Annotated in this window: 44 protein-coding genes, 1 tRNA gene, 2 rRNA genes and 1 pseudogene; 15 read left to right on the forward strand and 33 right to left on the reverse strand. The window is 66.7% G+C overall.

The window, feature by feature from the left end; genetic code table 11:
* The 4 genes and pseudogenes from GBZ26_RS03650 to GBZ26_RS30090 form a co-directional block, all read left to right on the forward strand.
* Window positions 1–139 (forward strand): 23S ribosomal RNA (locus tag GBZ26_RS03650); the annotation flags it as partial.
* 132 nt (window positions 140–271) lie between these two features.
* Window positions 272–387: ribosomal RNA gene (gene rrf, locus GBZ26_RS03655) — 5S ribosomal RNA — on the forward strand.
* Window positions 388–484: 97 nt separating this feature from the next.
* Window positions 485–561: transfer RNA gene (locus GBZ26_RS03660), tRNA-Met, on the forward strand.
* 232 nt (window positions 562–793) lie between these two features.
* Window positions 794–928 (forward strand): annotated as a pseudogene (locus GBZ26_RS30090) (IS110 family transposase); the annotation flags it as partial.
* A gap of 360 nt (window positions 929–1,288) precedes the next feature.
* Here the strand turns inward: GBZ26_RS30090 and ada are convergent.
* The 4 genes from ada to GBZ26_RS03685 all read right to left on the reverse strand — a co-directional run bounded on the left by ada (window position 1,289) and on the right by GBZ26_RS03685 (window position 4,123).
* Complete coding sequence (gene ada, locus GBZ26_RS03670; RefSeq protein ID WP_174437638.1) at window positions 1,289–2,380, reverse strand: bifunctional DNA-binding transcriptional regulator/O6-methylguanine-DNA methyltransferase Ada; 1,092 nt, start codon at window positions 2,378–2,380, stop codon at window positions 1,289–1,291.
* Entirely contained in the window at window positions 2,380–2,784 is a 405-nt protein-coding gene (locus GBZ26_RS03675) for a YybH family protein (RefSeq protein ID WP_174437639.1), read from the reverse strand. Before GBZ26_RS03675 ends, ada begins: the two co-directional genes overlap by 1 nt.
* Window positions 2,785–2,962: 178 nt before the next feature.
* Window positions 2,963–3,409 carry a carboxymuconolactone decarboxylase family protein gene (locus GBZ26_RS03680; RefSeq protein WP_174437640.1) on the reverse strand — a complete coding sequence of 149 codons (447 nt, stop codon included), beginning with the start codon at window positions 3,407–3,409 and terminating at the stop codon, window positions 2,963–2,965.
* 90 nt (window positions 3,410–3,499) lie between these two features.
* On the reverse strand, window positions 3,500–4,123 hold the full coding sequence (locus tag GBZ26_RS03685; RefSeq protein ID WP_246653824.1) for an RrF2 family transcriptional regulator: 624 nt from the start codon (window positions 4,121–4,123) through the stop codon (window positions 3,500–3,502).
* Between the two features lie 631 nt (window positions 4,124–4,754).
* Here GBZ26_RS03685 and GBZ26_RS03690 point away from each other — a divergent pair.
* Window positions 4,755–5,093, forward strand: coding sequence for a hypothetical protein (locus GBZ26_RS03690; RefSeq protein WP_174437641.1), 339 nt, complete (start codon window positions 4,755–4,757; stop codon window positions 5,091–5,093).
* An 84-nt stretch (window positions 5,094–5,177) separates the two neighbouring features.
* Here the strand turns inward: GBZ26_RS03690 and GBZ26_RS03695 are convergent, their stop codons facing one another.
* From GBZ26_RS03695 to GBZ26_RS03705, 3 genes are all read right to left on the reverse strand, one after another.
* Window positions 5,178–5,606 (reverse strand): helix-turn-helix domain-containing protein, encoded by a 429-nt coding sequence (locus tag GBZ26_RS03695; RefSeq protein WP_174437642.1) that lies wholly within the window; start codon window positions 5,604–5,606, stop codon window positions 5,178–5,180.
* Complete coding sequence (locus GBZ26_RS03700; RefSeq protein ID WP_174437643.1) at window positions 5,603–5,929, reverse strand: BrnT family toxin; 327 nt, start codon at window positions 5,927–5,929, stop codon at window positions 5,603–5,605. Before GBZ26_RS03700 ends, GBZ26_RS03695 begins: the two co-directional genes overlap by 4 nt.
* Window positions 5,930–6,225: 296 nt before the next feature.
* Window positions 6,226–7,086 carry a LysR family transcriptional regulator gene (locus GBZ26_RS03705; RefSeq protein ID WP_174437644.1) on the reverse strand — a complete coding sequence of 287 codons (861 nt, stop codon included), beginning with the start codon at window positions 7,084–7,086 and terminating at the stop codon, window positions 6,226–6,228.
* 266 nt (window positions 7,087–7,352) lie between these two features.
* Between GBZ26_RS03705 and GBZ26_RS03710 the strand changes: the two genes are divergently transcribed.
* The 4 genes from GBZ26_RS03710 to GBZ26_RS03725 all read left to right on the forward strand — a co-directional run bounded on the left by GBZ26_RS03710 (window position 7,353) and on the right by GBZ26_RS03725 (window position 10,139).
* Window positions 7,353–7,652, forward strand: a complete 300-nt coding sequence (locus tag GBZ26_RS03710; RefSeq protein ID WP_174437645.1) for an EthD family reductase — start codon at window positions 7,353–7,355, stop codon at window positions 7,650–7,652.
* A gap of 99 nt (window positions 7,653–7,751) precedes the next feature.
* Window positions 7,752–8,576: an oxidoreductase gene (locus GBZ26_RS03715; protein ID WP_174437646.1), complete on the forward strand. Its 825-nt coding sequence runs from the start codon at window positions 7,752–7,754 to the stop codon at window positions 8,574–8,576.
* Window positions 8,577–8,626: 50 nt separating this feature from the next.
* Window positions 8,627–9,475: an alpha/beta fold hydrolase gene (locus tag GBZ26_RS03720; RefSeq protein WP_174437647.1), complete on the forward strand. Its 849-nt coding sequence runs from the start codon at window positions 8,627–8,629 to the stop codon at window positions 9,473–9,475.
* A 133-nt stretch (window positions 9,476–9,608) separates the two neighbouring features.
* A complete protein-coding gene (locus GBZ26_RS03725; RefSeq protein ID WP_035676845.1) occupies window positions 9,609–10,139 on the forward strand; it encodes a VOC family protein in 531 nt (176 codons plus the stop codon).
* 242 nt (window positions 10,140–10,381) lie between these two features.
* Here the strand turns inward: GBZ26_RS03725 and GBZ26_RS03730 are convergent, their stop codons facing one another.
* Together GBZ26_RS03730 and GBZ26_RS03735 are read right to left on the reverse strand one after the other, a co-directional pair.
* Window positions 10,382–10,696, reverse strand: a complete 315-nt coding sequence (locus GBZ26_RS03730) for an IS6 family transposase (RefSeq protein WP_174437648.1) — start codon at window positions 10,694–10,696, stop codon at window positions 10,382–10,384.
* 86 nt (window positions 10,697–10,782) lie between these two features.
* Window positions 10,783–11,442, reverse strand: a complete 660-nt coding sequence (locus GBZ26_RS03735) for a hypothetical protein (protein ID WP_174437649.1) — start codon at window positions 11,440–11,442, stop codon at window positions 10,783–10,785.
* A 250-nt stretch (window positions 11,443–11,692) separates the two neighbouring features.
* Here GBZ26_RS03735 and GBZ26_RS03740 point away from each other — a divergent pair, with 250 nt between their 5' ends.
* Both GBZ26_RS03740 and GBZ26_RS03745 read left to right on the forward strand, forming a co-directional pair.
* Window positions 11,693–13,099: an MFS transporter gene (locus GBZ26_RS03740; protein ID WP_211099873.1), complete on the forward strand. Its 1,407-nt coding sequence runs from the start codon at window positions 11,693–11,695 to the stop codon at window positions 13,097–13,099.
* A 162-nt stretch (window positions 13,100–13,261) separates the two neighbouring features.
* A complete protein-coding gene (locus tag GBZ26_RS03745) occupies window positions 13,262–13,543 on the forward strand; it encodes a hypothetical protein (RefSeq protein ID WP_174437650.1) in 282 nt (93 codons plus the stop codon).
* A gap of 127 nt (window positions 13,544–13,670) precedes the next feature.
* Here GBZ26_RS03745 and GBZ26_RS30095 read toward each other — a convergent pair whose 3' ends face one another.
* Window positions 13,671–14,015, reverse strand: a complete 345-nt coding sequence (locus tag GBZ26_RS30095) for a hypothetical protein (protein WP_246654025.1) — start codon at window positions 14,013–14,015, stop codon at window positions 13,671–13,673.
* On the opposite strand from GBZ26_RS30095, the gene GBZ26_RS03750 reads away from it, so the two are divergent.
* Entirely contained in the window at window positions 13,926–14,453 is a 528-nt protein-coding gene (locus GBZ26_RS03750; RefSeq protein ID WP_247884755.1) for a FlhC family transcriptional regulator, read from the forward strand. The genes GBZ26_RS30095 and GBZ26_RS03750 overlap by 90 nt on opposite strands.
* 66 nt (window positions 14,454–14,519) lie before the next feature.
* Here GBZ26_RS03750 and GBZ26_RS03755 read toward each other — a convergent pair whose 3' ends face one another.
* From GBZ26_RS03755 to GBZ26_RS03820, 14 genes are all read right to left on the reverse strand, one after another.
* Window positions 14,520–16,016, reverse strand: a complete 1,497-nt coding sequence (locus GBZ26_RS03755) for a TadE/TadG family type IV pilus assembly protein (RefSeq protein WP_174437652.1) — start codon at window positions 16,014–16,016, stop codon at window positions 14,520–14,522.
* A 1-nt stretch (window position 16,017) separates the two neighbouring features.
* Entirely contained in the window at window positions 16,018–16,608 is a 591-nt protein-coding gene (locus tag GBZ26_RS03760) for a TadE/TadG family type IV pilus assembly protein (protein ID WP_051141094.1), read from the reverse strand.
* Between the two features lie 13 nt (window positions 16,609–16,621).
* Window positions 16,622–17,182 (reverse strand): TadE/TadG family type IV pilus assembly protein, encoded by a 561-nt coding sequence (locus GBZ26_RS03765; protein WP_174437653.1) that lies wholly within the window; start codon window positions 17,180–17,182, stop codon window positions 16,622–16,624.
* Between the two features lie 11 nt (window positions 17,183–17,193).
* Window positions 17,194–18,027 carry a tetratricopeptide repeat protein gene (locus GBZ26_RS03770; RefSeq protein WP_174437654.1) on the reverse strand — a complete coding sequence of 278 codons (834 nt, stop codon included), beginning with the start codon at window positions 18,025–18,027 and terminating at the stop codon, window positions 17,194–17,196.
* A gap of 5 nt (window positions 18,028–18,032) precedes the next feature.
* Window positions 18,033–18,995, reverse strand: a complete 963-nt coding sequence (locus GBZ26_RS03775; RefSeq protein WP_174437655.1) for a type II secretion system F family protein — start codon at window positions 18,993–18,995, stop codon at window positions 18,033–18,035.
* Entirely contained in the window at window positions 18,992–19,981 is a 990-nt protein-coding gene (locus GBZ26_RS30830; RefSeq protein ID WP_174437656.1) for a type II secretion system F family protein, read from the reverse strand. Before GBZ26_RS30830 ends, GBZ26_RS03775 begins: the two co-directional genes overlap by 4 nt.
* 5 nt (window positions 19,982–19,986) lie before the next feature.
* Window positions 19,987–21,366 (reverse strand): TadA family conjugal transfer-associated ATPase, encoded by a 1,380-nt coding sequence (locus GBZ26_RS03785; RefSeq protein ID WP_174437657.1) that lies wholly within the window; start codon window positions 21,364–21,366, stop codon window positions 19,987–19,989.
* A gap of 4 nt (window positions 21,367–21,370) precedes the next feature.
* Window positions 21,371–22,570 (reverse strand): CpaE/TadZ family protein, encoded by a 1,200-nt coding sequence (locus tag GBZ26_RS03790; RefSeq protein ID WP_174437658.1) that lies wholly within the window; start codon window positions 22,568–22,570, stop codon window positions 21,371–21,373.
* A 10-nt stretch (window positions 22,571–22,580) separates the two neighbouring features.
* The gene (locus GBZ26_RS03795) at window positions 22,581–23,246 is read right to left on the reverse strand and encodes a CpaD family pilus assembly lipoprotein (protein ID WP_174437659.1); all 666 of its coding nucleotides are present in this window, start codon (window positions 23,244–23,246) and stop codon (window positions 22,581–22,583) included.
* A gap of 11 nt (window positions 23,247–23,257) precedes the next feature.
* Window positions 23,258–24,706, reverse strand: coding sequence for a type II and III secretion system protein family protein (locus GBZ26_RS03800; protein ID WP_174437660.1), 1,449 nt, complete (start codon window positions 24,704–24,706; stop codon window positions 23,258–23,260).
* Between the two features lie 29 nt (window positions 24,707–24,735).
* Window positions 24,736–25,590: a Flp pilus assembly protein CpaB gene (cpaB, locus tag GBZ26_RS03805; protein ID WP_174437661.1), complete on the reverse strand. Its 855-nt coding sequence runs from the start codon at window positions 25,588–25,590 to the stop codon at window positions 24,736–24,738.
* Between the two features lie 3 nt (window positions 25,591–25,593).
* A complete protein-coding gene (locus tag GBZ26_RS03810) occupies window positions 25,594–26,142 on the reverse strand; it encodes an A24 family peptidase (protein ID WP_174437662.1) in 549 nt (182 codons plus the stop codon).
* A 110-nt stretch (window positions 26,143–26,252) separates the two neighbouring features.
* Window positions 26,253–26,471: a Flp family type IVb pilin gene (locus GBZ26_RS03815; protein WP_211104570.1), complete on the reverse strand. Its 219-nt coding sequence runs from the start codon at window positions 26,469–26,471 to the stop codon at window positions 26,253–26,255.
* Window positions 26,472–26,857: 386 nt separating this feature from the next.
* Window positions 26,858–27,289: a hypothetical protein gene (locus GBZ26_RS03820; protein WP_174437663.1), complete on the reverse strand. Its 432-nt coding sequence runs from the start codon at window positions 27,287–27,289 to the stop codon at window positions 26,858–26,860.
* A 345-nt stretch (window positions 27,290–27,634) separates the two neighbouring features.
* Here GBZ26_RS03820 and GBZ26_RS03825 point away from each other — a divergent pair, with 345 nt between their 5' ends.
* Window positions 27,635–27,934, forward strand: coding sequence for a flagellar transcriptional regulator FlhD (locus GBZ26_RS03825; protein ID WP_035684036.1), 300 nt, complete (start codon window positions 27,635–27,637; stop codon window positions 27,932–27,934).
* A 445-nt stretch (window positions 27,935–28,379) separates the two neighbouring features.
* Window positions 28,380–29,552 carry an HD-GYP domain-containing protein gene (locus GBZ26_RS03830; RefSeq protein ID WP_343207284.1) on the forward strand — a complete coding sequence of 391 codons (1,173 nt, stop codon included), beginning with the start codon at window positions 28,380–28,382 and terminating at the stop codon, window positions 29,550–29,552.
* A gap of 153 nt (window positions 29,553–29,705) precedes the next feature.
* Here GBZ26_RS03830 and GBZ26_RS03835 read toward each other — a convergent pair whose 3' ends face one another.
* The 9 genes from GBZ26_RS03835 to GBZ26_RS03875 form a co-directional block, all read right to left on the reverse strand.
* Window positions 29,706–30,977, reverse strand: a complete 1,272-nt coding sequence (locus GBZ26_RS03835) for a sensor histidine kinase (protein ID WP_174437664.1) — start codon at window positions 30,975–30,977, stop codon at window positions 29,706–29,708.
* Between the two features lie 176 nt (window positions 30,978–31,153).
* On the reverse strand, window positions 31,154–32,317 hold the full coding sequence (locus GBZ26_RS03840; RefSeq protein ID WP_174437665.1) for an iron-containing alcohol dehydrogenase: 1,164 nt from the start codon (window positions 32,315–32,317) through the stop codon (window positions 31,154–31,156).
* Between the two features lie 27 nt (window positions 32,318–32,344).
* Complete coding sequence (locus tag GBZ26_RS03845) at window positions 32,345–33,805, reverse strand: aldehyde dehydrogenase family protein (RefSeq protein ID WP_174437666.1); 1,461 nt, start codon at window positions 33,803–33,805, stop codon at window positions 32,345–32,347.
* 98 nt (window positions 33,806–33,903) lie between these two features.
* Entirely contained in the window at window positions 33,904–34,629 is a 726-nt protein-coding gene (locus GBZ26_RS03850; RefSeq protein WP_174437667.1) for an ABC transporter ATP-binding protein, read from the reverse strand.
* Window positions 34,623–36,428 carry a branched-chain amino acid ABC transporter ATP-binding protein/permease gene (locus tag GBZ26_RS03855; protein WP_174437668.1) on the reverse strand — a complete coding sequence of 602 codons (1,806 nt, stop codon included), beginning with the start codon at window positions 36,426–36,428 and terminating at the stop codon, window positions 34,623–34,625. Before GBZ26_RS03855 ends, GBZ26_RS03850 begins: the two co-directional genes overlap by 7 nt.
* On the reverse strand, window positions 36,425–37,321 hold the full coding sequence (locus GBZ26_RS03860) for a branched-chain amino acid ABC transporter permease (RefSeq protein WP_174437669.1): 897 nt from the start codon (window positions 37,319–37,321) through the stop codon (window positions 36,425–36,427). The genes GBZ26_RS03855 and GBZ26_RS03860 overlap by 4 nt, the downstream gene beginning before the upstream one ends.
* Before the next feature lie 32 nt (window positions 37,322–37,353).
* Window positions 37,354–38,598, reverse strand: coding sequence for an ABC transporter substrate-binding protein (locus tag GBZ26_RS03865; protein WP_174437670.1), 1,245 nt, complete (start codon window positions 38,596–38,598; stop codon window positions 37,354–37,356).
* A complete protein-coding gene (locus GBZ26_RS03870; RefSeq protein ID WP_174437671.1) occupies window positions 38,595–38,942 on the reverse strand; it encodes an AtuA-related protein in 348 nt (115 codons plus the stop codon). Before GBZ26_RS03870 ends, GBZ26_RS03865 begins: the two co-directional genes overlap by 4 nt.
* A gap of 3 nt (window positions 38,943–38,945) precedes the next feature.
* Complete coding sequence (locus GBZ26_RS03875; RefSeq protein ID WP_174437672.1) at window positions 38,946–40,280, reverse strand: acyclic terpene utilization AtuA family protein; 1,335 nt, start codon at window positions 40,278–40,280, stop codon at window positions 38,946–38,948.
* Window positions 40,281–40,519: 239 nt separating this feature from the next.
* Between GBZ26_RS03875 and GBZ26_RS03880 the strand changes: the two genes are divergently transcribed.
* A complete protein-coding gene (locus GBZ26_RS03880; RefSeq protein ID WP_174437673.1) occupies window positions 40,520–41,434 on the forward strand; it encodes a LysR family transcriptional regulator in 915 nt (304 codons plus the stop codon).
* Window positions 41,435–41,625: the final 191 nt, after the last annotated feature.

The following is a 41,625-nucleotide window of genomic DNA, read 5'->3' on the forward strand; positions in this document are numbered from 1 at the left end:
AAGCATCTAAGCGGGAAACCCACCTCAAAACCAGAACTCCCTTGAGAGCCGTGACAGACCATCACGTCGATAGGAGGCATGTGGACGGGCGGCAACGCCTGAAGCTGAGCCTTACTAATCGCTCGAAAGGCTTGATCCTTCCCAGTCGGTGGCCCGCGCGCAGCGGCAAGCCCTGGACGCACGAGCCAACACCGCAAGCAAACATGCACGACGTCCTCGCTCAACGAAACCTCTGCCGTCCCGTCCGGATGGTTCGCGTGTGCCTTGGTGACCTGGTGGTCATGGCGAGGCTCCCAACACCCGATCCCATTCCGAACTCGGCCGTGAAACGCCTCAGCGCCGATGGTACTGCGTCTTAAGACGTGGGAGAGTAGGTCGCCGCCAGGTCACCACGGCACACGCCACGCCATCCAGGAACGTGGACGCAGCAGGTTTCGCACGCACTTGACAATCGTCGCACACGGGTCCCTTCCCAAGGAACATCCGCGGGGTGGAGCAGCCCGGTAGCTCGTCAGGCTCATAACCTGAAGGTCGCAGGTTCAAATCCTGCCCCCGCAACCATCGACAGTCGACAGCCCGCCTCCAACAAGGCGGGCTGTCGGCGTTTCGGGTCCGCTTCGGCGCAGGCCGCCAGGATCGCCTTCAGGGTAAGCGGTGTTTTCAGGCCACAGCGGGTTCCGCCTGCCGGGCATAGGCCCAGGGCAGCAACTCATCGAGCTTGGTGATCGGATGCCCGCTGGCAGTTTCGTCAGCACATCGGCGAACCAAGCCTGCGGATCGACGCCGCTGGACTTGGCTGGCCAAGCTGCGCAAGCGCCGTCCGGCCAACGTGGCCGCGGTCGCCGTCGCGAACAGGATGGCGCGGGTCGTCTGGGCGCTGCTGCAATACGGAAGAACCTTCGGCAGACCGGTGCCACGGGTGGCGTAGGGACGGAACACGAGTCGGCCGACAAGCAGCTGGGCCGGCGCGGTTGCGAGGCGTGAACCGAGCGTGATGGTGATACCGGGCGGACCGGAGCTGGGAGAAACCCGTTGCGCGCATCGAGCTTCGAGCCCGCGGCACGTGATTGGGCTTCGGCTTGCGGATTGACCATCAAGGCCGGCAACGCGGGGCGCGTTGCCATGACGGGCCGGATGGATGACCGCAGCCGTGGCATCTGCCAGAAACGCGAGGAGAACACTTGGAAAGGCGGGGGCGTCCATGGATGCCGTGGGACGGGCCGCTACTCGCCTTTCGGCCGGCAAACATATGGTCCAGCTGATGCCTACCGCGCTGTCCTCAACTTTCTCAGACCTGGCCCGCCTCACGGAACAGGAGGCTTCTCTTGCGATCAAGTCCCCAGGTGTAGCCCCAGTCACCTCCATCGGCTTTCACAACGCGATGGCAGGGAATGGCGACGGCGAGCGGATTGCTCGCGCAAGCGCTTGCAACCGCGCCGACCGCCCTGGGGCAGCCGACCGCCTTAGCGATTTCATCGTAGGAAATCGTCGACCCCGGCGGCACGGATTGAAGCACTTTCCAGACACGTCTTTGGAAGACGGTGCCCCGCACGTCGAGCGGCAGCTTCGCCCCCATCGCGGGCGCCTCCACCAACCCGACGACGCGGGCGACCAATGTCTCGTACTGCGTGTCGGCTCCGACCAATGTCGCATGCGCAAAGCGGTCCTGGAGGTCCTGGAGCAGAGCTTTCGGATCATCGCCCAGCAGGATCGCGGCAACGCCGGAGTCGCTGGAGGCCACGACGATGGCGCCGAGCGAGGTCTGGCCGACCGCGAAGCGGATGGTTTCCCCGGTTCCGTGCGCCTTGTAGTGCGACGGCGTCATGCCCAAGGACTTGCGGGTCACCGCGTAGAAGCGTCCACTTGAACCGAAGCCGGTCTCGTAAATCGTCTCTGTAATCCTCCGGCCTCGCGAGAGACGCTCGCGAACGTCCTGTGCCCGCTTCTCCTGGGCAAAAGCACGAGGCGTCAGGCCGGTCTGAGCCTTGAAGAGGCGGTGCAGATGACCTTCGCTCATGCCTAGAGCATGCGCGAGCGCGCTGACGGATGGAATTCCCTCATCGGCCTCGATGAGCCGGCAGGCCTCCGCCACGAGTTCCGCATGCCGATCGCCGATCGGCCCGTCCTGAGGTCTGCAGCGCCGGCACGGGCGGAATCCGGCGGCTTCCGCGTCTTGCCGGCTGCCGAACAGCCTGACGTTCTCCGGCTTGGGCGGGCGGGACCCGCAAGTCGGACGGCAGTAGATTCCCGTCGTCGTCACACCGCGCCATGGGGCGCCGCCGGCCGCCGCATCGTGCTCGCCGCTTGGTGCGCCTCCGGTTTTCTGCCGGGCGGGTGCGTTTCCCACGCGATGACCTTGCGCGGCCGCGGCGCCCGGCATCAGGCGATCTCCCGGCGCGCCGAGCCGAACGGATTGTCGATGAGGTAGCGCCACAGGCCGTCCTCACTGCGACGGGCGATGTCGGTCGCCGTCGCGACCATGTTCACCATCGTTCCGTCCCGCGCGATTCCGATATACGACCAGTCCAGGATCAGGGAGGCGATGTTGTCCGCGACGAAGAGGTGTCGCTGGGTGATCGACATCTCCAGGCCGAGGCTGAAGTATTTTTCGAGTTCGGCGCCGATCTGCGCGTGCCCGACATGGGATTTGCCGGTGGCGTCGATAATCATGCCGGCAGGATCATAGAACCCGAGCATGACCTCGACATCGAGCGAATTCAGGTGCGCCAGCAATGCGGGAACGATGCCTTCGGGGGTGGTGGCGAGAGCGAGCTTGTTCGACATGAGGACCGATATCCTTGGATGGCGCCCGCGGCTTGCGAGCCCCCATTCGATGCCCGAAAGCGTCTGGCGGCGAACTCCGCTTTCTGATTTCAGATTCGGCGCACCGGTGGCGCCGGGGTCGGACCTCGGGGGATCCGTCTCCCCATCCGACCGGCGAGACGGATCTCCCGCAGGCAAGTCAGGCTTTGGCCGACACCGGCAGGCGGAAAGGCGCACCCAGCCGGTTGACGGCATTGATGGTCGCAATGGCCACCGTCAGATCCACCAGCGCCTTCGGTTCGAACACCGCCGAAACGGCGGCATAGGCTTCGTCGGATGCATGGGTTTCGCTGAGGCGGGTCACCTCCTCAGTCCAGGCCAGCGCTGCGCGCTCCTGGTCAGAAAATAGGTGTGGAACCTCGTCCCAAACCGGAACCAGCGTGATCTTGTCGGGCGACATGGTGCTGCGCAGGTCGCGGCTGTGCTTGTCGATGCAGTGGGCGCAGCCGTTGATCTGGGAGGCGCGAAGGAACACGAGGTGGATGAGCTCCTCGGGTAGGTTCGTGCTTTTCGCGACGTAATGATAGAGGCCGCCCACGGCCTTCGCGCTATCGGGCGCCACTTCGTACCAAGTCAAGCGTGCCATTTTACAACCTTTTCCTCTGTTGATTGGGCGTGGTTCGTCCTTCGCCGAATCCGTTCGGCGTCGGGGTGTTTCGGGATGCCGTGGGCCGCCTCAACGGGGCGAGCGGCGTCCTTTCCTGACGGCGGCGATGCGTGCGGTTTCCCGGGCGGCCCCGCGGTCACGGAACCAGTCGGCGACCAACGCTTCGAACTCGGGCGGTCGCCCACCTCGCGCGAGGTCGGCGAGGGTCGTTCTGGCGAGTTCGACCCGCATCTGCTTTTCGGCGCGGAGCATCACGGCGTGAATTCGGCAGATGCCTGAGATCGACCATGCGGGCGGAACGCCGCCAAAGAGGACGCAGCCGCGGCGCACCTCCTTGCAGTCGAAAAGCTTGCGGTCGCCTTCTATGGCGTCGACGACGTCGAGCACAGTGACGTCGGACGCTGGCTTCGCCAGCGCGTAGCCGCCGCTGATTCCGTCGCTCGAACTGACGATGCCGGCCTTCTCAAGCTTCGGCATGATCTTCGCCAGCATGGCAGCCGGAATACCCTGCATCTCTGCGAGATCCCGGCTGCTAGGGCGCTTGGGATGCTCGGCCAGCAGCCAAAGGACGGTATGCAGGCCGTACTCGACCGACACGCCATAGAGGCTCAGCGCCCCCTTGCGACGGCCGCTAGCGTCACCGTCCGACATCGCTGCACTGCCCGGTTCGGATTCATCTGTGTTGTCGCTCATAACGCAACCTTACTAAGTCCGCGTTATGAGTCAATCAGCAATGAGTGCCTATCGCATCGTGAGCATACGACGCGAGCCGCGGTTAGGGTCCGGACTGTGAAACAGCGCGCAGGCACGCCTCCAATGAATCTCGTACTTTCAGCCGGCTATTGTGCCGATCAGCGTGGAAACGCCATGCCCATTAATACCTTCGGCGCCGCCTTCGGATTGCACGAGGCTCTCGCTTTCATCTCCGATGAACCCGCCTTTTGGCCCCACGCATGACACGCCATGAGTCCCAAAATGCGCAAAGTCGACGCTAACACCTATCGCGATGCCCTCTGATAAACACGGGAGGGACGCGACGCACTGACTTCCTACCTCCGTACGTTGACCGAGCTTGGCCGCCTGATTCTGGTGGCTTGGAGGCCAGACAGTGCCCTAACCATCGCCGACACGGCCGCCCGACTTCCGCTGTTCATCGCCATCGTCCGCAAGGGCCGAAAACGCGGCATACTCAACGCTTTCAAGCCCCTCTGGCGGCGCTCCGGGAAAGCGTCTCGTCTCCCCGGTCCTAGCAGCCCACAGGTATCCTGGTGGCGCCGATGGCCATCATTGCTCATTCGCCGATGAGGGCAGGGGCGCTTGGTGATTGCCCTGGAGCGATTGGCTGCACCGGTTCAAGTTCGGCCACCACGCGCAGCTCATCGAGATTGGAGCAGTCCAACAACTCCTGTCGACCGTCGGGATACCGGCGGATGACGTGGTTGGCTGGTGTCTGGTCGTTGGCGATGTAGATGGGCTGACCGGCGGCCAAGTGTTCGCGGGCGGCTTCCCCACTGCCAGCCCCGCGCAGCCCCCGGGATGCCATGTTCACCACTTCCCCGGGATGCCGAAGGCGGCAGGCTGCTGGAACGGGCTGGGCTGTTTGAAGAAAACTTTGCTCATGCTGTGGGCCTCCTGCGAAGAGAACCGTTATTTTAGCCGCTGAAATTCCAAACTGGCCGGCAGCCCCATTTTAGCGGCTAAAAGGTGATGTGTGAACCGGCGCTCAATTCCATTCAGCCAGGGGGCACTACACGGAAGTGCGCAAATTGTCCCGGATGGGGGAACGCGGCAGAAACGTGAGTTCCGCCGCGCTCCAGCGCTCCTTTCTGCGCTCTTTCACGACAGCAGTCCCCATATGCGCTCCAGCCGCTGAGCGCGACCACGTTTCGCGTCGCGCTGCGTGGCGCGCCACCACCGCAGCCACCAGTTCGGGGTCGGACTCGATCACGAACAGCAGGGTCCGCGTGGCGGCGTCGGGCTGGGAGCGGCCCGGCTCCCAGTCGCGCAACGTGCCCAGCGGAAAGCCGAAGCGGTCGGCGAAGGCCCGATGCGAGAGGTTCAGCTTGGCGCGGATGCCGCGCACCGAAATCCCACCAGGCGGGTGGACCACGCGCAGCGCGTCCGCCGGCGCGTCGGGGTTGGCAGCGATCCGGCGGTCAATATCGTCGTCGGTCATCGCGTCGATGCGCGCCCAATCCACCGCCGCCAGTTGCAGCGCGGGGTGTAGCGGGCAACGAACAGGCGGCCGTTGATGGTGCCGAAGGCGTTGATGCGCGTCCCGCCGTAGGCGTGGCGGGTGTCGGGGACTTCGACGGTCAGACCCTCCAACAGCAGGGTGGCGGCGACGAAGCCGATCCCGTGCTTCTCGATGTTGGTCTCGTTCTTGGCGTCGTCCCAGCAGGACGTCCCGGCCCCCCTGTCGATGCCCCGTGGTGCGGGATTTCCGTACTGTAGACCAGGAGGAAGATACGGAATTCCCGTAATTTTCCGAGGACTCAACGGCGCCCATCCGCGACGGCACTCACACCGGTTCCGCCGAGCCCACGACGAGGTGCGCAACGTCCTACGCCCGGCAACCCGGCGCAACCAGCACGTCTCAGCGGCGCAGCCACGGGCGATCCATGTCCGAAGGGCCGCTGCTCTGCGCGATATGATCGGCCGCGCGCAGTTCACGGCGCCCGCCGCAGGACCTTCGGCATCGTCGACTCGGGCATGGCGCGACACCTGACGGAACCGAGAGACTGCAGCGATCTTGGAGTTTCTCGGGCGACCTTGAATCATCTCCGGGCCGCACATCATGCCGTCGCATTCACGAGATGGCCCGATACGGTCGAGATGAACGCACGAAGACGCTGAAGACGCCGTAGGTCCCGGTGATATCCCATCCAGATGTCTCGCGCCGGCGGCGGCGTCGGCAGGTCCAGTCTGCGAATACCCGGGATCTGATTGCCAACCACGCGGGGCAGGACGGCAATTCCGACGCCTTGCCTGCACATGCGCCCCTGGACGTTCCGGTTGTTCGATCGCAGGACCGGCCTCGCGTTGGGGAAACTCTCGATGAGCCACGCGATGTCAGGGAAATGGCCGGTGGACGTGTCGTGGGTGATCAGCCGGAAACCGGTCCCATCGCCATACTTCGGCTCCTGCGCCTCTTCCGCGATGTAAACGCCGTACTCAAGGCGGAAGAGCCGTCGCTGAACAACGTCAGCGGTGTCGAACGGAACGATGCGAAAAGCGACGTCGGCCTCCCGCTGGGCGAGATTGAACAGGCGCGTGCCGGTCAGGATCTCGACGTCGACATTGGGGTAGGCTTTCGAGAAATCCGCCAGGATGGGCGGCAAGACATAGGCCCCGAACCAGTCCGCGGATGAAATGCGCAGACTGCCTTTGAGGTTCTGCTCCTGCCCCGCAAGCCGGCGCTCCATCGCCAGCGCGCTTTCCTCCATCTGCTCCGCCAGCGCGATGATCCCGTGGCCCTCTTCGGTCAGAACAAGACCGTCCGCGGTGCGCTGGAAGAGCGTGTGACCGATCGCCTGCTCAAGTGCGCGGAGGCGCCGGCCGACGGTCGGATGGCTTGTCTGAAGAGAGCGCGCGGCGGCGCCGAGCGTGCCGGATCGCGCAATCGCGAGAAAGACTCTGACGTCACTCCACTCCATCGCAGCCGCCCACACAAAACTGAACGCCGAGAGTACAGTTATGTCACTTACCGAACAAATCCAAATACCTAGATTGCCATCGTCGTCTGGAGACGCGTCCTTCTGCGGATCCGCCATCCCCATGCGGGCCGCCGCTTGGGTGAAGGAATCGTGACCCTGGCTGTGGGGCCCGAGGAAAGCTCGTCCGGACGGAACAGAGAGGATTTTCCTGAGGGGTCGCGGAACGCGGCGGCCCGCCTCGATACTCGCAAATGAGGAGCTCGACGATGATCACGATGCTGGTGACCTATGCGGGCGATGAGGAAACGCCGTTCGACCGCGACCATTGGATCAACGTGCACTTCCCGCTCGTGCGGGAAAGCTGGGGACGTTATGGGCTGGTCAGCGCCGGCGGGTTCTTCCCGCAAGGTGATGGCGCCGGGCTGATCGCGGTCGGGGTCGTCAACTTCCGCGACGAGGCCGCCATGGAAGCCGCGCTCATTTCGCCCGAGACCGCCCAGGTCATGGCTGACGTCGACATCGTCACCGCCGTCAAACCGCAGCGCAGCATCGTGAAGCCGCTCTGAGCGGCACAGCGGTGCCTGTCGATTGCCCGGGCCGCTGATCTCTCCAGGTCGCGGCGGCGACAGCCTGGCGTCGTCTGAAACCAACTCGGAGAAGAAACAATGAAGACTTGGCTCATCACCGGCTGCTCGAGCGGCTTCGGACGGCGCCTCGCGCTCGCCGCGGCACAACGCGGCGATCAGGTCATCGCGACGGCCCGCGATGTCGAAACGATCGAAGACATGGCCGAGCCGTTCGGCGGCCGCATGATCGCCTTGCCGCTGGACGTGACGGATGCGGCGGCGGCCAAGGCAGCGGTCGCAAAGGCGGTCGAGACGTTCGGCGGGTTCGACGTGCTCGTGAACAATGCCGGCTACGGACTGTTCGGTGCGATCGAGGAAGGCACGCCCGAAGACTATCGGCCGATGTTCGAGGTGAACGTCTTCGGTCTGATCGAAACCACCAGAGCCGCTCTGCCCATCCTGCGACGTTCGGGCGGAACGATCGTCACCATGTCGTCCGGCGCCGGCATCGCGGGCAGCGGCGGCGGCGGTTACTACAACGCCGCCAAGTTCGCCGTGGAAGGGATTTCCGAAGCGCTCGCCAGCGAGCTGGAGCCGTTCGGCATCCGCGTGCTGATCGTCGAGCCTGGGCCGTTTCGCACCGATTTCCTTGGCCGTTCGATCAGGATGGCGGCCAACGAGATGCCGGAATACGCCGCGAGCTCGCGCAAACACTATCGCGAAACCAACAACGGCAATCAGGCGGGCGATCCCGACAAGGCGATCACGGTGATCCTGAAGGCCGTCGATGCCGACGACGCCCCGCTTCATTTGCCGCTCGGTCCCATCGCGCACGCGATCGCCGAACGAAAGCTGGCCGCGTTCCGCAGCGATATCGACGCTTGGCGCGACATCTCGGTCGCCACCGATTTCGATCAGCACTGAGCGCTGGCCGCGAGCTTTGTTTAAGCGTCAACATCGACTGGGAAGCGATCATGATCGCAACGTTGAAGGGGTTTACCCAGCAGCTGGTGCCGGTGAACGGCATCAAGATCAACGCTGTCACGGGAGGTTCGGGCCAGCCGATCCTTCTGCTTCACGGCTGGCCGGAAACATGGTGGGAATGGCACAATGTGATGCCGCTGCTGGCCGAGCATCTCAGTGTGGTGGCCATCGATCTGCGCGGCGCGGGCTTTTCCGACTGCTCGCTCGACGGCTATGACAAGGCAACGATGGCGCGCGACGCGCACGAGGTCATGATTGCCCTTGGGCATGAACGCTACGCCGTGTGCGGACATGACATCGGCGGAATGGTCGCCTTGCCGCAGGCCGCCATCCACAGGGAGGCTGTCACCCACCTGGCCGTCCTCGACGTTCCGCTTCCCGGCTGGACCGGATGGGAGGCGACGACCGCGGGGCTCTGGCACTTCGGCTTCCATATGAACCGGGATCTGCCCGAGCGCCTGATCCACGGCCGTGAATATGACTATGTATCGACCTTCATGGCAGAGCGTTTCTACGATCACAGCACCTTCAATCCGGCCGACATCGAGATCTACGCGAAGGCGATGGCTCTTCCTGGCCGCACGCGCGGCGGCATGGAATGGTATCGCACCCTCGCCGCCGATCATGCGGCGGCTCTTGAGTACAAGAAGCACCCCCTCGGGATACCGGTGCTCGGTCTGGGTGGGGACCAGCGGTTCGGTGCGCAGATGGTGCCGATGCTCAAAGAGTTTGCCAATCATGTGACAGGTGGCTCGATCGCGCGGTGCAGCCACTATGTCGCGGATGAGCGGCCCCATGAAGTCGCGGCCGCCCTGATCGATTTCCTCAAGGCCAGCTGAAACTAAGGCCAACTGAAACTAAGACCAGCTGAAACTCTGCGCCCGCGCCGTCGCGGGCCGGGCGGATCGCGACGCTGCGGGCGAATTGCACCCGAAGCGGTTGCGATGGATCGACAAAATCAAGGAGACTGTCATGACCGCACCCCTCATTCGCGGCGTCAATCACATCGGCATTACGGTGCCCGACATTGAAGCGGCAAAATCGTTCCTGGTGAAAGCCTTTGGCGGCCAGGTGATCTACCAATCCTTCGGACCGCAGGATCCACCGCGGCAGGGACCCGAATTCGAGCGGGCCGTCGGCGCTTTCCCCGGAACGGTCGTGCGTGCGCAGGCGATGGTCAAGATCGGAACCGGACCCGATATCGAGCTCTTCGAAATGCACGGTCCCGAGCAAGCCCAGCCGATCCGGGCGAGCGACTTCGGCATCACGCACTTCGCTCTCTACACCGACGACATCGACGCATCGGTCGAGCGCTTCGAAAAGGCTGGAGGCACCCCCCTCACCGCGCCGCGCGCTATTCCCTATGCTACCGAGAAAGGTCCTGGAAACAAGGTCTGCTACTGCCGCATGCCCTGGGGCACGACGATGGAATTCATCACCACGCCGGACCGTATGCCCTATCATGACCAGACTGATCTGCGCAGGTGGCAGGACGAGGACTGAGCAGGGCACGAACGGGCAGTACAGCGTCCTGCGGGAGAGGTGGTCCCCGTGTCCCGGTTCTCCCGCACTGTGCGTGGATCAGGCTGCCAGGAGGACGCGGCGGCGTAGCGGATCGAAGCTGGCGCGTCCGCACATCCGACGCCTGATCAGCTGAAGCTTGTTGACCTGCCCCTCCGTCTGCCCGTGGATGCCGCAGGACAGCGCGTCTGTGAGCCGAGTGTCCAACACGGCGGAGGGCGTTGTCACGGCAACTGAGTCGGCAAGCAGACCTTGCGACGTGCCCGGAAGGTGCGCAGGGTGCGGTGGGAGACCAGGTGGTGTTGGAGGGTGAAACAGTTGTAGACGGCGGCGTGCAGTGAAACGAAGCGCCGGGCCGACGCGGGCGGTTTGAACCGCGGGATCTTCCGCTCTCGTCGCCGCACCGGCTGGTGCGAGACGTCGACCCGGTTGTTCGTTCGCCGCCCTTGTTCATGATGGGCCGTCAGAGCGATTTCGCGGAAGGCGGCCCTGTCGGAACGGAGCATGCCGGTCGTGACCTGGATATTGGTGGCGGGCATACGTGAGCGGCGCCATCCCGCGAGGTTGCCGTCACGACCGGCAGGCCACCATCGTTGATGTGACAATGCCGGGCCGCCAGTTCGTCCTATGGCATCGCATCGGCCCGGCGGACACGCTCCAGGATCGCGCGTTCGCGCGCCAGGATGACATACCGGCCGATCGCCGAGAGAACGCGCTGATGGCTGGCGCCGCGGCGCTGAGAACGATGGACAGTCACGCCACGGGCATCGCATGTCGCCAGCCAGCCGTGCAGCGCCGCCCCATTGCCCGCCATCCAGCAGTCGTTGTCAGGCGTAAACAGCGCGATGCCGGAAAGCAGGCGCGCCGCCTCCTGGCAAAGCCCGTCGACGAAGGCGAGCAAACGACGGTCGTCGCTTTCGTCGGCCGCAGCGTCATAGGCGCCGAGCCCCTCCTGAAGGCACAGGAACAGCACCGGAATGGGCGAACCGGAGCGCGATCCCGGATCGCGTGGATGACAGACAGGAACGCCGGTCACATACTCGGCGAAGCGCTGCATCATCGCGACGCTGCACGGCCAGTCGAGTTCGAGCCGCCGCACCGTCGGCATCAGGTCCGCCTGCGACAGACGGAACCGGCGCAACGTATCCGCCGGAGCGGCAGCGGCAGCGGCAGCGAGAGAAATGAGCGGGCCGGCGACGGGTTCCGGCGGATGCCCCCGATCACGGAGCGGCGCGTCCCAATCCCCGGCATCCCGATCCTCAATGGTCCGTTCTGGAGACAGCATAGGCGTGCACCCTGAATGGGAAGGGCCGGATGCACGCCACCGTAGCGAGGCACCCAGGCAACCGTACAGGGGGCCTGGACGCGTCTTTTTTTCGCCATTCGGCGAATGACGAAAAAAATGCGCGTCTTCCTGACATCGCGGAGCTGCGGCGGCGGAGAGTACACTCGGCCCACAATTTTTCCGCTCGATCGCCGCTGCCGGCGAGCGCCTGGCGACGCGGCCGGCTATTCCCGATGTGTGAGGACGATTGATGACCGACCAGACTCTGTCACGCATGAGCGATCGACTGGACGACTGGCGGCCCGACGATATGGCCTTCTGGGTGGACGGCGGCAAGCCGATCGCGATGCGCAACCTCGCGATCTCGGCCTTCGCATTGCTTCTCGCCTCCTGTGTCTGGATGGTGTGGAGCGCCGTCGTCGTGCATCTTCCAATCGTCGGCTTCTCATATACGACCACACAGCTTCTGTGGCTGACGGCCGCCCCGGGCCTTTCCGGAGCGGTCCTGCGCCTGGTCTATGCCTTCACCGTGCCGATCTTCGGCGGGAGGTTGTGGACGACGATCAGCACGGCGTCCCTGCTCATCCCGGCGCTGGGGATCGGCATCGCCGTGCAGCATCCGGAAACGCCCTACGGCGTGATGCTGGTGCTGGCGCTGCTGTGCGGATTCGGCGGCGGGAACTTCGCCTCCAGCATGGCCAACATCTCCTTCTTCTTCCCCAAGGAACAGAAGGGCTGGGCGTTGGGCGTCAATGCCGGCATGGCCGACCTAGGCGTGGCGGTGGTGCAGTTCGCCGTCCCCCTGGTGATCGGCGGCGCGTTGCTCGGCCCGCTCGGCGGCGGCCCCCATGCCGCGGCTGCGCTCGGCGCGCCGTTGGACACCCATCAGGGCGTGTGGCTGCAGAACGCGGCCTTCATCTGGATCCCTTTCATTCTGCTGGCGACCGCGGCGGCTTGGTTCGGCATGAACGATATCGGCCATTCCCAGGCCTCCTTCGCCGAACAGGCGGTCATCTTCCGTCGCATGCACACCTGGATCAACGGGTGGCTCTACATCGGCAGTTTCGGCACCTTCATCGGCTTCGCGGCCACGTTCCCAATGCTGGTGAAGGCACAATTCCCCGGCATCGACCCGCTTGCCTACGCTTTCCTCGGACCGCTCGTCAGTTCGGCGGCGCGGTCGCTGTCGGGTGGCATGGCCGACCGGCTGGGCGGCGCACGCATCACCCTGTGGGCTTTCGTAATCCTGTTCCTCGCGGTGAGCACGATGACGATCTGCCTGAACAGCGGGGTGTTCTGGATGTTCCTGCTGAGTTCCATGCTGGTGTTCGCCACGGCCGGCGTCGCCTGCGCTTCGACCTATCAGATGGTGCCGATCGTCTTCCTGATCGACCGTATGCATGCCTATGATTTGCAAGGCGACCTCGGCCGCGCGCGTGCGCTGAAGGAAGCGACGCTGGAGGCGGCGACCGCGCTGGGGTTCATCTCCGCGCTGGCGGCATTCGGTGCCTTCTATATTCCCGGCGTCTTCGGACTGTCGATCAGCCTGACCGGGTCGCCGGTCATGGCGATCCAGCTTTTCCTGATCTTCTATCTGTCCTGCATTGTCGTGACCTGGATGTTCTACTGCCGGGCCGACGCAGGACTTCATTGCTGAGCGGCACCGGCCATGGATGCACGACGCCCGCCGATCCGCCACGCCCTCAAGGCCGACGCGGCGGCCGATAGCCCTGTTCTTCCGCGGCCTCCGGCCCGTGTCGGAGTCCGGCGGGCCGGGGCGGATGTCCCACCCTCTTCCCAAGGCGCGGCGCCTGCAGGGTTGCCCGGCTTCGCGATGTTGAGCGGAACGATCGTCGAGGTCACCGACGAGTGGCTCCGCGTCCACCAGTCCTATCGCTTCGGCGACGCCGCGCCGATGAGCTACAGCCTGCGTTGGCCGATCCCGCCGGTCCGCGTCATCGGCTCCTTGCAGGCGGGACGGCACACGGAATTCCTTGCGCCGGACTGGCTGGTTCGCGACAAGCAGGCGGAAATCCATAAGCTGGCGCGCCACGCCAGGCAACGCCAATCGGTTTCACCCGACGCCATAGCCTTCCTTTGACCCGTCCTGCCGGCAACAGCATCCGGTGGCACCCACCATGGCAACCCGCGACACCGGATCACAACCATTGATCGAGTGCGTCGAATTGTCGCCACCGCATCCAGGTTGCGAGGCGACGCATTATGAGTCATAAATCGGGGAAATAAAACTTCGCCTCGGCAGCCGTTATATACTCTTTTTCTATGCACATCGGGAGGAATACGAGGAACAACGGAATGTTTGAGCGGGAGAGGAACAAAATGGCCCCGATTCGTGGCGCACGCAAAAACAACAAAAATACTTCCAAGCCTAATCTTCTCCGCCCTGAAGCATTGTCGTCCGAAGGGTGGTGTGCATGGTGAACAAGTGTGAGCAGCACCGGAAATTGGCGCTGGCAATACGTTTGATCAAGCGCAATCTCCGAACCTCGATCGTCGCGGTGCACACCAATCTCAGCGCGACACAGCTCCGCACGCTTTATCATGAGATTCATGGGCACGCTTCGGTCTCGGGCATGTTTCCGGAGTCCGACCGGCTCTTTGCGACCCACCAGCGTGCGCTGGAGGCGTCGATCATCCTGACCGCCTATCTGAACTGCGCCGGCGCCGACGCGTTGCGCAGGATCGACATCGAGGCGCTGCTGCGCGCGCATGACTTCTATATGGACGTGCGTCAGGAATGCACGGGTCTGAACCAGTCGGCCATCGACCTGACCATGGCCTGGATTCTCGCCCGCGACCTGCGCTCCTGTGTTGTCGACCTGCGCACCTGCCCCTGCGGCATTCGCTTCGCCGTGCATGAGCAGCAGCGCATCCGGGCGCAGTGCCCGGTTTGCGGGTTGCCGCCGCTCTCCACCGCCAACGCTGCGGCCCACAGCTTCACGCCACCGGTTTCGGCCGACGCCGCCCACCTGACCGACCGCTTCTGCTGACCCGCCCTCCACAAAAGAGTGGCGTCATTCCGGTGCGTCACCAAGCACCGGAATGACGCCGGCAGATCACTGCTCCAGCCGCAAGTTGGTGAGCTGCGACCCGATGCTCTGGAACACGCTCTTGAGCTGGTCGGGGCTCGGCGTGTCCCAATAGTAGCTGGGCTGTGATGCGCAATTCCGGTAGAGCGCCTGGGTGTTGGCGTTCGTCTGTCCGATGGTGATGGTGTAGATGGTGATGCCGGGCTTTGGTTTGCCGTCGGCATCGAGAACGCCGGGGTTCTTCAGCTTCTCGCACAGGCGGGCCATGCGCTTGTTGATCTCGGACGTCGATTCGGAAAAGGACTTGGTGCCGAGCCGCCCTTCATCGATGCGGCCATAGGCCGTGTAATCGCCGGTCGGCGGCTTGGAATGGTCGAACCAGCTATTCTCGCCGTCGGTGACCAGGACAATCGCCTTGCTCATTTCCGGAGAACCGTAGTCGAGCGGCATCCCCTTCGGCGTCGGGCCTCCCCACAGCCCCTGCCAGCGCGGTGACACGGTGAACCACCCCGCCTGAAGGCCGAGGTTCGCCATGGTCCCGCCACGGTTCACCGGCTGCAGCGTTGCGATCTTGTCCAGCAGGTCCTTCTTCACGTTGGTCAGCGGCAAGACCGGAAAGCCGCAGCCGAGGTTCGGGCCGGTCCGGTCGTTGCTGTTGGTGTAGGTTCCGGTGTCGGTGATCGTCGGCCAATCATTGTCGCCGCCGCCCTTGCCGTTGTTCATGCTTTTGGTCGAGGGATAAAGGAACCGCTTGAACCCGGCGACCATGGGCGGGGTGTCATCCTCGTCGTAGGGGCTCGGCCGTGCCTCGACGCAGCCGCGCCAGGTGGACGGCGAATAGGCACCGGTGGACGGACCGCTCAGCGTCATCCAATCCCCGTGGCCGGTGCCAAGATTGACCTCAGCCGAGTAGGGAACGACGGAGATCCACAGCTTCTGGGTATCGGTCTGGTTGCCGAACAGAATATTCACCAGCGAGGTCGCCGCATCGCGCAGCTTGCCGATGCGGTTGTCGGTCGCCATCGATCCGGTGACATCGAGCACGAGAGCCAGTTCCAACCCGCCGGACATCTGGCGCCGCACACGGTTTTCCACCGTGATGGGCAGGGTGTCGATGCCCAGCACCCGGATCAGGGTGGTCGGAACCCGCACGCTGGACTTCACCGATACGGTCTGCCGGTCGGCGCTGATGGTGACCTCGGGGTCCGGAATCGGGGTGTCGAGGTAGGTCGTCGGAATGTTGGCGCGAAAATACTGGATCGCGTCCGCCTGGACGTTGGTCGTGTCGAGCACTCTGCCCCCGGCCAGTGCCCCGGCGTCGATGGCCGACGACAAGCGTTGTCGCACGAGATAGCCGCGCCCCATGTCGACCGACAGGCCGATGGCCCCGATCAGCGGAACGACTATCGCGGCGGCCATCACGGCGGTGGCGCCACGCCGGTCGTCCAGACAGCCGCGCAACGCGGAGAGCAAGTGCTGGGCGGCCGCACCGGCACGCCGCCTGCGAACAGCGGTCTTCTTCATGTCACGGGTCCAGTTTGGTCAGATCGCCGAAACGGGGGCGGGATACGGCTTGGCTGTAGACCGGCACGCCGGAGGGATCGCCGCCGAACAGGCTGCCGCTCAGCACGGTCGGCTGATAGGTGTGGAAGACCTCGACGAAGACGGCGCTGTCCCCGCTGCGAATCGAGAAGGCGGTGGGCAGGGTGGCCGCTCCGCCGACAGCCGAACCGATGCGGCTGGTCCAGGAGGAACTGCCCGAGCGCTGCTGCCACGCCACCTTGCTGCCGCCGCTTCCCGAATTGGCGACCGAGGTGACGATCACCGCCCCCACCTTGTCGATGTCGAGCGGCTGGGCGACCTGCCGCGCCGCCTCGAACAGCACGCCGACCTCGTCGCCGCGCTGGACCGTCATGCCCTGGCGCAGCCGCTTGAACTGGGTGGCGATCTTCGCCGTCTCGCTGGCGGCGCGCGCGATTTTGCCCACCGCCGAAACATGCTGGCTGAAATCCACCGCGGCGACGAGCAGAAGAACGAATGCCAAGGCGATTCCCGCCACTTCGATGGTGACGAGCCCGCTGCGGTTTCGGGCGAGACGGCCCGGCAGATGGCCCATGCGCCCCTCCTTGCTAGAACGGTTCGTTGCGGACGACGACGCGGGATTCGTAGTGGTAGGTCGGGTCGTCGAGCAGGCTGGCGGCGAGGCCGGTTAACGGCTTCCCCGTGTACTGCACCAGGTAGGCGACCGTCTGGCCGCTGGTCCCGGCGCCGGCGGCCCCACGGTCTGCATCCCAGATTCCATTCCCGTTGACGTCGGTGAAGGGCTCCCCGGAATCCCACCGTCCGTTGCCGTCGATGTCGCTGTAGGGTTCCGGCTTGCCGACGCTGCCGGCGTCCTGGTAGGCGAGCAGGCTGACGGTGAGATCCGCCGGGTCGACGAAACCGAAGGTCGTGCTGACAATGATCTTCCGAAGCTGCTGGTCGCGCGTCGAGCCGGCCGGCGGCGGCGCGCCGGTCAGCCCGGCGCGTGCCGCCTCGCGCGTGCCGATGTCCAACGCCACCCGCACCGCAAGCATGAAGCTCACCTCGATGACGATCACCGCGATCAAGAGGACGATCGGGGCGCCGATGGCGAATTCCACCACGGTGACTCCCGCCGCGTCATCGGCCAGGGATTTTCTGCGCAGCATGGCGCCACTCCTCAGGTACCGCTCGCGTTGACCGCGCGGGCGATGGCGGCGTGGCCGTCGGCCTGTCTGTCGAGCGACCGCAGCATGGCGTAGTAGGCGAGGTTCTCCTTCACCGCTTCGGGGCTCAGGTCCATCCTCGCGACCTCCGCCGCGGCATCCATCCGGCCGGACATACCGAGCGCCAGGGCCAAGTTCTGCCGGATGCGCTGCTGCCCGGCCGAGCGCTCGGCGCTCAGCTCGCGGAACAGGGGGATGGCCTGCTCCTTGTCGCCGGCCAACAGCATCGACAGAGCCAGATTGTTGCGGGCGCCGCGGTTGCCGGGCTGGAGCGCCTGCACCTGCCGGTACAGGACGCGGGCCTCCTCCGGCTTGCCCATCAGGTCGAGCGCGACGCCCTTGCCGTTGAGCGCGGCGGCATGCTGCGGCGCGGCGGCGAGTGCCCTGTCGAAGGCGGCCAGGGCCTCCCCCGGCAGGTTGCGCGCAAGGTCGACGCGGCCGATGCCGACTTGCGCGTCGGGATTGCCGGCGTCGAGCCGCAGCGCCGCCTGATAGGCGGCGATCGCCTCGTCGAAGGCACGCCCTTCGTGGAGCGCATCGCCAAGACCGAGCAGCGGCAGCGGCGAGGTCGGGTGGGCGGCGACGATCTGGCGGTAGAGAGTGATCGCCGCCTGATTGTCGCCGCCGTTGCGCGTGGCCTCGGCGATGCGCAGGCCGGTGGCCAGTTCCAGGGACGGCTTCGCCGACGCCATGCCGGCCAACTGGCCGAGGCCGGAGGGGTGCGAGCAGGCGCCCAGCATCAACGGAAGGGCGAGCAGAATGGCGAAAGGCAGGGAGACGGTACGCATGCTCGTCAGAGCCCCTTCATGATGTCGATGAATGCCGGCCCGGCCACGACGATGAGGACGGCCGGCATGATGAGGACCATCAGCGGCAGGCTGATCAGCGCCGGAATGCGCGCAGCCCGCTCCTCCAGCGCCAGGATCCGGGCGCTGCGTTCTTCCCTGGCCAGCGTGCGCAACGCCTGGGTCAACGGTGTTCCATAGCGTTGCGCCTGGAGCAGCGTGACCACGAGGCTGCGGATCGCCGGCACGTTCGTGCGCTCCACCAGATTGTCGAGCGCTTCGCGGCGGTCGGAGAGCAACTGCATCTCGTTCGCCGTCACCGCGAGCTCGTCGGCCAGATCGGGGAAGAAGCGGGCGATTTCGCGCCCCACCCGCTGGATCGAAACGTCCAGGCCATAACCGGCGTTGGCGCAGATGATGAGGAGGTCCAGCGCATCGGGCAGCGCCGCTTCGATGGCGGCGCGCCTTGTCCGGCCCCGCCGCTGGAGCGCGGCCTCCGGAACCAGCCCGCCGACGAAGCCGGAGAAGAGCGTCGCGGCCAGCGCCATCATCGGTGCGATCTCTGTTTGCAGGACCAGTTGCGCGCTCCCGGCGAGCAGCGCCCCCACCCCGAAGCCGAGCAGTTTCGCCGCGACGAAGAGCGCCACGCTTTCCTTCCCGCGGATGCCGGCGCGGACGAGCAGCCGGCGGATGTCCTCCTGGTCCTTCTTCCTGACCAGCGGCAGGCGGGCGGACAGCAGCATGACCCGCCGCAGCAGGGCGATGACGGACAAGCGCAGCGGCTTCACCGCCGCAGCCGTACTGTTCCGGCTCGTTGCCCTCTGTTCCGATGCCTGCCGGACGACGCCGAGAAGACGGGCGCGGAAGCGATCCCGTTCGCGGTCGACGACGGCGGCGAGCGCCAGCAGGACCGCCGTTAGGATGAGCCCGCCGGACAGGACCAGACACTGCAATGCGGATGGAGCGGTCATTCCGGACTCCGGGTCATGCGGGCGATGACGAGCAGGCCAAGGCCGAGCGCAACGCTGGCGGCGAGGAGCATCCGGTTGCCGGTCGGGTCGTCGATCAGCTTCCGCGCGTAATTCGGATTCAGGACAAAGAGCCCGAAGCCGGCGACGAACGGGATGGCGGCGACGATCTTTGCGGAAACCCGCCCCTCCGCGGTCAGCGCCCGCTGCTTGCGCCGCAGATCCTTGCGGCGGCGCAGGATGTCGCTGAGGTTCTGCAGTGTCTCGGCCAGCTGACCGCCGGTCTCCCTCTGGATCATCAGGCAGATGACGAAGAAGTCGAAGTCGGGCAGGCGAACGCGCTCTGCCGTGCGGTCCAGCGCCTCCTTCAGGTCGATGCCGATGGCGACGGAGTCGGACAGGTGCTTGAACTCGCCACGCACCGGTTCCTGCACCTCCTGACCGACCAGCGTCATCGCCGCGGTCACCGGAATGCCGGCGCGCACGCTGCGCACGATCAGGTCGATGGCGTCGGGCAGCCCTTCCAGAAACTCCCGGCGGCGTCGGGCGACGAGGCTGTGCACGGTCATCCGCCCAGCGACCGGAGCAGCCGCCGCGGCCAACGCCAACGCGACCAGAACGGAGATATGGAAAACCTGCGTCAGCAGCAGGAACCCGGCAACCGCCACGCTCAGCGCGACCGCAGCCGCACCAAGCAATGGCCGCTGTCCGCCGGCCGGTGCCATGCGGAACTCAAGACGCTCCGACCAGGGAATGGCCCGTCGCCACCATGGCACGATCTTCTCAGTCCGCAATTCCTCTCGGGCCGCGCTCAGCGCCTGGCGCTCCCGCCACGTCTGCGGCACATCGCCGATGGCCGCCGCCAGGCGCCGCTGCCGCCGCGCCGCCGCACCGCCGCCGGACAGGCCACGCAGCACCAGAAGCGTGACGAGCATGCCCGAGCCCAGCAACAGCAGTCCGATGGCGAAGAAGGGGGAGGAACCGGTCACGGCGGTCACCTCATCGCGGCGAGCAGGGTGTCTTCCAGACCGTAATAGGCGGCGCGCGCGCTGAATTGCGGGCGCACGCCGCTGGTCTCGAAACGGCCGGTCACCGCCTCGCCGCCGCCGCCTTGCACAAAAGTGAAGAGTTCCTGGGTGGTGATGACGTCGCCTTCCATGCCGACCACCTCCACCACCTGCTGGATGCGGCGCACGCCGTCGCGCATGCGCTCCACCTGCACGATCAGGTTCACCGCGCTGGCGATCTGGGCCCGGATCGTCTGGAGCGGCAGGTTGCCGTTGGCCATCATCACCATGCTTTCCAGACGGCTGAGCGCGTCGCGCGGACGGTTCGCGTGGATCGTCGACATCGACCCGTCATGGCCGGTGTTCATCGCCTGGAGCAGGTCGAACGCCTCGCCGCCGCGCACCTCGCCGATGATGATGCGGTCGGGGCGCATGCGCAGCGCATTCTTGACGAGGTCGCGCTGCGTGATCTCGCCGGTGCCCTCGATGCTGGCCGGGCGGGTCTCCAGGCGGACGACATGCGGCTGCTGGAGCTGCAGTTCCGCCGCGTCCTCGATGGTGACGATCCGTTCGGCGGGATCGATGACGCGGGACAGCGCGTTAAGCAGCGTCGTCTTGCCGCTGCCCGTGCCGCCGGAGACCAGCACGTTCAGCCGGCAAGCGGTAGCGACCTCCAGCATGCGGCCGAGCGGGGCGGACAGGTTCCCCTGCAACACCATGTCGGCGATGGCGACGCGCCGGCGGTTGAATTTCCGGATGGATATGCTGGGACCGTCAAGCGCCAGCGGTGGCAGGATGACGTTGACGCGGCTGCCGTCCTGCAGCCGGGCATCGACCATCGGGCTCGATTCGTCCACGCGCCGCCCCACCGAACTGGCGATGCGCTGAGCGACGTTGATGACGTGGGCGTCGTCGCGGAACCGCAGGCCGGTCAGTTCCAGCTTGCCTCGGCGTTCGACATAAATCTGGTTGCAGCCGTTGACCAGGATGTCGGTCACGCCGTCGTCGGCAAGCAGCGGCTCGATGGGGCCGATGCCGAGCATGTCGTCGAGAAGCATGTCGATCACCCGATCCTGGTCGATGGCACTGATCGGTATGCGCTCCGTGGAGCAGATGTCGCCGACCAGTCCGGTCAACTCGCGGCGCAGGGAGTCGCGTCCGGCCATGCCGGCGACCGGGTTCTGCAATTTCTCCAGCACGCGCTCACGAATGCGCGGAAGGACATCGGCGCTGCGGGAGTCTTCCGCCGCGACGCGGCTTCCGGAAATGCGCGCCGGCGCGCAGGGAGGGGCACCCGGCGGAATCAGCCCTACCAGCTGATGGGACAGGATATCCGGCACGGCTTCGGCGACCTTGCGTCCGAACATGGGCTCAACTCCAGAACATGCGCTTGAAGGAATTCGGGATCATCGACCGCTTGCCCGACAGGTCGTTGGAGACGTCGAGCAGCATGTCGGTGATCGCGCCATGCTCGGTAGCCAGCGGAATGCCGCCATTCTCGGCGGCAAGCGCCTTGCGGTCGAAGGGGATCTCGTAGTCGATGCGCCGGCCGATCGCCTTCTCGAATTCATCGCGCGAGACGATGCCCTTGGCCGGCGGACACCGGTGGTTCAGGATGACCAGCGCGCGTTTGCCGATATCGTCGCGTCCGGTCATCCGCAGGACGCGCACCGTCTCCCGCACCGAAGGCAGCGTGGGGTCGGCGATGATGATGCGGACATGGGCGAGGCTGAGGAAATGCTGATAGAGCGGGCCGTAGCGCCGCGGCACGTCCAGCATGACGTAGTGGAAGCGCTGCGTCAGCAAGGTGGCAATCCGCTGGATCGCGGAGGGGGCGAGCGACGGTTCGTCCTCCAGCTCCTCGTGCCCGGTGAGCAGGAACAGCCGGTCGCTGCACTGCTGCATGATGCGGTCGAGGAACAGGTCGTCGACGCGGTCGATGTTCTGCAACGCTTCGGACAGCCCGCCGCCGGGCTCCGCGCCCAGCATCAGGGACAGGCTGCTCGCCTGCAAATCGAGGTCGACCAGCGCCACCTTGCGGCCGGACCGGTGGGAAAGCAGCCAAGCGAGGTTGACCAGAAGGGTGGAGGCCCCCACCCCGCCCCGTGCGCCGGTGACCGCGATCACCTTGCCGGTGCGGCTGCGCGGCTTCACCGCGGCCGGGCCGGAGCGCATGGCGATGGTTCGCCGCAACAGCTCCGTGGTGATCGGCTTGGCGACATAGTCGGCCACGCCCGCGTTCATGAGGTCGCGGAACAGGCCGATGTCGTTGCTCTCGCCCAGCACGATGACGGTCACGCTCGGCTCGCAGACATCGGCCAGGGCCTCGATGTCGGACATCGGCATGGTGGAAGCGCTGATGTCGACGATCAGAAGCTTGGGCGACGGTGACGTGCGCAGATGGCCGATGGCGTCCTGGACCGTGCCGCGGCGGACGACCGTGAAGGTCATCACCTCCTCGTCCACCAGATCACGAATGGTCCGTTCGGTGTCCGGCTCGGTGACGAAGGCGACCAGTTCCGGGTTCCGGGAGGCGCCGGTCTCGGCGGATGCGCGGGCGAAGATCGACATCGGCCCCCTCCTACTGCTGTGAAGCGCCGGTGAGCACCGTGCTGGAGGCTTTCAGCGGCGTGACCTTGTTGGCTTTGTAGCGGTCGACCGCCGCTTCCTGCGCCGCCCCGTCGGCCGGCCCCAGCCGGCGTGGCGCCGCGAGGTCGCCCGGATCGGCCAGCATGACGGCGAGATTGTTGGCGTTGGCGCATCCGAAGTTGCTGGACGGCCGGAAGCTGTTGTCGTCCATCACGGTGCGGCGCCAATCCGGGCAATGCGGCGGAACGGCGGCGTAGAGCTCCGCCGTTACGGCGATGCCGCCGACCGGACCGGCGTCGCCTCCCGGCTGTCGGGCGACGGTAATGTTCGCGGGATCGACACCGAAGCCGGCAAGCGCGCGGACCACCGGAACCGCCTGATGCTGCTCGGCGCCGGCGGGCAGCGCGATGGTGACGCGGGTCCGCGGCGGCTCCCCCAGCTCCTCGATCAGCCGGCGCAGTTGCGCCGTGTCGGCGGGAGCCAGCCGGCTGCGGGTGGCCGGCAACCAAGCGGCGCTCTCGGCACGCTCAACCGTCACGTCGCGGGGCGTGTCGGCCGGTGTCCACAACGCTTCCACCGGTGTGCAGGCGCCGGCCAGCAGCGTCAGCGCGAGAAGGGCGGCTTGACGAAGCGGGCGTTGCGGGAACTGGTCATTCATGGCCCGTCTCCTCAATAGATGAAGCCAGCGGCACCGTTCAGCCGGGCACCGCCGGGACCGACCGGACCACCCGATCCGGGGGCGGGGCTTTCCTTGGCGAGGCGGCGGGCAAACAGGCGTTCCAGTTCGCTGGTCGGCCGCAGACCGTCGAGCGGGGTTTGCAGCGCGCCGGGCCCCGCCGGATTGACCAGATAGGGGGTGACGATCACCACCAGCTCGCTCTCGTTCTTGCGGAAGCGGGTGGAGGAGAAGAGCGGGCCGAGCACCGGCAAATCGCCGAGCAGCGGAAATTTGGTGACCGCGTCGCGGATGTTGTTCTGCAACAGGCCGGCGATGGCGAAGCTTTCCCCGCTGCCCAGCTCCACCGTGGTCTCCACCCGGCGCACCGAAAGTCCGGGAATCTGGATGGAGCCGATGGTGACGGCACCGGCTTCCGACAGCTCGCTGACTTCCGGGCGGACGGTCAGGCTGATGCGTTCGGGCGACAGCACCGTCGGCGTGAAGTTGAGCCCGATGCCGAACTGCTTGAAGACGACGGAAACGCGGTTGTTCTCCTCGGCGACCGGAATGGGGAACTCGCCGCCGGCGAGGAAGCTCGCCGTCTGGCCGGACGCCGCGGTGAGGTTCGGCTCGGCCAGGATGGTCACCATGCCCTCGGCGTCCAGTGCGTCGATGACGGCCGTCAGGTTCACGCGGTTGCTGGAATAGTTGGAGATCAGGGAGCCCGCGTTCTCCGCCGACCGCTGGAAGACGTCTCGGCCGTAGTTGGTGTCGAACTTCATGAAGTCCCGCCCGGTGATCAGGCGGAAGGCGAAGGCGCCGGGATTGAGCAGGGAATCCCAGTGGATGCCGAACTGGTTGTCCGTGTTGCGCGCCATCTCCGCAACGCGGACGCGCAGATGGACCTGGGTGGGAACCGTGACCCTGAGCTGGTTGACCACCGTCTCGCCCTGCCCGACATAGCCTTTGGCCAGCGCCATGATCGCCTCGGCGTCCTGCGGCGTGGAGACGGCGCCGCCGACGACCAGCCGGCCCGGTGATGAGGTGAGGGAGACGCGGTAGGCGGGGAATTCCGCCCGCAGCTGGTCGGTGAACTGCGCGGTGTTGTGAACCACCACGATGTCGCGCTGCACCAGCAGTTTGTCCCCGGCCCCCAGCGCGTAGAGCGTCGTCCGTCCGGTCTTCTTGGCGACGACGAAAACGCTGCGCTCCGTCGGCGACTGGATGTCGGCGATGTCCGGGCTGGCGATGAAGAGGCTCGTTGCGGGTTCGCCCAGACGGACCAGAGTGCCGCTGCCGACCGCCAGTTCCATGGCGCTGTGCGTCGCGCGCTCCGCGGTGTTCCCCTCGGCCACCGCGATCCGCGGAGCGAGGAGGAAGCCGCCCACAAGAGCGGACAGGCAAAGGAGGAGAGGGAGTTTGGCCGTGCGAACCGGCTCGCACGGAGCTGGCAGGGGCATGGTGGGTTTCCTGGGGCGGCGGGTTGGCGTCAGAAGGATTGCCGGAGGAGTTCGGTGCCACGGATGACGGCGAGGCCGGGGCGTTCGTTGGTCTTGCGGTCGCCGGTATGGCCGGTGAGCGCGGCCGACACGTCCGACGCCCAGACCGGCTCGGTCGCCGTCGGCGCGACCGCCTCGCCCGCCGGGGCGATGCTGTGCAGGCTGAGCGTCAGGTGGCCGAGTTCCGCGGCGACGGCGACCTTCTCGGCCTGCCGGGCGCCGACCTCCAGAGTCACGGTGGTGGCCACCTTGCGAACGTTCCCGGAGTTGTTGTGGTCCTTGGCGGCCTCCTCGACCCGCTGGTCGACGGCGATGACGCGCACTCTCTCCAGGACCGTTTCGCCGACCAGCCGGCGGGCCGGATTGTCCTGTTCGTTGGGCAGGGCCTGCGTCAGGATCAGGTCCACCAAGTCTCCGGGAGAGATCAGGCCGGCGGCACCCGACACCTCGGTTACCGCGACGGAGATCGCGCGCATGCCCGGTGACAGGACGGCGGCCAGGAAGCCGCGCTCGCCGGGAGCGATCAGGCGGGAGCGCATCAACGGCTCCCCGGCGGCGATGCGATGGCGGACCATGGCGCCGATGCTCGGGTCCTTGTCGCTGCCGAACAGAACATGCTCTTCCAGCACGGCGCTTTGCGGCCAATCCTGCCAGCGCACGTCGGAGTCCTGGATGAAGGTGCCGGGCGCCAGGTCGTGCGCGGCGACCCGCAGCTTCGTCAGCGCCGGCGGAGCGGGCACCGCCGCGGCAGGCGGCGGCTGGGTGCCGGGAAGGGCCAGCAGGATCGCCCCGCTGCCGAGCAGCGCAAGGGCGGCGAGGGAAAGGAGAATAGTGCGCGGAGCCATGCGTCACATCCCGGTGGAGCCGAAGGGGGACAGGATGGACAGGCCACCCGCCGCGATGGCGATGCCGTAAGGCAGGCCGGCCTCGCCGAGCGGAAGAGCATCGACGTTGCGGGTTCGCAGCAGCGTTTCCAGCCACAGCCTGGCCTTGGCCGTTGCCGAATAGGGGAAGAAGAGGGCCAGGGTGTCGGCGGCTCGCCGTGCCATGACGCGCGCCAACGCCACAATCGCCAGAACGCCGCCCGCCAGCACCGTGACGAGCAGCAGCGCGGGAAGCTGCTCCCAACCGGACCACAGCGCCGCCGCCGTCAGAAGCTTGACGTCGCCACCGCCCATCTTCCCCCCCGCGAAGAGGATCAGCAGGGGAACGAAGACGAGGACGGCGCCGGCCACCGACGACAGGGGCGGGTACGCCGATGGATCGACGATGGCCGCCGCGGCGAACAGCAGGCCCAGAAAGGCCGGTATCCAGTTCGGAATGATCCGGGTTCGGAAATCGGAGATGGCCGCCGCCATGAACAACATGGCCGCGCCGCCGGAAAGAAGCGTCTTCATCGCTGCTGGCTCCGAACCGATCGTTTTGAGCCTTGTCGAAACATTCCGCACAACGGCTGCCGGACACCGGATGCGCCCGGCAGCCGCCTGAACGGGACGATGATGTCACCTTACTTCGAAATGCTGATCGCCGTGCCGCTGAGTGCACCCCCGATATCTTTGAATTTCTGGTTGATCGCGCTGCCGAGCGAAGTGAAACCCGCCGTCGCGGCGAAAGCCACCAGTGCAGCCAGCACGCCATACTCGATCGCGGTCACGCCGTCTTCGTTCGCGATCAAAGATGAAAAGAGAGTGCGCATGCCTTTATTCCCCGTATAGGTTTCGGACATCTTCGATGACTTGATCTCCGCATACAGCGGTCGATGTCCATTTGGTTACCGAAATATCATCGGCTACGCAACTGCATGAAAAATGCATCACAATTGATGCAGATCAATTGCGCAATTTTCCGTGAAAGGATTTTAATCTTATTACCGAAGGCTCGAAACGAAATGACAAGGCGATCATGCCGGGATCACCGCCCATTACCCCGAAATTGCGGACTATGCGAATAATTGTGTTAACTGTGGGTGCCGGGGTGCGACATATTTACATGCCGCGGCTGCCCAGCGCGCTACCATGTCCTGAGCACGCGATTTCCGGAAAACGGCCTTGAGCCTTACGCGCCCTGGCACCGCGACGCACCGGTGGGACATTGTCCGCTGGGTGGCTCTCGTCAGTTCGCCGCAGCGAGGCTCCGCTTACGGGCGCGGGTCTCGTTCAGCATCAACTGCACCCGGACCGGCAGGACTCTTGCCATCAGGTCGGGGACCGCCGCGACTTGACCGGTGGGCTTCAACTGGTCCGTCGTGCAATCGACGACGGCGTCGATGAAAGCCAGAAGACGATACCAGTCCTCGTCCTCAAGCACCGCGGCATAGGCCGCGAGCGCTCGCTGACGGCAGAGATCACCCAGCTCGGGGGATGGCATCAGAGGCATCACACCGGCGAGGACCGAGCCCGCCACCGGCCAGTCCGCCAGCAGCCGTTCCATCAACTCGTCGCTGTCGATCCGGCGGATACCCCACGCGCCGCAGTCGCTGCACATGACGGCTGCACCGTCCACCGGTTCCGGAAGAACTCGGGAGGGAGTAAACGTACGGGCCATGAAAACCACCGACCACCCGAGATGAAACCTGTCAAAGATTGGCCAGCAGCTTATTGGAGACTGGTATCCCTGTAAAGACATCCTGATCGTGAACAGCAGCGTAAGGCGGCTATATCTTGAAAACCCACGGCCTCCCGCCATGGTTACTAGATGGTAAACATAATTACAGCGGCAAATTACATTGTAATGAACTCGCCCATTCGTCCAATGGGGGATGGATCTTGTGAAGCGGGTTATCTGCGACAATTTGGACGGCACTTTCGGGCGACTGGCTTGTAAGATTTGGGGTGGCACGTTAAGACATGTTGCCACTCCCCAAGACAGGCGGACATTGCGAGTGCGGCGATGGCAATCGATTTCCAGCAAGACATCTACGAACTCAATCTTCATTACCTCATGGTCCTGCAACGGGTTGCGCAGAACGACGTCGCCGAAGCGGCGATGCGGTTCGGGATTGACGCCAAGACGGCCGAAGCCGTATGCGATGCCTCGATTCGGGAGTTGCAGACCGTCGCATCGGGCGTGGTGGCCATGATTTCGGCGCGGCCGCTGCTCCAGGAACTCACCTCGCGCAACCCGGTGGACCGGGCGGACCGTCTGCGTGCGGGTGCGATTCTGCGTTCGATTTCGATACCGGATCGCTGACAGCGGCCCCTGGAGCGGCAGATCGTCTTTCTGGAGAATGGTGCGCCGATGTTGCCGGGCGGTGCCCAGGTCGACAGCGGTGCTCCCCCGGGCGACGATCCACGACGGAGAACCGCGCTTGGCCGCGGCGCGGGTCGCTGGGGTCGATTTTTATCCGGTGACCTGGGCCCGTCTTCCAGCGAGGGCCGCAATTCCCGGAGAGAACGGATGGCAGCCATCACCTTCCGGTCCGGTTCGATCGTCCTCCGTTTACCTCCGTTGAAGAATTTGACGCAAATCAACGCCAACTAATGCCCTCCTGGGGAATGGTCGCCCCCTGCAGTTTTTCGTCTTTGAGCAACCATTCACACACGTAATGCGGGCTGATGGTGTGATCTCCGCATTGCTGTCTTGTCTGATAGTTCTCTTTTAGGTCGGGCCACCCAGGAGATGTTCATTGAGCCAAGTGCGGCAAGTGGCAGTAGGCGGTTTCGTCTATGGTTTCGGTGAAGATCCTTGGATGGAGCAGAGCGGAGGCCTCGAGGAGCGGCTCCGGTCGTTGCATGAGGAGATCCGCGAATGGCCTGGGCTGGAGCACCTGCACCGGATCGCCGTGGCAACCTACGACGCCAGGGGGGAACGGGTCCGGACGTTTGCCCACAGCAACATCGGCCCACGGCCCTTCGATCCACTCTCCGGCAGGTTGTGCGATTATCCTCTTCTGCAGGCGGTCGCCGAGACGGGACGTCCATGGATAGACAATGCCATCGCGCCAGCTCCCGGCTCCACCGGTCCAGGCGGCAGGTTGCTCAAGCAAGGGTTCCGTTCACGTTATGTGAGCCGCATCCACTGGCAGGGCGACCTTTATGGATTCCTTTTCTTGAACTCAAGGCAGGAGGGATTCTTCACCGAACCCATCGTGTCGGCACTCATGCCATACCGGCGGGTCATCGGCGTGCTCGTTGCGTCCGAGATGACCAGCACACGGGCCATGCTGGCGGCCGTGCACACGGCGCTCGAGGTCAGCCACTACCGCGATGAGGAGACCGGTGCCCATCTCAACCGAATGAGCCGCTACGCCCAGCTCGTCGCAGCGAAAATCGCATCGAAACACGACCTTTCGGACGAGTTCATCGAGTATGTGCTCCAGTATGCACCCCTGCACGATGTCGGTAAGGTGGCGGTGCCGGACAGCATCCTGCTCAAGCCCGGCAAGTTGTCGCCGGACGAGTTCGAGGTCATGAAAACGCACGTGACCAAGGGCTTGGACATCATCAACGCGATGATTCACGACCACGGCCTTGGCGCCCTGCCGCACGCCGCCATTTTGCGCAATGTGGTGGGCTGTCACCATGAGGCCTTCGACGGCTCGGGCTATCCCAACGGCCTTTCTGGTGCGGCCATTCCACTGGAAGCCCGCATCGTCGCGGTTGCCGACGTGTTCGACGCGCTCACGTCGGAACGTCCCTACAAGGGAGCGTGGACGAACGAGGCCGCCGCGGACTTCCTCCGGGAACAGGCGGGCCGGAAGTTCGATCCGGATTGCGTTGCGGCTCTGCTTGCGGATATGAGCGCCGTCGTGGCCATCCAACAGCAGTTCCACGATACCCCACCGGGCTTGCCCGTGCGCGGCCGCTGACGCCAGTCACGGTGCTCCTTCGGACGGGGCGGGCAGCCTCAACTCCACAGACCGGATCTCTCGATGCGGCTGGTCCGGCGGGGGCTCGGGTTCGAGGGCTTCCACACCGCACACCGGACCATCTCCTGGCGATGCTTGAGCCCGGGGTTTCGATCACCCGCCTGTGGGCTGCGCGACAGAACCAGCCGACGGCAGGGCGATGCTGATCGTTGTTCCCGTTCCTGGGCGGGATTTCACCATGATGGGATAGCCGAGGTGGTCCGACAGCGTCTTGACGATGAACAGGCCCAGACCCAGTCCAACGACGTCATCTCCGGCTTCGATGCGGTAGAACTCTTCGAAAATGTCGGCCAGGGAGCTTTCCGGGATGCCTCGGCCGGTATCGCAGACGTCGACCCACACCCTGTCGTCGGCGGTGCGGCACGCGATGCGGATTTCCCCGCGGTCGGTGTACTTGATGGCGTTGTCGACGAGGTTGTGGAGGATGCGCGCTGCAAGCAGCCGGTCCGTGCGCACCGTTACGCCGCCGCCGCTCCCTTCCACGCGCCAGCCGAGCCCCTTGGCTTCGGCGGCCAGTTGGAACGTCGCCGCGGCGTGCATCATCAGATCGTCCAACGGGACGTCTTCAATCCGGACGGCGATCGTGCCGTCATCCATCTCCGCCAAGTCCTGCACGCCATCCATCAGTCGCTTCACAACGCCCAGGCAGTGCTTCATCGTCGACACGTAGGTTTCCCCGCGGCCTGTCACCCGGGACGACAGGGCGTGGGTGGCGAGGGTCAGGGCATGGACCGGCTGTCGCAGGTCATGGTTCAACGTTGCCAGGAGCCGGGTGCGCGCCGCATTGGCCCGGGCCAGTTGCTCAGCCTGTGCCCTTGCGGCTTCGGCCGACTCCTGCAACGACGCAAGAAGGCGGACGTTGGACAGCGCCAAAGCCGCCGATCGGGCGATGGCCCGCAGGAGGGTGACCGTGCCCGTGTCGGGCGTGTGCTGTGCCGCCCAGTACGCACCGATGGCGGCGATGGGCTCGGGCGCACCGACCGGCACCATGACGAGGCTCCGCACGAAGGTGAGGCGATAGGCGTCTTGCGGGATGCGCGGATCGGCATAGATGTCCGGAATGACCGCCGGTTGTCCGGTCAGCATGGCCCAGCCTGAAATGCACGTACCCATGGGAAACCGCTGCCCCTTCCACAGCGGGCTGATCGCGTCCTCCTCGACGTAATGGCACAGGTCGCCGTCACGCAGCACGATTGTGATGCCGTCGGCACCCGTCAGGCGGCGCACGGTTGCCCTGAGGACGGAGACCACGGCCGGCAGGTCACGGGCGAAGAACAGGCGTTCGCCGAGATCGACGATCGCTGTCAGATGATCGGCGTCACCCAGGGCGGACGGTGGCAGGGCATGGGTGTCGGCAGCGGGCATCAACCACGGTTCCCAGGCGGTTCGCCACGCCAACAGTCATTGGCGTGAGAGAGCGTATGAACGCTTCATAGCCCGAAATATAACGCATGGAAGCCGCTTCCGCAGCACGGAACTCCAGCGCCGGATGCTTGCCGGGGCGATGGTATGCCATGCCGCCGTTCCGCCTGGTGTTTGGGTCAGAACGCCGTGCGGAACAAGCCGCGGAAATCCTCCTCGCTGGTGTGCCGCGGGTTCCAGCGGTTGTAATCGGCCGCGTAGCTGCGCCGGGCCATCTCGTCCAGCCGGTCTTCGGTCACGCCGACATCGCGCAGGCGCGGCGGGATGCCGAGGTCGGCGCACAGCGTCCGCAGGCCGTCCACGGCGGCCTCCGCCGACTGCTCCCGGGTCAGGCCGGCGGTGTCCATCCCCAGGATCCCGGCGACCCGGGCCAGCCGCTCGGGCTTGGCCGGCACGTTGAAGGCCGCGGCGTAGGGCAGGCAGACCGCGTTGGCCAGGCCGTGCGGGACGGGGAAGAGGGCGCCGACCGACATCGCCATGCAATGCACGTTGCCGAGGCCGGTGACGCCGAAGGACATCGCCGCCAGCGCCGACCCGCACAGCATGTCCAGCGCCGCCGGAACGTTGGTCCGGTCGGCGACGAAGGGGCGGATGCTGCCGGCGATCAAGGTCATCGCGTGCAGGTTCACGGCGTCGGAAAAGACCGTCGCCCGTTTGGACAGGTAGGATTCGAAGGCGTGCACGAAGGCGTCGATCCCCGCGTGCGCGGCGACATGGGCCGGCATGGAGCCGACCGCGAGGGGATCGAGGATGGCGACCTGCGCCGGGCTGAAGGCCGCGTGGCGGATGGCCATCTTGGTCTTGCGTTCGGTGTCGGTGATGACGCAGGCCCCCGACACCTCCGACCCGGTGCCGGCGGTCGTCGGCACGGCGATCAGCGGCAGCGGACGGATCGCGAACTTCTCGATCCCCTCATAGTCGGCGATCCGGCCGCCGTTGGTCATCAGGATGCCCACCGCCTTCGCCACGTCGATGGTGCTTCCCCCGCCGATGGCGAGAAGCGCCTGGGCGTCCTGCTCCCGGCAGCGTTCGAAGGCGGCCTGCACCGTCCGGTCGCCCGGTTCCGGCTCGATGCCGGTGAAGACGGACAGGGCGACGCCGTTGCCGGTCAGAAGCGCCTCGATCCGGCGGAAGATGGCGCTGTCCGCCAGGGCCGGGTCCAGAAGGACGAACAGGCGCGCGGCGTTCCATTCGCGCAGGACGTCGGGAAGCTGCTCGTGCGCCCCGACGCCGAAGAGGATCTTCGTCGGGCAGGAGAAGGAGGAAACGGGGAAGGAGGACATGGCGGGGGCCTCGTGGTGCGGAAGGGCTCAGGAGCGGCGGGGCAGGGCGATGCGGGTGCAGATGTTCTTCACCTGCGTGTAGGAGAGCAGCGCGTCGAGGCCCTTCTCGCGCCCGAAGCCGGACTTGCGGTACCCGCCGAAGGGAAGTTCCACGCCGCCGCCGGCGCCGTAGCAGTTGATGAAGATCTGCCCCGCCTTGACGGTGCGGGCCAGCCAGTTGGTGGCGCCGACGTCGCGGCCCCAGATGCCGGCGACCAGCCCATAGTCGGTCGCGTTGGCGAGCGCCGCCGCCTCCTCGACCTCGTCGAAGGGCAGGATGGTCAGCACCGGGCCGAAGATCTCCTCCCGATGGACGCGCATCTCCGGGCGCGCGCCGTCCAGCAGCGTCGGCGACACGAAGTTCCCGCGGCCGAAGTCGGCGCCGGGCAGGGGCGTCCCGCCGGTGATGATCTCCGCTCCCTCGTCGCGGGCGATGGTGATGTAATCCAGCACCTTGCCTTGCTGCGCGCGGCTGACCAGCGGGCCGATGTCCGGGTTTTGCAGGCCGGGGCCGATCTTCAGGCCATGGCAGAGCGCCGCCAGCCGGTCGACCAGCTCGCGGTGCCGGGCGCGCTGCACCAGGACGCGCGACCCGGCCGAGCAGGTCTGGCCCGAGTTGGGAAAGGCCGCCTTCAGGAGCACCGGCAGCGCATCGTCGAGGTCGGCGTCGGCCAGCACGATGTTCGGCGACTTGCCGCCCAGCTCCAGCAGCACCGGGACGATGTTGTCCGCCGCCGTGCGCATCACCTGGGCGCCGGTCGCGACCGATCCGGTGAAGACGACCAGATTCACGCCGGGGTGCGCGGCGAGGGCGGAACCCGCCTCCTGCCCCAGACCCGGAACGACGTTCAGAACGCCGGGCGGCAGCCCCTCCTCGTGGCAGATGCGGGTCAGCTCCAGCACGCTGAGGCAGGCCAGTTCGGCGGGCTTCAGGACCACCGTGTTGCCGGTCGCCAGCGCCGGCGCCAGCCCGCGGGAGGCGATCTGCAACGGGTAGTTCCAGGGGACGATCTGCGCCGTCACGCCCAGCGGCTCGCGCACCGTGAAGTCGGCGTAGTCGGGGCCGAGCGGGATGGAGGTGCCCAGCACCTTGTCGGCGACGCCAGCGTAATACTCGAAGAAGCGCGCCGCGGCGACCGCGTCGGCCTGGGCCTGGGCCAGCGGCTTGCCGGTGTCCTGGCTTTCGAGGCGGGCGAGGCGGTCCTGCTCCTCCAGGATGCGGCGGGCGATGGCGTGGAGGACGCGGCCGCGCTGCACCGGCACGCAATCGGCCCAGCCCGGCAGCGCCGCCTGCGCCGCCCGCACGGCCTCGTCGATGTCCGACGCGCCGCCGCGGGCGATGTGCGCGAGGACGGCGCGGTCGGCGGGATCGAGGATCTCCAGCGTCTCGCGCGAATGGGCCGGGCGCCATTGGCCGTCGATGAAGCAATCGTAGGAAGGCAGGGACATGGTGGGCATCCGAATTTGGGGTGTGGCAGGGCCGCCGATCGGCGGCCGATTGGGACAAGGGCCGCCGATCGGCGGCCAGTTGGGACGGGAGCCGCCGGTCAGGCCGCGTGATGGGCGAAGTCGCCGCCGAGATAGGCTTCGCGGATGCGGGGATCGCGGCGCAGCGCGGCTGCGGCGCCCTCCAGCACGATCGATCCGCCTTCCAGCACATAGGCGCGGTCGGCGATGGCCAGCGCCTGGTTGGCCATCTGCTCGACCAGCAGGATGGTCATGCCGTCCCGGCGCAGACCGACGAGCGTCCGGAAGATGTCGGCGGTGATGATGGGCGCGAGCCCGAGCGAGGGTTCGTCGAGGATCAGCAGCTTGGGTTCCGTCATCAGGGCGCGGGCGATGGCGAGCATCTGCTGCTCGCCGCCGCTCAGCGTGCCGGCGATCTGGTCGCGCCGTTCCAGCAGCCGGGGGAACAGCGCGTAGAAGCGGTCAATGTTGGCGGCGATCCGCTGCGGCTGACCGCGCAGCAGATGCCCGCCGAGCAGCAGATTCTCGTGGACCGTCTGGTCGGTGAAGATCTGCCGCCCCTCCGGGGCCATGGCGACGCCCAGCGCGACGCGCTGCGGGGTGCTCAGCCCGTTGATCGGCCGGCCGTCGAAGGTCACCCGTCCGGTTGCCGGAACGAGGCCGGTGATGCCGCGCAGCAGGCTGCTCTTTCCGGCGCCGTTGGCGCCGATCAGGGCGACGATCTCGCCGGCCCCGACCCGGATGGACACCCCGCGCAAGGCGCGGATCGGCCCGTAGGAGACGCTCAGGTCGGCGACGGTCAGCATGGGCGCTCCTCCTGGTCCGGGTTGTCCTCGCGGCCCAGATAGGCCTCGATGACGCGGGGGTTGGTCTGGATGTCGCGGGGCGCGCCTTCGGCGATCACCACGCCCCGGTCGAGGACGACGATCTCGTCGGAGATCCTCATCACCAGGCCCATGTCGTGCTCCACCATCAGCACCGCGACGCCGAGCTGGCCGATGCGCGTGATGAGCTGCCCAAGCTCGGCGGTCTCCCGCGGGTTCAGGCCGGCGGCGGGCTCGTCCAGCAGCAGCAGGACCGGGTCGCCGGCCAGCGCGCGGGCCAGCTCGACGCGGCGTTGCAGGCCGTAGGGCAGGCTGCCGGCCAGCGCCCCGGCGTGCTCGCCCAGCCCCACGAAGTCCAGGACGGCCTTCGCCTTGGCGACGGCGTCCTCCTCCCGCCCGGTCACGCCGATCCGCGCGTGGGCGCCGATCAGCACGTTGTCCAGCACCGTCATGGAGCCGAACAGGCGCAGGTTCTGGAAGGTGCGGGCGATGCCGCGGGCGGCGCGGGCGTGGGCCGTGCCGCGGGTGATGTCCTGTCCGGCCAGCCGGATCGTCCCGGAATCCGCGGAGATCACGCCGGTCAGGATGTTGATGAGGGTGCTCTTGCCGGCGCCGTTGGGACCGATCAGGGCGTGGACCCGGTGGGCGTGAAGCCGCAGCCCGACCTTGTCGGCGGTCACCACGCCGCCGAACGCCTTGCTGACGTCGGTCACCTCCAGCAGGGGACCGGCCTGCAGGGGACCGGCGGACGGTTCCGCCCGGCCGCGCTCCATCGCCGCCAGCGGGGGAACCTCCAGCCCGTCCGGCACCGCCGTCCGGCGGGGCAGGACGCGCGCGATGGCGCCGGCGACGCCCGTCGGCATCAGGTAGAGCGCGAACAGCAGCATCGCTCCGTAGATGAAGTGCTGCACCGACGGCCATTGCGCCAGGAACACCTCGGTCATCGTGAGGATCGCCGCACCCGCGATGGGGCCGTAGATGTTGCCGGCCCCGCCCAGCAGCACCAGCAGCAGGATGAAGACCGACAGGTGGAAGGTCACGAAGTCGGAATTGAAATACTGGTTCTGCTGCGCCACCAGCGCGCCGCCCAGCCCGCACAGCGCGGCGGCCAGCACGAAGGCGAGCGTCTTGTAGCGGTAGACCGAGATGCCCGCGCACTCCGCGGCGATCTCGTCGCTCTGCAGCGCCTGCAGCGCCCGGCCGAAACGCCCGTTCAGCAGATGGGACAAGGCGAGATGGACCGCCACGCCCAGCACGATCACCAGGACCACCCAGTGCTTGAGCGCGAAGGGCTCGTCGCCCAGCGCCAGCGGGGCGATGCCGTAGATGCCCTGGGCGCCGCCGAACAGGTCGGTCCATTCGGTCACCAGCTTCTCCACCACCAGCCCGAAGGCCAGCGTGACCAGGGCGAGGCTGGGTCCCTTCACCCGCAGCGACGGCAGGGCGATCAGCACGCCCACCGCGGCGGCCACCAGCGGCGCGGCGGCCAGCGCCAGCGCCGGCGGCAGTTCCAGCCGGGTCGTCAGCAGGGCCACCGTGTAGGCCCCCGCCGCGAACAGTCCCGCCTGCCCGAGCGACTTCTGCCCGGCATAGCCCGCCAGCACATTCATGCCGGACGCGCAGATGTAGTAAACGCCGGCCATGAAGGCGACGTAGAGGTAGAAATCGTTGCTCAGCGTCAGGGCGAGCGCCACCAGCGCCGCGCCGATGCCCAGGGCCGGGGCCGCCCGCAGCAGGGCGGAACGGCGGCCCGCCGGCCGGAGTGTGGAAACCTCCATCATACCTTTTCCACCAGCTTCCGGCCGAACAGGCCGTTGGGCGCCATGGCCAGCACCAGGATGACCAGGAGAAAGACCATGATTTCCCGCCATTGCGCGCTCCACAGGGCCGTCAGGGACTCCACGAGGCCGATCAGCAGGCCACCGGCCATGCAGCCGCGCGGGTTGGTCAGGCCGCCGATGATCGCCGCGGAGAAGCCCTTCAGGGCGATGATGACCCCCATGAAGAGGGAGGCCGACAGGATCGGCGCGACCAGCACCCCGCTCAGCCCGGCCAGCGCCGAACTGGCGAGGAAGGCCATCGCCATGACGCGGGGCACGTCGATGCCCATCAGGGCGGCGGCGTCGCGGTTCAGCGCCACCGCCCGCATGCAGCGGCCGATGGCCGTGCGCCGCATGGCGAGGTCGAACGCCCCCAGGATCGCGAAGGCGAGGACCAGCACCACCAGCTCCTGCGAGCGGAAGCCGGCCTCGCCGATGCGGAACACCTCGTCGCCGAAGGGGGCGGGCAGCATGCGCGCCCCCAGCCCCCACACCGACAGGGCGGCGCTTTGCAGGACGATGCCGAAGCCGATCGTGCTGACCACCCAGGACATGCCCGGCTTGCCGGCGAAGGGCCGGATCGCCGCCAGATACAGCGGCAGCCCCAGCACCCCCATCACCAGCGCCGCGGCGACCGCCGCCAGCGCGTAGAGCCAGACATAGCCGACCGCGTCGGCGCCGAGCGCCGCGGTGAGCACCCCAACCGTTCCCAGCCCGACGAAGGCGCCGACCGACACGAAGTCACCCTGCGCGAAGTTCAGCGTCCGCGTGGTGGTGTAGGTCAGGTTGAAGCCGAGGGCGATCAGGGCGTAGACGCTGCCCAGCGTCAGCCCGCCGATGATGGCTTGCAGCATGGGTCACCCTCCGTGACGGTTCGCGGGCCGCGTCACTTCTTGAAGTCCGCCGGCTGCAGCCCGGCCAGCACCGGGTCGTTGAAATCGACGACCTTGCCGTCCTTCCAGCGCGACCAGTGATAGTCCGCCGCCGTCAGCCCCTCGTGCTGCGTGACGGAGAAGGGCTTGTCGTAGGTCTTGACCATGCCGGCGACCGGCTTGTTCAGGGACTCCAGCGCGGCGCGCACCGCCTCGCCCTTGGTGTCGCCGGCCTGCTCGGCCGCCGCGGCCCACAGCAGGACCGTGTCGTAGGCCTGCGAGGCCGCCCAGAACATCGACGGGTTGGCCAGCTTCGGCCCGATCCGCGCGAACAGCGAGTCCGCCTCCGCCGACTTGCGCTCGCTGGAGGTGGTCAGGAAGACCGGCCATTCCATCAGCTTCGGCCCGGCGACCTCGGGGAAGCCGCTGAAGGACGCCGCCCAGGTGGTGAAGACCTTCGGGAAATAGTCCAGCTTCTCCATGCTGCGCACGAGATGGCCGAGCGGGGCCGCCTGCGCCCAGACCACCAGCGTGTCCGCCCCCGCCGCCTTGGCCTTGGACAGCTGCGAGGTCATGTCGGTGTCGCGGGCGTCGAACTTCTCGATGGACACCGGCTTCATGTCGTGCAGCGCCGCGATCTGCTCCAGATCCTTCAGCCCCGCCTGTCCGTAGCCGGTCGTCTCCACGAAGAAGCCGACCGCCTTCGCCTCGGGGTTCTTCTTCACGTAGGCCAGCAGGGCGGCGGCCTGCTCGCGGTCCACCATGGAGACGCGGAACAGGTAGTTGCCGCTCGCCGGCCCCTCGGTGATCGCCGTGCTCGACGCGCTGGAGACCAGCACCGGCATGCGCTTCTGGTTGGCGATGTGCTTCCAGGCCAGGGCGTTGCCGGAATTGGTCGGGCCGAAGACGACCGAGACCTTCTCGCGGTCGATCAGGTCGGTCATGTTCTGGATCGCCTTGGGCGGCTGGCCCAGGTCGTCGCGGACCAGGAATTCCAGGGGGCGGCCCAGAACGCCGCCGCGCTTGTTGATGTCCTCGACCGCGGCGCCGATGCCGAGCACGCCGATCTGCCCCGATTCCGCCGACGGCGAGCCGGAGATGTCGCCGTTGTAGGCGATCTTGATCGGGTCGGCGGCCTGGGCCTGAAACGACGCGGTCATGAGGACGGCGGCGGCGGCGCCCAGGAGCGCCGTCAGGCGCTGGCGCGCGGGCGCCGTGCCGGTGGGCGCCGTATTTGTGGACACTGTCTTCTTGGTCATGGGCGTTCCCCTCCATATTGGTTGTTGTTCTGCCGGTTGCGGTTCGGCAGTTCGAGATCGAGCAGGGCGGAACTCAGCGCCTTGCCGTGGGCGTCCAGGGCGAGCGAGCGGGTGACCCCGCCGCCGAGCGCCCCGGTCAGCACGAAGTTGAGCGCCCCCAGGGTCGGCAGCTCGTAGCGGGTCACCGTTCCGGTCACGATTCCCTGGAAATGCGTGGCGACGCTCTGGGCCGTCAGATGCTCCGCCAGGAACGGGTAGTCGGTCTCGTCCAGCGCGATGACCGAGATGTTCGAGATGTTGCCCTTGTCGCCGGAGCGGGCGTGCGCGATGTCCCGGAGTTTCATGGCTTACGCCTCCAGCAGGGTGACCGAGGTGCGCACGGCGCTTTCCGGCAGCAGGGCGGAGGCGACGGCGACGATCTCGCGCGACGACTTCCAGGCGCCGCCGCCGCCCGCCGGGCCGTTGGTGTAGAGCGTTTCGACCTCGTTCCCGATCCGGGCCGCCTCCTCCAGCGTGGCCGTCCGCCCCGCCACCCGCAGGCGGACCTCGTAGGGCGTGTGGCCGCGCGACAGCCGGTCGCCGTGCAGCGCGTCGAGGCCAATCAGGTCGAACTGCAACTCCTTGGTCCGCACGCCGGTCAGGGCCAGCCGCTCGCGGACGATCTCCAGCGCGAGCCGCCCGCGCTCGACCGCTCCCGGTCCGGCGTAGGAGATCTGCCCCTCGCCGATGCAGCTGTCGATGTAGCCGATGGACAGCTTCAGAAGCCCGGTCCGCGCGGTGCCGCGCCCACCATGGATGCGCACCCGGTCCGGCCCGTCGCTCTCGACGTGGGCAACGGAGAAGTCGGCGACCACGTCCGGCTGGTAATAACGCGCCGGGTCGTGGATCTCGTAGAGAAGCTGTTCCTTCACGGTGGCCGGCGTGACGCAGCCGCCGGTGCCGGGCAGCTTGGTCAGTTCCAGGGTGCCGTCCGCGTGGATTTCGCCGATGGGAAAGCCCAGCCGGGCCAGTTCCGGCACGTCCTTGACACCGGGGTCCGCGAAATAGCCGCCGGTCACCTGCCCGGCGCATTCCAGCAGATGCCCGGCCATGGTGCCGCGCCCCAGCGCGTCCCAATCATCCATCCGCCAGCCGAATTCATGGACCATCGGACCGAGGAACAGGGCCGGGTCGGCCGCCCGTCCGGTGATGACCACGTCGGCGCCGGCGGCCAGCGCCTCGACGATGGGGCCGGCGCCGATGTAGGCGTTGGCCGAAATCACGCGGTCGCCGAGCCCGCGCAGGGTGCCGCCGTCCTCCAGCGCGACGTCAAGCTCCCGCGCGACCGCCAGCACGTCGTCCCCGGTCACGGCGGCGATCCGCAGCCCGTCCAGCCCCAGGGAGCGGGCGACGGCCCGCGTCGCCTCGGCGGCGCCGAGCGGGTTGGCCGCTCCCATGTTGGTGATCAGCCGCACCCCGTTGCGCCGGCAGGCGCCGAGCACGGCGGTCATGCGGACCGTCAGCAGCGGGTCGTAGCCTCCGGCGGGGTCGCGCTGCCGCGCCTGCTGGGCCAGAGCGATGGTCCGCTCGGCAAGGCATTCGAAGACGAGGTAGTCGAGGCCGCCCCGTTCGGCGAGATCGATGGCCGGTTCGATGCGGTCGCCGGAATAGCCGGCGCCGGACCCGATCCTGATGCGGTGCATCGACGGTCCTCAGCGCGGCGAAGGGACGGCGTGGGACGCGGCGGTCCATATGGCGGCTCGGGCGCCGCCGGTGATCGAGGCTGGCATGGTCTCCCCCCTGCATTCTTGTTCGTTCCGGTTCGGCCGCTCCGGCGCGTCGCACCGGCGGGCGGCTGAATTCCGCTGCATGCAAACTATCCTTGCCGAGATTGTTCGCACGAACAATTGAATTGATTCAATGTCAGTAATAGAGTTGAGCTATGGATCTCAGCCTCCGCCAGATACGCGCCTTTCTCGCCGCCGCGCAGACCCGCAGTTTCACGCGGGCTGCGGAGTCGCTGCACGTCGCCCAGCCGACCCTGACGGTGCAGATCCGGCGGCTGGAGGAGTCCCTGGCGGTCAAGCTGTTCGACCGCAACACCCGCTCCGTCGAACTGACCCGCATCGGCAGCGAACTGTTTCCGGTGTTCCAGCGCATGGTCCATGACCTGGACGCCGTGGTGGTCGACACGCATGAAATCGCCGCGATGCGGCGCGGGGTGGTGCGCGTGGCGGCGCTGCCGACCATCGCGGCGGGCGTACTTCCCGACGCCATCCAGTCCTTCCGCGAGCTTCATCCCGGCGTCACCTTCGTTCTGAAGGATGTCATCGCCAGCCGCGTGCTCGGGCTCGTCCGGTCGGAGGAGGTGGACCTCGGAATCACGGGTGGCGAGGCGAAGGGACAGGACATCGACACGGTGCTGGAGGTGCGCGACCGGATGCACATCGTCTTTCCGCAGGGCCATCCCGTGGGCGACCTTCCGCGGGTGACCATCGAGACGCTGGCCGAGGTGCCGCTGGTGCTGATGGACCCGGCGACCAGCGTCCGCGAGATCGTCGACGAGGCGTTCCTCTCCGCCGGGCGGATCGCCAAGCCGGTTTGCGAGGCGACCTACATGATGACGGCGATTGCCATGGTGCGGGCCGGACTGGGCTTGACGATCCTACCGGGCTCCGCGCGCGAGATCGCCGCCGAGCCGGTGCTGCGCTCGCGCCCCATCGATATGGTCGGCTTTTCCCGTCCCGTCCGGGTCATCCGCAAGACGGGGCGTTCCCTCCCGCCGCTGGCGGAAGCGTTCCTCGATCACCTCTGCTGTGTTCTGAACGATTGCCGGACGTTCCACCGGGAGGGGTGAACGGAGCCTACCCCCGGAGCGATGGTTGTCCCGCATTGCGATCAGGAGCGAAGGAGCGCTCCCGAACGCTCAATCCCGGCGTTCGTTCGTCACGCCGGAGAAAGCCCGCAACGCTTCGGTCACATCAGTCATGACCTGCGGGAAGAACGCAGCGCGGCCGGCAAGCGGACCGTCGTCGATCGGCGTGGGGC

Origin of the sequence: Azospirillum formosense (assembly GCF_013340925.1) — a bacterium.
Lineage (GTDB): Bacteria > Pseudomonadota > Alphaproteobacteria > Azospirillales > Azospirillaceae > Azospirillum > Azospirillum formosense.

Excerpts from the sequence above, each read along its gene's own strand:
- GBZ26_RS03820 (WP_174437663.1), bottom strand. The coding sequence starts at position 27,289 with ATGGCCCGTACGTTTACTCCCTCCCGAGTTCTTCCGGAACCGGTGGAC.
- GBZ26_RS03850 (WP_174437667.1), bottom strand. The coding sequence starts at position 34,629 with ATGCTGACCGTCGCCGACCTGAGCGTCTCCTACGGGCCGATCCGCGCC.
- GBZ26_RS03735 (WP_174437649.1), bottom strand. The coding sequence starts at position 11,442 with ATGCTGTCTCCAGAACGGACCATTGAGGATCGGGATGCCGGGGATTGG.
- GBZ26_RS03720 (WP_174437647.1), top strand. The coding sequence starts at position 8,627 with ATGATCGCAACGTTGAAGGGGTTTACCCAGCAGCTGGTGCCGGTGAAC.
- GBZ26_RS03860 (WP_174437669.1), bottom strand. The coding sequence starts at position 37,321 with ATGCTGCAAGCCATCATCGGCGGGCTGACGCTGGGCAGCGTCTACGCC.
- GBZ26_RS03775 (WP_174437655.1), bottom strand. The coding sequence starts at position 18,995 with ATGACCGCTCCATCCGCATTGCAGTGTCTGGTCCTGTCCGGCGGGCTC.
- GBZ26_RS03725 (WP_035676845.1), top strand. The coding sequence starts at position 9,609 with ATGACCGCACCCCTCATTCGCGGCGTCAATCACATCGGCATTACGGTG.
- GBZ26_RS03815 (WP_211104570.1), bottom strand. The coding sequence starts at position 26,471 with ATGTCCGAAACCTATACGGGGAATAAAGGCATGCGCACTCTCTTTTCA.
- GBZ26_RS03675 (WP_174437639.1), bottom strand. The coding sequence starts at position 2,784 with ATGTCGAACAAGCTCGCTCTCGCCACCACCCCCGAAGGCATCGTTCCC.
- GBZ26_RS03730 (WP_174437648.1), bottom strand. The coding sequence starts at position 10,696 with ATGCCCGCCACCAATATCCAGGTCACGACCGGCATGCTCCGTTCCGAC.
- GBZ26_RS03840 (WP_174437665.1), bottom strand. The coding sequence starts at position 32,317 with ATGTCCTCCTTCCCCGTTTCCTCCTTCTCCTGCCCGACGAAGATCCTC.
- GBZ26_RS03875 (WP_174437672.1), bottom strand. The coding sequence starts at position 40,280 with ATGCACCGCATCAGGATCGGGTCCGGCGCCGGCTATTCCGGCGACCGC.
- GBZ26_RS03760 (WP_051141094.1), bottom strand. The coding sequence starts at position 16,608 with ATGGGCCATCTGCCGGGCCGTCTCGCCCGAAACCGCAGCGGGCTCGTC.
- GBZ26_RS03755 (WP_174437652.1), bottom strand. The coding sequence starts at position 16,016 with ATGAAGAAGACCGCTGTTCGCAGGCGGCGTGCCGGTGCGGCCGCCCAG.
- GBZ26_RS03870 (WP_174437671.1), bottom strand. The coding sequence starts at position 38,942 with ATGAAACTCCGGGACATCGCGCACGCCCGCTCCGGCGACAAGGGCAAC.
- GBZ26_RS03680 (WP_174437640.1), bottom strand. The coding sequence starts at position 3,409 with ATGGCACGCTTGACTTGGTACGAAGTGGCGCCCGATAGCGCGAAGGCC.
- GBZ26_RS03810 (WP_174437662.1), bottom strand. The coding sequence starts at position 26,142 with ATGAAGACGCTTCTTTCCGGCGGCGCGGCCATGTTGTTCATGGCGGCG.
- GBZ26_RS03835 (WP_174437664.1), bottom strand. The coding sequence starts at position 30,977 with ATGCCCGCTGCCGACACCCATGCCCTGCCACCGTCCGCCCTGGGTGAC.
- cpaB (WP_174437661.1), bottom strand. The coding sequence starts at position 25,590 with ATGGCTCCGCGCACTATTCTCCTTTCCCTCGCCGCCCTTGCGCTGCTC.
- GBZ26_RS03825 (WP_035684036.1), top strand. The coding sequence starts at position 27,635 with ATGGCAATCGATTTCCAGCAAGACATCTACGAACTCAATCTTCATTAC.
- GBZ26_RS03795 (WP_174437659.1), bottom strand. The coding sequence starts at position 23,246 with ATGAATGACCAGTTCCCGCAACGCCCGCTTCGTCAAGCCGCCCTTCTC.
- ada (WP_174437638.1), bottom strand. The coding sequence starts at position 2,380 with ATGCCGGGCGCCGCGGCCGCGCAAGGTCATCGCGTGGGAAACGCACCC.
- GBZ26_RS03800 (WP_174437660.1), bottom strand. The coding sequence starts at position 24,706 with ATGCCCCTGCCAGCTCCGTGCGAGCCGGTTCGCACGGCCAAACTCCCT.
- GBZ26_RS03705 (WP_174437644.1), bottom strand. The coding sequence starts at position 7,086 with ATGGAGTGGAGTGACGTCAGAGTCTTTCTCGCGATTGCGCGATCCGGC.
- GBZ26_RS03740 (WP_211099873.1), top strand. The coding sequence starts at position 11,693 with ATGACCGACCAGACTCTGTCACGCATGAGCGATCGACTGGACGACTGG.
- GBZ26_RS03770 (WP_174437654.1), bottom strand. The coding sequence starts at position 18,027 with ATGCGTACCGTCTCCCTGCCTTTCGCCATTCTGCTCGCCCTTCCGTTG.
- GBZ26_RS30095 (WP_246654025.1), bottom strand. The coding sequence starts at position 14,015 with ATGAATCTCATGATAAAGCGTGCGGAGCTGTGTCGCGCTGAGATTGGT.
- GBZ26_RS03790 (WP_174437658.1), bottom strand. The coding sequence starts at position 22,570 with ATGTCGATCTTCGCCCGCGCATCCGCCGAGACCGGCGCCTCCCGGAAC.
- GBZ26_RS03710 (WP_174437645.1), top strand. The coding sequence starts at position 7,353 with ATGATCACGATGCTGGTGACCTATGCGGGCGATGAGGAAACGCCGTTC.
- GBZ26_RS03880 (WP_174437673.1), top strand. The coding sequence starts at position 40,520 with ATGGATCTCAGCCTCCGCCAGATACGCGCCTTTCTCGCCGCCGCGCAG.
- GBZ26_RS03715 (WP_174437646.1), top strand. The coding sequence starts at position 7,752 with ATGAAGACTTGGCTCATCACCGGCTGCTCGAGCGGCTTCGGACGGCGC.
- GBZ26_RS03855 (WP_174437668.1), bottom strand. The coding sequence starts at position 36,428 with ATGATGGAGGTTTCCACACTCCGGCCGGCGGGCCGCCGTTCCGCCCTG.
- GBZ26_RS03765 (WP_174437653.1), bottom strand. The coding sequence starts at position 17,182 with ATGCTGCGCAGAAAATCCCTGGCCGATGACGCGGCGGGAGTCACCGTG.
- GBZ26_RS03785 (WP_174437657.1), bottom strand. The coding sequence starts at position 21,366 with ATGTTCGGACGCAAGGTCGCCGAAGCCGTGCCGGATATCCTGTCCCAT.
- GBZ26_RS03695 (WP_174437642.1), bottom strand. The coding sequence starts at position 5,606 with ATGACCGACGACGATATTGACCGCCGGATCGCTGCCAACCCCGACGCG.
- GBZ26_RS03685 (WP_246653824.1), bottom strand. The coding sequence starts at position 4,123 with ATGAGCGACAACACAGATGAATCCGAACCGGGCAGTGCAGCGATGTCG.
- GBZ26_RS03845 (WP_174437666.1), bottom strand. The coding sequence starts at position 33,805 with ATGTCCCTGCCTTCCTACGATTGCTTCATCGACGGCCAATGGCGCCCG.
- GBZ26_RS03865 (WP_174437670.1), bottom strand. The coding sequence starts at position 38,598 with ATGACCAAGAAGACAGTGTCCACAAATACGGCGCCCACCGGCACGGCG.